This window comes from Paraburkholderia madseniana (assembly GCF_009690905.1).
Classification (GTDB): Bacteria; Pseudomonadota; Gammaproteobacteria; order Burkholderiales; family Burkholderiaceae; genus Paraburkholderia; species Paraburkholderia madseniana.
This window is the reverse complement of the sequence record NZ_VOSW01000020.1, coordinates 1-57,671: the sequence shown is the minus strand read 5'-3', so window position 1 is coordinate 57,671 and position 57,671 is coordinate 1. Positions and strand designations below refer to the sequence as shown.

Here is a 57,671-nt window from a genome sequence, read left to right as displayed (position 1 = left end):
GCCGTTTCTGATCGGGCTTTTGATCGGTCCGGTCGGTTTCTATCTGCGCAAACATCTGGACGAGACCTTGCCTGCCGCGCAATCAGCGAAAACGGCCCGGCCTGACGCGGCCCGGCCGAAGGCTCGCATCGAATGGCGGCAGATCGTGGCAGGTACGATGCTGGTGATCGGCGGCACTTCGTCGATGTACGTGATCGTGTTTTTCCTGCCGTCGTTCCTGACGATGACGACCGGCATGCCGGCCGCTGTTTCGCTACTGGCCGGTTGCACGGCGGGCCTCGTGTTGCTGATCGGCTCGCCGTTCGCCGGCCGTCTCGCCGACCGCATGCCGCGTCGCAAGACTTTGCTGTACGCGGTGTCGGCGGTGTCGCTGATGGTGCTGCTGCCGGCGTTTTACGCGATCAAAACCTGGCCGTCGATCTACACGGTGGTACTGGTCGTGTTCGTGCTGATCGGTTTGATGACGCTTTCGAGTCCAGCGGGTTTCGTGCTGATTCTCGAAGCGTTCAAACCGGACGTGCGGGCGACCTCGCTCGGCATCATCTATGCGTTGGGCGTGACGATTTTCGGCGGCTTCGCACAGTTGATCGTCAGCGCGTTGTGGCGCATGTCCGGTAGTTTTTACGCGCCGGCATGGTACGTACTGGCGTGCGGACTGGTGAGTTTCGCCGGCGTGGTGCTGTTCAAGGAAGCGAAATAGGGCTGCACTTTCATGGTGCGGGCGATGTGGCTTGGGCAAGCGGTCCATCTTGGACCTGATGGGCCGCTGCAGGATGCGCAAACCCTGCATCGCCGTAAGTGCGCAGCACCTCGGAGATGATCACCTGATACCCATCGAGCCAGTTCGCCTGCGCCGCTTTCGCTTCCAGATGTGCGGGGTGCTGCATCAACGCCTGCAATGCGTCGAGCGAGGCCCAGTAGTACACATTCGACGTCAGTCCAGTCGACGCGTTTTCCCACGCCTCTTCGCCGAGATAACCGGGAATGGCCTTGGCGGCGGTGGCAATGGTCTCGTCGAGCCGGTAGAAGCGTTCGTCTAATTGTCTCGTCGCGAAGATGAAAGTTGACGTGTACATGGCGTAATCGGTTTGTAGGTGGGCGAACGTTTGCGCATCATAGCGCACGGTATCAAGCGCGTATTTTTTCACATTATTTGCCGCGTTTTCAGGGGTTTTTTCACGCGCCACCTACCGCCCGGCAGTAACGGTGTTGTAATAGTCCGCAACAGTGTTTTGCGTTTTCCCTCATTCATTTCGCACGGCAATCGCTTAAACTTGGCAGTAACAATTTGTTACGGGGTGCGAGATGTTGGCCGTGTTCATCATCGCCTGTCCGATCTGCATCGCCGCGCTGTTCGGTTTCGCGCGGCACGTGGATCCGCTGACAGGGCAGTTCAGGCGTTAGACCCAAAATGGGGCAGTTTCGGCAGGGGTGTTCAAGCCATTGCTGGTTTTAACCATTCTCTTTCGCCGATCAAAGCCTTAACCCTTGCCTTGGCATGCCGAGTCACGGCACGATGCGCGATAACATAGGTTTGGGGCACTATCGCGTATGCGAGATTTTCTGGCAAACATCACGACGCGCCTTGGCGTTTTGAAGGGCGTGCTTCCTTTGAGCCGTGCCGCGGCGGCGCGCGATGCGCTGGCCGGCGTGCAGCTTGCGTCGATGGATATTCCGCAAGTGCTCGGCTATGCGCGCATTGCCGGCATGCCGGCCGTTACCGGTCTTTACACTGTCTTTCTGCCGCTTATCGCGTTTGCGTTCTTCGGCGCCTCGCGGCACCTCGTCGTGGCAGCCGACTCCGCCACCGCAACCATTTTTGCGAGCCGCCTCTCGACCATGGCGCCGGCGTCGAGCGCGGAATATGCGGCGCTCGCCGGGATGGTCGCCTTGCTCACTGCCGCGCTTCTGCTTATCGCGCGGATCTTCAAGCTCGGTTTTCTCGCTGACTTTCTCTCGCGCACGGTGCTGGTCGGCTTCCTCGCCGGTGTCGGCGTGCAGGTCGGCATCGCCATGCTGGGCGACATGTTCGGAGTCCCCGGACATGCCGCACGCAGCATCGATCAACTCGCGCTCGTGGTGCGCGAGTCGGCGCAGATCAATCTGCCGACGCTCGCTATTTCTGCGCTGGTGGTGACCTCCATTCTGGTTTTCAAGCGTTTTTCGCCACGCCTGCCGGTGCCGTTGATCGCGGTGGTGGCGGGTATTGCCGCAAGCGATATTTACGGTTTCGCTGCCCACGGCATTTCTGTGTTGGGGCCGGTCGCAGGGGGACTGCCGCCGCTCCGTATGCCGTCGGTCACGTGGCAGCAATTACTCGAACTGCTGCCGGTCTCCGCCTCGTGCTTCGTGATGATCGTCGCGCAAAGCGCCGCCGCGAGCCGCGTATTTGCCGAGCGCTATCACGAGACGGTCGATACCAATGCCGACCTGCTGGGTATCGCCGCCGCCAACGCCGCGGCGGCATTTTCCGGCGCCTTCGTGGTGAACGGCAGTCCGACGCAAACCGCCATGGCCGATCGCGCCGGCACGCGCAGCCAGTTCGCGCAGGTCGTTTTCGCGGTGGTGGTGGTCGTGGTGCTGCTGTTTTTCAGTGGTTATTTGCAGTACCTGCCGCACTGCATTCTGGCCAGCATTGTGTTTACGATCGCCATCGGCCTGATCAATGTGAAGACGTTGTTTTCGATCCGCCACGAAAGTCCCGGTGAATTCACGCTGGCCGTGTTTACCGCAGCGGCGGTGGTGCTGATCGGTGTCGAGCACGGCATTCTGGTGGCGGTGGCGTTATCGCTGCTGCGGCATGTGCGGCATAGTTACCGGCCGCACACCATGGTCCTCGTGCCCGGCGAAGGCGGCATCTGGGTGCCGGTGCCGGCCGCGCCCGGAGTCCAGACCGGGCCGGGACTGATCGTCTATCGCTTCGGCGCCGATCTGTTCTACGCGAACGACCACTTTTTCGTCGACGATGCCCGCAGCCTGATCGATCATGCGCCGAGCGCGGTGCGCTGGTTCGTGATCGATTCCGGCGCGATCACCGACCTCGACTACTCGGCGGCGCGTTCGGTCGGCGAGTTGTGCGAGATGCTCAAGCGTAGCGGCGTCGAAGTGATTTTTGCGCGCGTGAATCAGTATCTGCGCTCGGATATGGACCGGCATGGCATCACGCCGATCGTCGGCGCAAACTGCATTTTCAGCACCTTGCATGACGCGCTGCGCCTGGCAGGCGTGGAGCAGCCCGGTACGCAGGTCAAAGCCGCGTCGTAGTCGTCATTTGGGTCTGTTTGGTCTGTTTGGCCAGACGTGGTGGATTGCTTCAGACCTGCGGCTCTTCATCGGCAAAGAAGTAGCCGATAAAAAAGCACGCGCCCGCGAGCAGGGCGCCGAGTACGGCCACCGTGTAGGCGAGCGCGGTACCGTGCCAAAGACTGTCGAACCACTGATGAAGCTGCGCCATCACCACCGCCGCGTTGCCGCCAATGCGCTGCAATTCGATCTGATAGCGCGGGTCTGCGATGCTGTACATCGAGACGGCGCTGTCTGGCGCTGGCGCCATGGCATAGATGATCGCCGCGGCGATCAAACCGGCGAGCAGCACGACGGCGCCCGCCAGATAAAGCCGTTTTTGCAAGGACGAGCGCTTTGCTGCCGGATTCAGGTCATTGCCACCGCTCATCGTGTTCGTGTGTCCGCTCGTGTCATCAGGGTGACAGTATCGCAGAGCGGGCGCACCCCGAAGGCGCGGCTAGCTTTTCGACGTCAGCAGCTTGATCCCGGCAATGCCGAACATGATCGCGAGCGACCCGTCCAGCCAGCGACGGATCGCGACGTAAATGCGCCGTGCGGACGCGGTTGAAAACAGCACCGCGTAGCTGCTGAACACGGATACGCCGATAACCATGCAGCCGAGCACCACCGGCGCGGTGTGCGACGTGCCGCCTGCGGGCGACATAGCCAGCGAAACGATCGAGAGCCACACCAGAATCGCTTTCGGATTGGTGAGATGCAGCAGCAGGCCGCGCAGATAGAGCCGTTTGAGCGGTTCGCCTTCGCGTGCGGTATTCGTCGGCAGCTCTTCCGCGCTGAATGCTGAGCGCGCGGATTTGAAGCCGAGCCACAGCAGATAGAGTCCGCCGGCAATCTTGATCGCCACCAGACATTCGGAGTAAGTGGCGAGTACCGCCGACAAACCCAGCGACGCCAGCAACGCCCAGAAGAACGAACCGGACACCACGCCGAGCGCGAAGGTGAGCGCGGATTTTCTGCCGGCGCTCATCGCCAGCGACATGATCGCGAGATTGCTCGGCCCCGGACTCGCCGTGCCGACGAAGTAGGCGCTGTAAGCGATCAGGACATCGGCGGTGAGGAAGGAACTGGCGGTCATGGGCGTGTGAACCTCGGCGGCGGGCAAACTGCGCCGCTCGTTGCGGCACGGGGGAATCGCATGGATCGATGCGCGAACAACGATTCTGCTCGCCCGCGCGCGAATCTCACAGATACAGTTGATGGCCTGTGCGGCGGCACAATCGGGTGTTTGTGGGGCAACTCCAGCGGGCAGTGAGCCGCCGCAGCCAACTCAGCCAGCTCACGACTCCGCCGCCGTTTCGATGCAATCCGCCAGAGCCCCCGCCACCGCCTGCCGGCTATGCCGTGGACGCTGCACGAGCCCGATTTCACGGTGAAACGTCGCGTCGCCGAGTTCGAGCGCGGTGACATTGGCGGGCCACTTGCCCAATCCCGCCGTATTCGGAATCAGTGCCACGCCGATGCCGCGCGCGACGAGTTGCGCGATACCCTGCAACTCGTCGAGCTCAATCACGTCGTGCACGTTCAGCCGCGCGCGCCGCAGAAAGCGGTCCACCAGCCTGCCGCCGAACGATCCGCGGTCGTAGCGGATGAACGGTTCGCTCCTGAGCAGCTCGCGCCAGGACGGCGTGCCACGCGCGATCGCCTTGGGCACCAGCAGCACGAACGGTTCGGTGACGAGCGTGCGCCATTCGAGTTCGGACGGCAGCGCGAACGGCGGTTTGATGATAACGGCGAGATCGAGCTCACCCGAGTCCACCTGCCCGAGCAGTCCCAGCGACACGCCGGGCACCACGCGAATCCGCCAGCCGGGACGGTCGTCGCGAAAGCGGGCCAGCGCGTCGGCGAGAAACGACACCTGCGCGGACGCGATCGCGCCGACCCGCAGCATCCCGCTTTCGGCGGCACCCGCGCCGCGTTCCGAGAGCCGTGCATAGAGCGTCATCATTTCTTCGGCGAGCGCGAGCGTTTCGCGGCCGGCGTCGTTGAGCGTGGCGGAGCGGCCCGTGCGGTCGAACAGCGCGAAACCGAGTTCCTGTTCGAGCCGCTGCATTTGCGCGCTCACGGCGGATTGCGTCAGGCCGATGCGCGCGCCGGCAGCGGAAAACGTGCCGTATTGGCTGACGGCTATAAATGTTCTGAGTTCGCTGAGCATCGTCGATTGATCGATTTTGGTGTTGGTCAGATCAAATATATATCGTTTTTAACCATTTTTAGTCATGGTTAGAATTTACCTCACGCGTGCGCCTTTCCGGGCCGCTTCATTGACCGATACACGAGCCCACCTTACTTTCTGCGAGTTTTCCCACCATGAGCGTTGCCGACACCGTTTTGCCGCCGTTCCATCTGGCGTTTCCCGTGCATAGCCTCGCCGCGGCCCGCGAGTTCTATGGCGAGCTGCTCGGCTGTCCGGAAGGGCGTAGCTCTCCGGATTGGGTCGACTTCAACTTCTATGGCCATCAGATCGTCGCGCACCTCGCACCCGAGGAAATCGGCCACCGTCAGACCAGCAAGGTCGACGGCGACGCGGTGCCGGTGCGCCACTTTGGCGCGGTGCTCTCGATGGCGCAATGGCAGGCCGCCGCGGACAAGCTGCAAAAGGCCGGCATCGACTTCATCATCGAGCCGCATGTGCGCTTCAAGGGCGAGGTCGGCGAACAGGCGACGATGTTCTTCCTCGATCCGTCGGGCAACGCGTTGGAGTTCAAGGCGTTTGCCGATATGTCGTCGTTGTTTGCGAAGTGAAGTGATGTAGGTGTGAGGGCGCCGGCGGCACACGCCGGCGCTTCGAAACGAAAAGGCCGGTCAACAATCGTGTTGACCGGCCTTTTTTTGCCTGGCGCCAAAGCTCGGCAATTCACCCGCCGCGCCGGAATGAACCCCAGAATCGCCGCCTGAGCGTAGCGTATTTGCTTTGCGCAATTTATTCTGAAGGCATGTCTCACGGCAGTTCGGCGAGACATGCATTTAGCAATACCCTTAAAAGAGCTTATCTACCGCTCATCAAACGTTTGCGCATCATGATGTTGCGGGCGTTTGAAGCGCTACCTATCCTTACATTAGCCTTCCTGACAATTTAGCCATTTTGGCGCCATGCAGGCGTTGGTGCTATCGATCTAGCATAGGTACGGATTCACCCATCCCTTACCTGCATTCTCTCGGGCGCGTTTCATGTGGATCGTCAACGTTGCGCTTAAGCGGCCATACACGTTCATCGTGATGGCCATTCTGATCTTGCTGGCGACGCCATTCGTGCTGTTGACCACGCCGGTCGACGTGCTGCCGGAAATCAACATTCCGGTGGTCAGTATCATCTGGAATTACACGGGCTTGTCGGCCGAAGACATGGCCAACCGCATCACGTCCGTCAACGAGCGCAGTCTGACCACCACGGTCAACGACATCGAGCACATTGAATCGCAGTCGCTCGCGGGCATCACGATTCTCAAGGTGTTCCTGCAGCCGAACGCAAACATCCAGACCGCGATCGCGCAAACCGTAGCCGTTGAACAGGCGCAGCTCAAGCAGATGCCGCCAGGCGCGACGCCGCCTCTGGTGATCAGCTACTCGGCCTCCAGCATTCCGGTGATCCAGCTCGGCTTGTCGAGCCCGAAGCTCTCCGAGCAGGCACTCAACGATACGGCACTGAACTTCCTGCGCCCGCAACTGGTGACGATTCCCGGCGCGGCCGTACCGTACCCGTACGGCGGCAAATCGCGGTTGATCTCGGTCGACCTCGACACGCGCGCATTGCTCGCAAAGGGCCTGACGCCTTCGGATGTGGTCAGCGCGTTCAACGCGCAAAACCTGATTCTGCCGACCGGGACGGCCAAGATCGGGCCGAAGGAATACACGATCAATATGAACGGCTCGCCCGCCACGGTGGAAGGGCTCAACGACATTCCGGTGCGCACTCTCAACGGCGCGACGACGTACCTGCGTGAAGTCGCTCACGTGCGCGACGGCTTCTCGCCGCAGACCAATATCGTGCGGCAGGACGGACACCGCGGCGTGCTGATGTCGGTGCTGAAGAACGGCAGCGCCTCGACGCTTTCGATCGTCAATACACTGCAAGGCATTCTGCCGGCCGCGCGCGCCGCGTTGCCGCCGGACCTGAGCATCACGGCCTTGTTCGATCAGTCCGTGTTTGTGAAGGCTGCGGTGCAGGGCGTGGTGCGTGAAGCGCTGGTCGCCGCGGCATTGACCGCCGCGATGATCCTGCTGTTCCTCGGCAATTGGCGCAGCACCTGCATCATCGCGATCTCGATTCCGCTGTCGATTCTGTCCTCGCTGATCGCCCTGCACGCGCTCGGGCAAACCATCAACATCATGACGCTGGGCGGCCTTGCACTCGCGGTCGGGATTCTGGTCGACGATGCGACGGTAACGATCGAGAACATCGAACGGCACCTGCATATGGGCACGAATCTGCACGATGCGATTCTCGACGGCGCCGGCGAAATCGCGATCCCGGCGCTCGTCTCGACGCTGTGTATCTGTATCGTGTTCGTGCCGATGTTTTTCCTGACCGGCGTCGCGCGTTATCTGTTCGTGCCGCTTGCCGAAGCGGTGGTATTCGCGATGCTCGCCTCGTACGTTCTGTCGCGTACGCTGGTGCCGACGCTGGCCATGCTGCTGATGGGGCATGCGCACAAGCCCAAGGCCGATGCCAGGCCGAGTCTGTTCCGGCGCATCTACCTGCGTTTCGATCACGGCTTCGAGCGCATGCGGTCCACCTACATCGTGATACTCAGCAGTGTGCTGGTGCGGCGCGGCATGTTCGGCAGCCTGTTCCTCGGTTTCTGCGTGGTGTCGATGGGTCTGGTTTTCGTGCTCGGTGAAGACTTCTTTCCGAGCGTCGACGCCGGTGACATTCGTCTCCACATGCGTGCGCCGACAGGTACGCGCATCGAGGAAACCGCGCGTCTCGCGGACGAGGTCGAGAAGGTGATCCGCGAGGTCGTGCCGGCCGACGAACTCGGCACGATCCTCGACAACCTCGGTTTGCCGTATAGCGGTATCAATCTTTCGTATAGCAACGCGGGCACGATCGGCACGCTCGACGGCGAAATTCAGGTGGCCCTGAATCAAGACCACCACCCGACGCAAATCTACATGGACAAACTGCGCGCGATCCTGCCGCAGCGTTTTCCGGGCGTCGAGTTCTTCTTTCAGCCGGCCGACATCGTTACGCAGATTCTCAACTTCGGCTTGCCCGCCGCTGTGGACGTGCAGATTTCCGGCACGGATCAGCAGGGCAACTTCGACGTTGCGCGCAAGCTGCTGAAACAGGTGCGGATGATTCCCGGCACCGTCGACACCCACATTCAGCAGAAACTGGACGAGCCGGCGATCAATCTTCAGATGGATCGCACGCGCCTGCAACAACTCAATCTGAGCGCGAGCAATGTGGCGCAAAATGTACTGATTTCCTTGTCGGGCAGTTCGCAGACTTCGCCGGGTTTCTGGTTCAACAACAAGAACGGTGTCGAATACAGCGTCGCGGTGCAAACGCCGCAGTATCAGATCTCGTCGATCGATGAGTTGTTGCGCACACCCGTCTCGGGTTCGGCCAACGGTCCGACGCAACTGCTCGGCAACCTCGTGCGGGTCGCGCCGCAGAATCAGTTCGCGGTAGTCACGCACTACAACATCAGGCCGGTGATCGACCTGTACGTGAGCGTTGAAAAGCGCGACCTGGGCAGCGTGGCCACTCAGGTCGACAAGCTGGTGAACAACGTGCGGGCCTCGTTGCCGCGCGGTAGCCAGATCACCTTGCGCGGGCAGGTGCAGACCATGCGCAGTTCCTTCTTCGGTCTCGGGATCGGCGTGGCGATGGCCATCGTGCTGGTGTACCTGCTGATCGTGGTGAATTTTCAGTCGTGGGTCGATCCGCTGATCATCATCAGCGCGTTGCCCGCGGCACTGGCGGGCATCGTATGGATGCTGTTCCTGACCGGCACGCACTTGAGCGTGCCTGCCTTGACGGGAGCGATCATGACGATGGGCGTTGCTACCGCCAACAGTATTTTGATGGTGTCGTTCGCGCGCCAGCGGCTCTCCTCCGGTGCGCCGCCGCTCACCGCCGCGCTCGAAGCCGGCGCAAGCCGGATCAGGCCGGTGCTGATGACCGCGTTCGCGATGATCATCGGCATGATTCCGATGGCGTTGGGTCTCGGCGAGGGCGCCGAGCAGAACGCGCCGCTGGGCCGCGCGGTGATCGGTGGCTTGCTGTTCGCCACCGTGTCCACGCTGTTTTTTGTGCCACTGGTGTTCGCGGGCATTCATACCCGCCTCGCGCGGCGCCATCGCGACGATGACGACACGGATACCACGGGCGGCCACGGCAACGACGGCCCCGCGCCGGACCACGGCGGCGCAGGCAAGCCCGCGTAACGTTCAATGTAAATGACGGCTGACTGAGATGGCTGACTGAGATGACCGAAAAAACCCATGCATCGCTGGCGATTCCCGCGCGAGAGACCGAAGGCGGCCACGCCTTGCCGCCGCGCAATCGCGAATGGAAGCGCGCCAAAATCGCCATCTGGATCGTGCTGGCACTGCTCGCTGTGGGCGCGTTGCGCACCGTGATCGCGAACGTTCTGCAAAGCCGCTCGGTCGCCGAGACGACGAAGCAGAACGCCACGCAGTATGTGAACGTGGTGAGTCCGACGCAAACGGAGGGAGGTGGCAACACCTTGTTGCCGGGCACGTTGCGCGGCTTTGTCGAGTCGCCGATCTATGCGCGCTCCACCGGTTATCTGCTGCACTGGTACGCCGATATCGGCACGCGCGTGAAGCAGGGGCAGCTGCTCGCCGATCTGGACACGCCTGAGATCGATCAGGAACTCGCACAGTCGTTGGCGCAGCGCGCGCAAACCAGTTCGAGTCTCGGCCTCGCCAAAAGCTCGATGGAACGCTGGCAGCAACTGCGGCAACGCGATGCGGTTTCGCAGCAGGAACTCGACGAACGGACAAGCACCTACACGCAGGACCTGGCCAACCTCGCCGCCGCCGATGCCAACGTGAAACGCCTGCAGCAACTCGAATCGTTCAAGCGCATCGTCGCGCCGTTTTCGGGCGTGGTCACGCAGCGCAATGTCGATGTCGGCGATCTGATCGACGCGGGCAGCGGCACGAGCCGCGCGCTGTTCGCGCTGGCGCAATCGGATCCGTTGCGGGTCTATGTGCAACTGCCGCAGGCGTACGCGCAAAACGTGTCGGTCGGGCAGAACGTGGTGGTGACGCAGGCCGAATTGCCGGGGCAGCAGTTCCACGGCACGATCACGCACATCTCTGGCGCGATCGACGTGCCGACCCGTTCATTGCAAGTCGAAGTGACCTTGCCGAATCCTGACAACAAGCTACGGCCCGGCGCGTATGTCCAGGTGGCCGTGCCGGCGGCAGCCCATGCGCAACTGACGGTGCCCGGCAATGCGCTGCTGTTCCGCGCCGAAGGTCCGCGGCTCGCGGTGGTCGATGCGAATGGCAATGTGGCTTTGCACAAGGTCGTGATCGCGCAGGATTTGGGGCAGTCGCTCGAAATCGAAAGCGGGATCGAGGCGAACGACAAGATCATCATCAACCCAAGTGATTCGATCGCGGACGGCGACCACGTGCGGATCACGCAGCCGCAGAAAAACGGCAAGGGGGCGTCGTGATCGCGAAGCAGGCGGGCGCTTATCGGGCACGAACGACACGAGCGTCACGAATGTCGCTCATGGCGCTGGCGGCCACCGCTAGCGCGGCGTTACTGGCCGCGTGCACAGTCGGCCCGGATTATCAGCGGCCGCAAGCCGAGGTGCCGCCGACCTGGCAAACCGATTCGTACTGGCGCGTCGCGGCGCCTTCGCATGCGCCGATTTCGCTGGACTGGTGGAGCGCCTTCGGCGATCAGACGCTCGGTACGCTGGAAACGCAGGCGCTCGCGCAGAATCAGACACTGGCCGCGGCGAGCGCACATTACGCGCAGGCCAAAGCGACGCTGGCGAACACCCGTGCGCAGCAGATTCCTGAAGTCGATCTGGGAGCGTCCGGGTCGCGCTTCAGAATTTCGCATGATCGCCCGCTGACCAATTACGGCACGCCGACCACGTCGACAGTACAGAACAACCTGCAACTCGGCCCGACGATCAACTACGACACCGATCTATTCGGCCGGATACGTCGTGAAGTGGAAGGCGCCGCGGCCTCCGCGCAACAGTCAGCCGACGATCTTGCCAACGCACGGCTCGTCCTCACCACCGATCTCGCCACCGACTATTTCTCGCTGCGTGAGCTCGACGCCGAGATCGACGTGCTGAATCAATCGGTGAAACTGCAGCAAAAGGCGCTCGATTACGTCACGACCGAGCACGATCTCGGTTCGGTATCCGGGCTCGACGTGTTGCAGCAGAAGTCGCTACTCGATTCGACGCGCGTGCAGGCGCAACTCCTGCTGAATCAGCGCGCGCAGTTTGAACATGCGATTGCCGCCTTGGTCGGCGTGCCCGCGCCGCAATTCGCGATCGAGCCCAAAGTGCTCGACACGCAGGTGCCGGCGATTCCGCTCGGTTTGCCGAGCGACGTCTTGCAACGCCGCCCGGATATCGCCTCGGCGGAGCGCGCGATGGCCGCGGCGAACGCGCAGATCGGCGTCGCCAAGGCAGCGTTCTTTCCGAGCCTGACGCTGACGCCGAGCATCGGCTGGGAAAGCGCACAGTTCGCGAGCCTGTTTAGCGCGCCGACGCTGATGTGGACGCTCGGCGCGACAGTGGGCCAGGTGCTGTTCGACGGCGGCCGCCGTGCGGCGAACGTGCAATTTGCGAGCGAAGGCTACAAGGCCACCGAGGCAAACTATCGGCAAACCGTGCTCAACGCATTCCAGCAGGTGCAGGACGGCATCACGGGCCTCTCCGTTCTGGATGGCGCGTCGAAGCAGTCGCGTGAGGCAGTGACCGATGCGCAGCATCTTCTGGCGCTCGCCAACGACCGTTATTCGGGCGGCCTGGTCGCCTACCTCGATGTCATCACCGCGCAGCAGTCCTTGCTCACCAGCGAGCGCCAGGACGTGCAGATCCACGGCCAGCAGATGACCCTCTCGGTTTCATTGGTGAAGGCGCTGGGCGGCGGCTGGGATGCCGGCACGGACCTATCGGGCGCACAGCCGCCGAGCAATGCACCGAACACGGCAGACGCAGCGAACACAGCAAACACAGCGGACACGAAGGAGGCGATGGCTCCCGCGAAGTGAGCCGCCCGACAATGACACAGCCAGACAGGAAAAAGGAAAAACGAGGCGTTTCGTATAATGCAGATACAAGGGGACGCGCATGAAATTGCTGATCGTTGAAGACGAGCATAAGGTGGTGGACTACCTGCGCTCCGGTTTGACAGAGCAGGGCTGGGTCGTCGACGTCGCGCTCGATGGCGAGGAAGGCATGCATCTGGCCACCGAATTCGATTACGACGTGATCGTCCTCGACGTCATGCTGCCTAAACGCGACGGCTTCAGCGTGCTGAAGGCGCTGCGCATGCGCAAGTCGACGCCGGTCATCATGCTGACCGCCCGCGATCACGTGAACGACCGTGTGCGGGGCTTGCGCGAAGGCGCCGACGACTACCTCACCAAACCCTTTTCCTTCCTCGAACTGGTCGAGCGGCTGCATGCGCTGGCGCGCCGCACGCGTTCGCAGGAGTCGACGCTGATTTCCGTCGGCGATCTGTTCGTCGATCTGATCGGCCGGCGCGCCACCCGCGACGGCGTACGGCTTGATCTGACCGCCAAGGAATTCCAGTTGCTGAGCGTGCTGGCGCGCCGGCAAGGCGACATCCTCTCGAAGACCGCCATTACTGAACTCGTGTGGGATGTCAACTTCGACAGCCATACGAACGTGGTCGAAACCGCGATCAAACGATTGCGCGCCAAGCTCGACGGCCCGTTTCCCTCGAAGCTGCTGCACACCGTGCGCGGCATGGGCTACGTGCTCGAAGTGCGTGAAGAGGCAGAGCAATCATGAACCGTTCAATCGCGCGCCGCCTTGCGTTGATGTTCGCACTCGTGGCGCTACTGGTGTTCACGCTGGTCGGCACCGGGCTGTTTCTGGTGCTGCGCACGCAACTCGAACACCATTTGCGCGAATCGCTCGACGATCGCACCGAGATCGCGCGCATCATCGTCTATCACGCGGTGACGCCGGAGAAGTGGCGCATGGCGCGCGAAAAGCTCACGGACATGATGCCGCACGACGGCAGCACCGTGTATGCGGTGTCGAGCACCGATCCGTATTTCCACTATGGCAAGCCCATCGAAGGACCCGTGGTGTCGAACTGGCCGGGTGGCTACACGAGGGTTTCGCCGATCGGCGGCGGCGCGGACATGCTGACCATCACGGTGACGATACCGGCTTACGGGGCTCGCCCGCCAGTGCAATTGCAGGTCGCCGCCAGTTGTTCGCCGAATACCCGCACCATGCGCGTGTTCGGGGCGGCGCTCGCCGCGCTGTCCGCGTTGGGTAGTCTCGCTGTGCTGTTGCTGAGTTACTCGGTGACGCGACTCGGGCTCGCTCCGTTGACGCGTCTGACGCGAGACGCATCCGCTGTGAGCCCGAATAACCGCTCACAGCGTCTGAATACGGCCTCGCTGCCGCTCGAATTGAGCGATCTGGCCAACTCGTTCAACGGCGCGCTCGAACGTCTGGACGGCGCATACGGCCGCCTCGAATCGTTCAACGCGGACGTCGCCCATGAACTGCGTACACCGGTGACGATTCTGATCGGCCAGACCGAAGTGGCGTTGACACGCAACCGTTCGGTCGACGATTTGCGCCATACGCTGCAATCGAATCTCGAAGAGTTCGAACGTATGCGCACGATCATCAACGACATGCTGTTCCTCGCTCGGGCCGACCAGGGCGAACGCGCGACGGGCCTCGTCGAGGTGTCGCTGGCCGGGGAAGTTGCGCATACGCTGGAGTTTCTGGAGATTCCGCTGGAAGAAGCGCGCGTGCATGCGCAACTGAGCGGCGACGCGGTGGCGCGTGTGAACCGCTCGCTGTTCGGCCGCGCCTGCACGAATCTGCTGATGAACGCGATCCAGCACTGCGCGCCTGGCGCGGCGATTACGGTGACGATCTCGAATGTAGCGGATCAGTTGCGCGTAGCGGTGGCCAACCCGGGAGAGCTCATCGAGCCAGCCGTGCTCGAACATCTGTTCGACCGGTTCTATCGCGCGGAAGTGTCTCGCACCAATAGCCGCGAAAACCACGGACTGGGTCTTGCGATCGTGAAGGCGATTGCTGAGATGCATCGCGGCACGGTGTCGGTGGAAAGCGCGAACGGCGTCAACACGTTTGCCTTTTCGATTGCGGCGTCGAGTGTGGAAGCCAGCTTACCGGCGGCGCGCACGAAGGCGGGTGTCCCGGCGGAAGCCGCGGGTTAATCGTCGCTGGTAAAGGGCAAGTCGGCCTGAACCGGTACGCGCCGCTTCGCCGGTTGCGCGTTGGCCGGCGTCAATGCGCTCACGCGCACGCCTAGCAGCCGCAGCTTGCGGTTCAATTCCACCCGTCTCAGACATTCGGTTGCGGCGCGCCGGATCTCGGTGGCGTCGGCGGTTGGTTCGTCGAGCGTCAGGTCGCGTGTGACCGTGCGGAAGTCGTCGTAGCGCAGCTTGATGCCCACGGTGCGGCCCACATAGCCCTTCCTCACCAGATCTTCCGCGACCCGCACGCACAAGCTGGTAAACGAACTGGATAGGGCCGGCCGATCATGACGTGGATGCAGATCACGTTCGAAGGTCGTCTCGCGGCTCATCGACTTGGGTTCCGATTCGACCACGACCGGCCGTTCGTCGTAGCCTTGTGCGACCTGCATGAGCCACGCCGAATAGCTGCGCCCGAAGTGATCCTGCAACAAGCCCGCGTCCGCTGCCGCCAGATCGCCGACCGTGGCGAGGCCGAGCGCGGTGAGTTTTTCCGCGGCCTTCGGGCCGATCCCGTTGACCTTGCGCACCGGTAACGGCCAGACGCGCAACGGCACATCCGCAGGCGTGAGGATCGTGAGGCCGTCGGGTTTATCGAGTTCGGAACCGATCTTCGCCAGCAGCTTGTTCGGCGCCACGCAAATGGAGCAGGTAAGGCCGGTCGCCTGATTGACGGCCTGCTTGATGCGCGCGGCGATCTCGCGTGGCTCGCCCGGCAATTCGGTGAGGTCGATATAGATTTCATCGATGCCGCGGTCTTCGATCCGGTCCGTGAATGCGGCGACCGCTGCTTTGAACAGGCGCGAGTAGTGGCGATACGACTCGAAATCGGTGGGCAGCAGAATCGCGTCCGGCGCGAGCGCGGCGGCTTTCATCATGCCCATCGCGGAGAACACACCGAGCGCGCGGGCTTCATAGGTGGAGGTGGTCACCACGCCGCGGCCGGCATAATCGCGCAGCTTCGCAAAGCGAAGGCTGCCGTCTTCAAGCGTTTGCGGCACAGCATTGCGGCCGCCGCCGATCACCACCGCCTTGCCGCGCAGTTGCGGATAGCGCAAGAGTTCAACGGACGCGTAGAACGCGTCCATGTCCAGGTGCGCGATGTGGCGGCTTGCAGTACTCATGGATGGCGGAAACGGGTGACGGTGCGGGCAGCGAGCATAACAGTCGATGCGCTTCCCGTGCTGCCCTGTCGTATGGCGGCTTGCTGCGCCGGGTGTCCGCATTCGCACAATCGGCGCGCGGCACGGCGGACTTCAAACCGTAATAGTACCTTGCTCCGCCGGGCCTGGTGTCGCGCCTGAGGGCCTCATAACCCCTCACACGCGGCCAAGCTCATCCGGGCGCTGGAATGGCGCCCGGATCACCCATGCCTGGTGTTACCCGCAAGCATCACCCGCAAGCCGGCTTGGCTTTCTTGCATGCGTCCGCAAGCTGGGGCGGCGGGTCTTTCTTGAACACCGTCTTATACGACTCGAGCACGTTCGACTGAACCACCGGCAGAGACTGTACGCCGATCCACGCCGGCGGCGTCTGGCCGATCAGCGCCTTCATCATCGCCGTAGCTTCGGCCACGCCTTGATCATACGGGCGTTGCGAGCCGGTTGCCTTGAGCGGTCCGCCCTTGGCGATCTCGATAGCGGACTGAAGGCCCAGGTCGACCGTCGTGACGGGAATGGTCACGCCTTGCGCGCGCATTGAAGTCAGCGTGTCGAGCGCCGGTTGATCCCAGACGGCGAACAGCCCCTTGACGTCCGGATTCCCGGTGAGGAAATCGCCAGCGATCTGGCCCACTTTCGACGGGTCCGTAAACGCGACCTGTTTGACCTTGATGTCCGGACGATTCTTCTTGATCCAGTCGTTGACGGCCTTGGTGCGTTCCGTCGTGCTGAAGTAATCCACGCCGAAATTCACCAGCCCGATCGTGGCACCCTGCGGGACGCACGAAGCGAGCACTTTCGCCGCGATCTGGCCGTTGCCTTCGCTGTCGGCGGAAATCATCGACGCGTATTGTTCAGGATGCTTCAGCCCGGTCGGGACGTTGTCCATGAACACGAGTTTGATCCCGGCCTCGGACACTTTCTTGTAGGTGGCGGCCGTGGCCGTCCCGTCGACCGGAATGGAGATGATGCCGTCCGGGTGACGCTGGATAGTGTTCTCGATATCCGCGATCTGCTTGTCGACCTGGTATTCCGCCGAAGCCGTGCCGATCACTTCCACGCCGTATTTTTTGAGGGTGTCTGTGATGCCTTGCACCTGCAGTTGCGACCAGTCGAGATTCATGGTCTGCATCGAAATGCCGACCTTGAACTTGCCTGCCTTGATTTTGGCGATGTCGGCGTCGCTCAGCTTCACGGCATCCACCGAGGCCGCTTTTTCGCCGTTCGGCCCTTGTCCGACAATCGTCTTCGGTCCGATCGAACCGGCCGGCAGGCTGGTCACGCATTGCGCGTAGGCGCCCGACGACGCCAGCGCCACGACGGCCGCCGCCGCCATGAGAGTGGGTAGAACACTTCCTGAGCCACGACGATGTTTCATGATTCTTCTCCGTTGGTCTTCATGTTTGTGTTACGTCTCCTGCCATTCACGAACAACGCGGGCACGTGACATCTCGCGTGATCGACGTGCTTTCCTTATTTCCCTGGTTACTTCCTGGGTCACTTCCTGAATCACTTCCTGGTAAAGGCCACAGCCGCGACGATGATGGCGCCCTTGATCACCAGTTGCAGCGATGAACTGACGCCCAGCAGGACCAGCCCGTTATTGAGCGTGCCGATGATGAGGCTGCCGAGCAGCGTGCCAAGTACGAAGCCGCGCCCACCGAACAGGCTGCAACCGCCGAGCGTCACGGAAGCAATCACATCGAGCTCCAGCCCTTGCACGACATCGGGCCGCGCCGCATGCGAGCGCGCGGCGAGCACGAGCGCGGCGAGCCCGGCCAGCGCGCCGGTGAGAATGAAGGCGAGGGTGGTCACGCGTCGCGTGTTGATGCCGGAGTAGAGCGCCGCAGTCGGATTGCCGCCGGCCGCATAAATCTGCCGGCCGAACACGCTGTAATGCAGCAGCAGGATGCCGGCGATCACGGTCAGCACAGTCCAGATGATCGGCACCGGCACACCGGCAATGTCGCCCTCGCCGAAGATCGAGATGAATGAGTCGTTAGTGATGATCTCGGGCCGCGTTGTCGTCACCATCAGGGCGAGTCCGCGTGCCGCGCTCAAGGTGCCGAGCGTCACGAGGAATGAGGGAATGTTCAGCCGCGTGGTCACGACGCCGTTGATCGCGCCGACGATCGCACCGGTGCCGATGCCGGCAATCGCGCCGATGATCCAGCTGTCGCCGACATGCGCCATGGCGAGCGCCGCGGACATGCCCGAGAGCGCCAAGGTCGAGCCCACCGACAGATCGATCTGCCGCGCAATGATCACGAAGGTCATGCCGATCGCGACGATCGACACGAGTGCGGTCTGCCGGCCGATATTCAGGAAGTTGTCGATGGAGAGAAACCACGGCGAGGCGAAGCTGAACACCACCAGCAGGATAGCGAACGCGCCGTAGAGCGCATAGGGCCGGTCGCCTTGCAGGAGGAGTTGCGCGAGGCGCCGCATACGGCTCTTCTGCGGTGGCGATGCCTGCCGTTTAGCCGTCAGCGGCGAGACAGAGTCGTTCATATTGCGTGCTCGAAGGAAGTCCCCTCGGGGGACTCGATGGAAGAACGGGACAATTGAATCAGGTGATGAAGCGCTTCGGCGTTGGCGAGTTCGGCGCGCTCGACGGTCTTGACGATAGCGCCGTCCGCGACGATCGAAATCCGGCCGCACAGGCGCAACAGTTCATCGAGGTCCGAGGACACGACGAGCACGGCGGTGCCCGCTCGCGCGGCGTCATGGACCACGCCGTAGATCTCCTCGCGTGCACCGACGTCGACGCCGACAGTCGGTTCGTCGAGTAAAAGAAGCGTGGGGCGCGGATGGTTCCACTTGGCAAAGACCACTTTCTGCTGGTTGCCGCCGGATAAAAACTTGACCGCGGTCGAGGAGCCGGGGGCCTTGACGGCCAGCTCTTTCATCGAGCGCTTCGCCTGGTTGACGGCCGCCTGGCTGCGCAGCCATCCCCAGCGAGAAAATTGCGGCAATCGCGGCAAGGTCAGGTTGCGTTCGATCGAATGATCGAGGACGAGCCCTTCGAGATGACGATCCTCCGGCACGAGCGCTACGCCGAGCTGGATGACTTCTGCAGGCGTGATACGCGAGCGCGACTGACCGCCGATCTCGATGGCGCCCGCCTCGATTCTGCGAATGCCAAAGATGGTTTGCAGAATTTCCGTGCGCCCGCTGCCGATCAATCCCGCGAGCCCGTGGATCTCGCCAGGACGAACCGTGAGGTCGACGTCGTGAAGCCTGTCATTGCTCACGTTCGACAACTTGAGAACGGGGACAGTGGGGGCATTGGGCGTGGCCGATGTTTGCGGTCCAACAGCGGATTCATCGCCGGTAGCGCCGACAGCCGTCCTCTCCCGCGCCTGCAACGCGGCATGACCGGGACCGACGATCGCCGCGACCAGCTCTTTCATATCGGTTTCCGCCGTCGAGAATGTGCCGGCATTGGCGCCATCGCGGAACACGGTGACGCGCTGCGAAATCCGAAACACCTCATTTAACCGATGCGTCACGTAGATCACGCCCACGCCGCGGTTCGTGACCGCGCGAATCGCGTCGAACAGAATCTGCTCTTCGCCGCCCGTCAGGGCCGACGTGGGTTCGTCGAGGATCAGAACCCGCACGTCGCCCATCAGCGCTTTGCAGATCTCAGTCATTTGCCGGTATGCGAACGGCAATGCGCCAACGGCGGTGCGCGGGTCGAGCGGGATGCCGTGCGAGCGGAGAAATTCGCTGACCGTTGCCATGAGCTGGCGGTTTTTCACAAAGCCGAGACGTGTGCGAGGCTCGCGCCCCAGCATCAGATTGGCGCCGACCGACAGCGATTCGACGAGGCTCAGATCCTGGTAGACCACGGCAACACCCGCCTCACGCGATCGCGCCGGCGACTCGAACGCCACTTTCTGGCCATCGATCTCGATGACGCCGTCGTCGTAGGTGTGAACGCCGCTGAGGATCTTGATCAGCGTGGATTTGCCCGCGCCGTTTTCGCCGAGCAGAGCGTGCACTTCGCCGGGCAACACATCAAGGCTGACACCGCGCAGCGCCTGCACGCCGCCAAATCGCTTGGTGACGCCCGCAACACGGATCAATGGAACCTGAGGCGATGACGCGGCCGCGACCGCAACCGGCTCACTCATCTGGCATGTCTCCTTCGTCAAGACGACGACATTCTTTTCTTTGTATGGTGCTATCGGCCAAAGCCGAGATGTGATCTTCGCATCATGAATATGGTGCGTCAATAACATTGGCGGTGCTGACAGGGCTTAGATGCCTGCTTATGTGATGATTGAATCGGAAAGCTTGTTATGATTCTATCAATCGTTGTAGCATAAGTGGGAACAAATTGTCGGCGGCCGTTGTGCGCCGCATCAAATTTTCGGATGTCTTATGCCTGAAGCCCCTGTGCTTTCTTCTTCGGTCGTCGCGCTGCGCGGCGGTCCGCTCATTCACCCGGCGCGCAACCCGGGCATGCCGTTCGACGCGTCCTGGCTGGACGGCTTGCGCGTCAACCAGTCGGCGGTCGAACGGCGTACGGCAACGCTTGCCACGCGCCGTACCGTCAAGAAAGATGCGCAGGCCGCCTGGCTGCTGAAAGCCGTCACCTGCATCGACCTCACCACGCTCAACGGCGACGACACCGAGGGCCGCGTGCGCCGCTTGTGTGCGAAGGCGCGTCAACCCGTGCGGGCCGATCTGCTCGAAGCGCTCGGCATCGCGCCGCAAGGCATCACGACGGGCGCGGTCTGCGTCTATCACCGTTTCGTCGCGGCGGCGGTGGACGCGCTGCAGGGCAGCGGCATTCCGGTCGCGGCGGTGTCGACAGGATTTCCCGCCGGGCTGATTCCGCATCCATTGAAGCTGAAAGAGATCGAGGCTTCGGTCGCGGATGGGGCGCAGGAAATCGACATCGTTGTCACGCGTGAATATGTGCTGACCGGCAACTGGCAGGCGCTGTACGACGAAGTGCGCGACTTCCGCGCGGCCTGCGGCCCGGCGCACCTGAAGACGATTCTGGCGACCGGCGACATCCGCACGCTCTCTAACGTGGCGCGCGCCTCGATGGTCTGCATGATGGCCGGCGCCGACTTCATCAAGACGTCGACCGGCAAGGAAGGCGTCAACGCCACGCTGGATGTCTCGCTGGTGATGGTGCGCATGATCCGCGAATACCAGGAGCGCACTGGCGTGCCGATCGGCTTCAAACCGGCGGGCGGCGTGTCGAGCGCGAAGTCGGTGCTGTCCTATCAGATCCTCATGAAGGAAGAACTCGGCCGCCCGTGGCTCGAGCCGGAACTGTTCCGTATCGGCGCCTCGAGCCTGCTGGCCGATATCGAACGCCAGCTCGAACATCACGTGAGCGGTCGTTACTCCGCTTTCAACCGTCACCCTGTAGCCTGAACAGAAGACCGATCCCATGAGCGTAGCCGAGTATTTTTCATCGATGGAGTACGGTCCCGCACCCGAGGACGATCAGCCCGCGCGCGCCTGGCTCGCGCAGCATGAGGCGAGCTTCGGGCATTTCATCGGCGGGGCGTGGTATGCGCCCGCTGCCGGCGAGCACTTCGTCTCGCATGCACCTGCCACGGGCGGGCGGCTCGCCGAGATCGCCCAGGGCGATGCGGCCGACATCGACGCGGCGGTGGCCGCCGCGCACGCCGCGCAGCCTGGCTGGCTCGCGCTCGGCGGCGCCGGACGGGCGCGGCATCTGTATGCGCTCGCGCGCATGGTCCAGCGTCATAGTCGCCTCTTTGCCGTGCTCGAAGCGCTCGACAACGGCAAGCCGATTCGCGAGACACGCGATATCGACGTGCCGCTGGTCGCGCGGCACTTCCTGCATCACGCGGGTTGGGCGCAGTTGCAGGAGAGCGAATTCGCCGATTACGCGCCGCTCGGCGTCGTCGGGCAGATCGTGCCGTGGAATTTTCCGCTGCTGATGCTCGCGTGGAAGATCGCACCGGCGATCGCAACGGGTAACTGCGTCGTGTTGAAGCCGGCCGAATACACGCCGCTCACGGCGTTGCTGTTCGCCGAACTCGCTCATCGAGCGGGCTTGCCGGCAGGCGTGCTGAACGTCGTCACAGGTGATGGTCGCACCGGTGCCGCGCTCGTCGAACATCCGCGGGTGGACAAGATCGCTTTCACGGGTTCGACGGAAGTCGGGCGCCTGATTCGCGCGGCTACGGCCGGCACGGGCAAATCGCTGACGCTCGAACTTGGTGGCAAGTCGCCCTTTATCGTGTTCGACGATGCGGATCTCGACGGCGCCGTCGAAGGTGTGGTCGACGCGATCTGGTTCAACCAGGGGCAGGTCTGCTGTGCGGGCTCGCGACTGCTCGTGCAGGAGGGGATCGAAGCGCGCTTCATCGCGAAGCTGAAGCGCCGTATGGAAACGCTGCGCGTCGGCACGTCGCTCGATAAAAGTATCGATATCGGTGCGATCGTCGATCCGGTACAGCTCGAACGCATCGAGTCGCTGGTGGAAACCGGGCGGCGCGAAGGCTGTGCGGTGTGGCAGTCGCCCGACACGACGATGCCCGCCGGCGGCTGCTTCTATCCGCCCACGCTCGTCACCGGTGTGGCGCCGGCTTCCACTCTCGCGCAGGAAGAAATCTTCGGACCGGTGCTGGTCGCGATGAGTTTTCGCACGCCGGATGAGGCGATCGCGCTCGCCAACAATTCGCGCTACGGACTCGCCGCGAGCGTGTGGAGCGAAACCATTGGCCGCGCACTTGATATCGCGCCGCGCCTCGCGTGCGGTGTCGTATGGATCAATGCGACCAATCTGTTCGATGCGGCGGTCGGATTTGGTGGATACCGCGAGTCGGGCTATGGTCGCGAAGGCGGCCGTGAGGGCATCTACGAATATCTGAAACCGCGTGCGTGGCTCAATCTTGCTGTCCGCCAGCCTGTGCGTGTTGAACAGAGTGGAGGCACAGGCGAGCGCGATCCGTTGTCGAACATCACGCTGATCGATCGCACCGCGAAGCTCTTTATCGGCGGCAAGCAGGTGCGACCGGACAGCGGCTATTCGCTGCCGGTTCACGCACCGGATGGGACGCTGGTCGGTGAAGTGGGCGAGGGCAACCGCAAGGACATTCGCAACGCGGTCGAAGCAGCGCGCGCGGCGCAGAAGTGGTCGCAGGCGAGTACGCATAATCGTGCTCAGGTCCTGTTCTATCTCGCGGAGAACCTCGCCATTCGTACTGACGAGTTCGCGCGGCAACTCGTGATCAGAAACGGCGCGACGGAAGCGGCGGCGCATGCGGAAGTCGAGGCGGCGGTAGCGCGTCTCTTCACTTACGCGGCGTGGGCCGACAAGTTCGACGGCGCCGTGCATACGCCGCCGTTGCGCGGTGTAGCGCTGGCGATGCATGAGCCGCTTGGCGTGATCGGCATTGCCTGCCCTGACGAAGCGCCGTTGCTCGGTTTCGTCTCGCTGGCGGCACCCGCGCTGGCCATGGGCAATCGTGTGGTGGTGTTGCCGAGCGCGGCGTGTCCGCTCACGGTGACCGATTTTTATCAGGTAGCCGAAACTTCGGATGTGCCGGCGGGTGTGCTGAACATCGTCACGGGTGAACGTGGCGCGTTGCTGCCGGCGCTCGCCAAACATGACGACGTCGATGCCGTCTGGTGTTTCGGCAACGCGGCGGATTCGACGCTGGTCGAGCGCGAGTCGGTCGGTAATCTGAAGCGTACGTTCGTCGATCACGGTCGCCAGTTCGACTGGTTCGACCGTTCGAGCGAAGGCCGGCCGTTTCTGCGTCAGGCCGTGCAGGTGAAGAACATCTGGATACCGTACGGAGACTGATTGAAAGTCGGCGCTTACGCCTGAACACCATGCACGCCAACCAGAAAATGGAGGAGACAACGTGCTGAAGCATCTGGATCTGCAATTGAACACCGCGGTGCTGCTCGCAACGCATGCCCCGCACGCACGCTTCACGATCAACGCGCCTCAAGGGGAACGCGAATGAACACGTCTTTGCAACGAAACGGGCGTGTCGTCATTCTCGGCATCTACGTCACCGACCTGACGTTTCGCGCCGGGCGTATGCCGCTGATCGGCGAGACGATTGCCGGCACGGCGTTCGCGATGGGGCCGGGCGGCAAAGGCTCGAATCAGGCGGTGGCGGCGGCGCGCGCGGGCGCCGAGGTGGTGTTCTGCACTCGCATCGGCAACGACGCGTTTGGTGAGATTGCGCGTGCCACGTGGGCCACTGAAGGCATCACGGCACGCGCCTCGGTGGTCGAGGGCGTGTCCACGGGCGCCGCGCATATCTTCGTCGACGACAACACCGGCATGAACGCGATCATCGTCGCCTCCGGCGCGGCCGGCACGATGGAGGCAGCCGACGTCGACGCGATCGAAGCCGACATCGCCGCCGCGCGCGTATTCGTCACGCAGCTCGAACAGCCGCTCGCGGCTGCGCGCCGTGGGCTCGAAGTGGCGCGCCGGCACGACGTCATTACCGTGTTCAATCCGGCGCCCGCCTTGCCGCTCGACGACGACATCTTTCCGTTGTGCGACTACATCACCCCGAACGAAACCGAGGCCACCGCGCTCACCGGCGTGCCGATCGCGAATGCCGACGACGCGCGCCGTGCCGCCGACGTGCTGCTCGCCAAAGGTGTCGGCGCGGTGATCGTCACGCTGGGGGAAGGCGGGGCGCTGCTGCATTCGGCAAGCCAATCGATACTCGTGCCGGCCTATCACTGCGGCCGCGTGGTGGAGACCGCCGGCGCCGGCGACGGCTTCACGGGCGGTTTCGCGGCGGCCCTCGCACGTGGCGACGACGCTGTCGCGGCGCTGCGTTTCGGCTGCGCGCTCGCGGGCATTTCTGTCACGCGTCCGGGCACGGCGCCTTCCATGCCGACGCTCGACGAAGTGAACCGCGTGTTGAGCCAGCCGGCCGAGGCCGCCTCGCCATTGTCCTGACCGTTCGCGAAGACTGAAGGAGATCGTGCTGACCATGAAGTCCTCGTTCACCGCTGGAAAAATGTTCGGCGACCGGCAACTGAATTTTCTGCTGATCGTCAATGTACTCGTCGTGCTGGTCGCGACGTGGCTTTCGCACGGGCAATTCGTCGACATCGACAACCTGCAGTCGATGGGCGGGCAGTTGCCCGAACTCGGCTTGTTGGCGCTGGGCATCATGTTGTCGATGGTGTCGGGCAACGGCGGGATCGACCTGTCAGGCGTCGGGCTCGCGAACCTGTCCGGGATGGTTGCCGCGCTCGTCGTGCCGCGCTTCGTCAACGGCGACGATTCGCCGGTGCTCTACACGTCGCTCTTCTGCGCGCTCGTCGTGGCGATGGGACTGCTCGGCGGCCTCCTGAACGGCGTGGTGATCGCGCGCCTGCGGCTCACGCCGATTCTCTGCACGCTCGGCACGCAGTTGCTGTTCACGGGCTTTGCTGTGGTGCTCAGCAACGGCGCCTCGGTGCATGTCGACTATGTCGACCCCTTGTCGAATATCGGCAACGGTACCGTGTTTCAGGTACCGATCGCATTCTGCATCTTTATCGCGGCCGTGATCGTGCTCGGCTGGTTGCTCAGACGCAGCCCGTTCGGCCTGCGTCTCTATCTGATGGGCACCAACCCCAAAGCGGCGTTCTATGCGGGCATTCCGCGCGCGCGGATGCTGATCACGACCTATGCGATGTGCGGCGTGCTTGCGTCGCTCGCGGGTCTGATCAGCGCGACCCATACGTCCAGCGCGAAATGGGACTACGGCAACTCCTATCTGCTGATCGCCATTCTGATCGCGGTGATGGGCGGCGTGAATCCCGCCGGCGGTCACGGCCGCATCATCTGCGTGTTCTTTGCCGCAACGGTGCTGCAGTTCCTCTCGAGTCTGTTCAATCTGCTGGGCGTGTCGCAGTTCTTCGGCGATTGCGCGTGGGGATTTCTGTTGTTGCTGTCGCTCGCGTTTGCAGGCGGCGAGCGGGTGAGGGCGATCTTCGGTTTTGGCGGCGGTGGTGGCGGTGGGAGTGCTAGTGCAGCAAGCTCCGGCACGGCGCCAAAACGTTAGCGTGCCGAACAGACTTAAAAGGCACAACCCAGGTTTCAGTACGCGGCGGACAACGAGCCCTGACTGTCCGTGATGGTGAAGTGGGGCGACATCGGACTACATCGAACGATAAAGGAGACATCGCATGAAATTGACTCGACTGGGTGCCGCGCTTGCAGCAGGCGCTCTTACCGTGGGCGTGATCGCCGCTGCACAGGCTGCAATCAACGAGACGATCGTCACGGTCGTCAAGGTGACCGGCATCAACTGGTTCAACCGGATGGACGACGGCGTCAAGCAGTTCGCAAAGGACAACCCGGGCGTGAACGCGTATCAGACCGGTCCGGGCCGCGCGGATGCGGCACAGCAACTGAAGATCATCGAAGACCTGATCGCGAAGAAGGTCACCGCGATTGCCGTGGTGCCCTACGATCCGCCGACGCTCGAACCGGCGCTGAAGAAGGCGATGGATCGCGGCATCAAGGTGGTGACCCACGAGGCCGACAACGCGAAGAACACGATGGTCGACATCGAAGCATTCGACAACACGGCCTACGGCGCCGGCTTGAACGAACGTCTCGCCTCGTGCATGCACGACGACGGCAAGTGGGTGGCACTGGTTGGTTCGCTGGGCAGCCGCTCGCAGGTGCAATGGGCCGACGGTGGGATCGACAACGCCAAGGCCAAGTATCCGAAGATGGATCTGGTCGAACCGAAACTCGAAACCAATAATGACGGCGAGCGCGCCTATGAAGTTGCGAAAGAAGTGCTGCGCAAGCATCCGGATCTGAAGGGCTTCCAGGGTTCGTCCTCGCTCGACGTGATCGGCATCGGCCGCGCGGTGGAAGAAGCCGGCATGCAGGGCAAGATCTGTGTCTACGGTACGGGCCTGCCGACGGAAGCCGGCAAGTTCCTCGAGAGCGGCGCGATCAACGGCATTGCGTTCTGGGATCCGAAGCTCGCGGGCATCGCGATGAATAAGGTCGCGCAGATGCTGATCGACGGCAAGACGGTCGAGAACGGCGCCGATCTCGGCATTCCGGGTTACACCAAAGTCACCGTCGCCAAGGGGCCGGGCAAAGGAATCATCGTGCGCGGTCAGGGCTGGGTGAACGTCGACAAGTCGAACTACAAGCAGTATCCGTTCTGATCGAGTTTTTTTGCTTCATGTGTCACGGCGTCCCCCTCGGGGGGCTTCCTTCAAGGCGTGCCCGTGTGGGCACGCCTTAACTTGCGACTCGCCATCATGAATCAAGACGTATCGTCTTCGCAGCCGCAGTCCGACACCTCGCAGCCGTTTCTGCAGGTGGTCGGCGTGCACAAGCGTTTCACCGGCGTGCATGCATTGCGCGGCGTGAGCCTGTCGTTCGAGCGTGGTCAGATCTATCACCTGCTCGGCGAGAACGGCTGCGGCAAGAGCACGCTGATCAAGATCATCTCCGGCGCGCAGCCGCCCGACGAAGGCGAACTCGTGATCGAAGGCGTTCGGCATGCACGGCTGTCCGCACTGGAATCGCTGGCCGCAGGAATCGAAACTGTCTATCAGGATCTCTCTCTGCTGCCCAACATGAACGTGGCGGAAAACGTCGCGCTTACCGCCGAGCTGGCCACGCGCGAAGGCCGGCTTGCGCGGACGTTCGACCGGCGCGCGCTCGCGCGCACGGCAGCGCGCGCGCTGGAATCGGTCGGCCTGCCCGGCGACGCCGAGTTTCAGGCGACCTTGATCGAGCAATTGCCGCTCGCCACGCGTCAGCTCGTTGCCATTGCTCGCGCGATTGCCAGCGAGGCAAAGTTCGTCATCATGGATGAGCCCACCACGTCGCTCACGCAGAAAGAAGTCGACAATCTGATCGCCGTGCTCGCGAACCTGCGCTCGCAGGGCGTGACGGTGCTGTTCGTGAGCCACAAGCTCGATGAGTGTTATGCGATCGGCGGCGAAGTCATCGTGCTGCGCGATGGCCAGAAGATGGCGCAGGGACCGATCGCGCAATTCACCAAAGCGCAGATCAGCGAACTGATGACAGGACGCCATCTGACGAACGAGCGCTATCGTGAAGGCACGTTGGGCCAGGATGTCGTACTCGACGTGCGCGGCTTCACGCGTGCGGGCCAGTTCAGTGACGTGTCGTTTGCGCTGCATCGAGGTGAAATTCTCGGCGTCACTGGTTTGCTCGATTCGGGGCGCAACGAACTCGCGCGCGCACTCGCGGGTGTTGCGGCGGCGCAATCGGGGCAGGTGTTGCTCGACGGCAAGGCGATTGCATTGCGCACGCCCTCGGACGCGAAACATCATCGCATTGGCTATGTGCCCGAAGACCGCCTGAACGAAGGGCTGTTTCTCGACAAGTCGATCCGCGACAACGTGATCACGGCAATGATCTCCAGCTTGCGGGATCGCTTTGGCCAGATCGATCGCACGCGCGCGCAGGCGCTCGCGGAACAGACGGTGAAAGACTTGCAGATCGCGACGCCCGGTGTCGACAAACCCGTGCAATCGCTCTCGGGCGGCAACCAGCAGCGCGTGCTGATCGGCCGCTGGCTCGCCATCGATCCGCGCGTGCTGATTCTGCATGGACCGACGGTCGGTGTCGACGTTGGATCGAAAGACATCATCTACCGCATCATGCAGCGCCTGTCGCAAAGCGGCATCGGCATCATTCTGATCAGCGACGATCTGCCCGAGTTGCTGCAGAACTGCGATCGCATCCTGATGATGAAGAAGGGGCGTGTGGCCAACGAGTATCAGGCCGACACGTTGAGCGAAGCCGACCTGTATCACGCGCTGCTTTCGGAAGCTGCATAAAGGACGCCGATACCCATGAACTCGCGGATCCCTTCGCGCATGAACCAGACCATGACCACCCCGACCGTTGTCGAAGTCGCACCCGAGGTCAAGCCGCCTACCTTGTGGGCCAGGCTCTCGCGCAACCCCGAATGGTTCACCGTCGCGTTGATCGCGGCGACATGCCTGATTGTCGGCGCGATCAATCCGCGCTTCTTTCAACTGGCGACGCTATTCGATCTGCTGCATTCGGCCACCACGATGTCGCTTTTCGCGCTGGGCACGCTTGTTGTGCTGGCGTCCGGCGGCATCGACGTTTCGTTCACGGCGATCGCCGCGTTGACGATGTACGGCATAACCAAGGCGGTGTTTGCCTGGTGGCCGGACGCGCCGTTCGCGTTGATCCTGATCACCGGCGCGCTGGGCGGCGTGCTGCTGGGTCTCATCAACGGCCTGCTGGTGCATCGGTTGAAAGCGCCTTCGCTGATCGTCACGATCGGCACGCAGTATCTGTATCGCGGCCTGCTGTTGACGTTTATCGGCACGACGTTCTTCATGAACATTCCGCACAGCATGGATCACTTCGGCCGGATTCCGCTGTTTTTCTATCACACCAGCGAAGGCCTGCGCGCGGTGCTGCCTGTTTCGGTGCTGGCGCTGGTGGCGGCCGCCGGTGTCACGTGGTGGCTGTTGAACCGGACCATGATGGGACGCGGTGTCTATGCAATGGGTGGCAGCCTCGCGATTGCCGAGCGGCTCGGCTATAACCTGCGTGCGATCCATCTGTTCGTGTTCGGCTATACCGGCATGCTCGCCGGCATAGCGGGCATTCTGCATGTATCGAACAACCGGCTCGCGAATCCGTTCGATCTGGTCGGCTCGGAACTCGATGTGATCGCCGCGGTGATCCTGGGCGGCGCGCGCATTACGGGGGGAACGGGTACGGTGGCCGGCACGTTGCTCGGCGTGGTGCTGGTCACGTTGATCAACAGTGTGCTGATTCTGGTTGGTGTGCCGAGCACCTGGCAGAAGGTGATCATCGGCGCGTTCATTCTGATCGCCGGGACGCTGTTTGCATTGCAGCGCAAAAGCTGAAGACTGAAAGCCAGTCACGTCGGTCGCTCACCGGCACCGTGACGCGACGGCGCGCCGCTAGCGCATTCATTTGCGCTTGCGATGCTCCTGGCCTTTCTCGGTGATGATGGAATCGAAGTCGTCGATTTGCGAGAAGCGCACCGCCTTGACGACGCCGAACTTGCTCTGGTCCACGACCAGATGCCGTTCGACGGCACTTGCCATGGCCGCCTGCTTGAGCGCGACTTCGTGAAAGTTCCAGCACGTCACGCCGCGCGCGTTATCCACACCGCCTGCGGAAATGAACGCCTTGTTGATGCCCATGCGGCGCAGCATCTCCAGACTCTCTTCGCCCGCAAACGAATCCGAAGAAGGTACATAGACGCCGCCCAGCAGAATCATCCGTACATTCGGCTTGCGCCGCAGAATCTCCGCCACATTCAGCGAATAGCAGACCACGGTGACATGACGTTCGAGCGGAATCAGGCGCGCAAGCGTGGTGAGCGTCGTACCGCAATCGATGAAGATCGTTTCGTGGTCGACGACGAGTTTCGCCGCAATCGCGGAGGCTTCCGCCTTGGCCTGCGCGAAATGATCCTTCTCTTCTTCGAGTGAATAGCCGGCGTTATTGGGTACGTCGGTCGCGCTGACGATGTAGCCGCCGAGATACGTGAATCGTTCCGGACTGCCTGCGATATCGCGCCGGACAGTCATCTCCGATACGTCTAGCAGGCTGGCGGCGTCGCGCAGGCGCATCACGTTCTGCTTGGCCAGCGCATCGGCGAGGGCGCGGAGGCGGTCGGGTTTCAGCATGGAGGTCCTGTCGCGTGGTGTGGAGCGCAGTGTGGAGGCGCGTTATGTTTTGTTCGCGTTGATGAGAGAATTATAACAAGAGGTTGTCTGGGCGGCGAGCCTGTTTGAGCCTCGGTTTAAGCCTCGAAAACGGGGCGTGTTGCGAAGAACGGGGTCTGCCGCCGAGCCGAACTATGTGACACTCCGATGCATCGTCACGCCGCACCTGAACGAGCGCGGCCGAAATCCAACTATTCCTCCCGATCCCATGAATCTTCGCCAACTCGAACACGTCGTTGCGCTCGCAGAAGAGGGCAGCTTTGCGCGAGCCGCCGTGCGCGTCCATCTGAGTCAGCCGGCGCTGAGCAGAAGTATTCAGACCATCGAAGAGCATCTGGACATGGTGCTGTTTGACCGCAGCACCCGCGAAGTACGCATCACGCCCGCCGGCCAGACGGTCGTGCAGCGCGCGCGGAAGGTCCTGTTCGAAGCACGCTGCCTGTTGCGCGACGTGGATTTGCTGAAAAGCCACGATCTCGGTTCGGTGAACTTTGGCTCCGGGCCTTATCCGGCTGCGATGCTGTTGCCCGCTGCACTGGACGAACTCGCCCAAAGCCATCCGAATCTGCGCATCAACGCCGCCGTCGACAACTGGAAGAATCTGCTGGAGTTGTTACACGCGGAGCAACTGGATTTTCTGATCGTCGACATTCGCGGCGTGCCGTCGAGCAGCAAGCTCGAGGTCATTGCATTGCCGAGGCATCGAGCGGCCTGGTTTGTTCGCGAGGGTCACCCACTGACCCAGCACGATCCGATCGAGGTACAGCAACTCTCAGGTTATCCCGTCGTATCGGTTCCGCTGCCGGAGGCGATGCGCGAGTCGCTGCGCAAGTGGTTGCGTTTTCCGCCCACACAGGAAATGGAGTTTCACCTGACCTGCAACGACGTCAACGTGCTGCGTGAGTACGCCCGCAAGACGGATGCGCTGCTGCTGCTCACCGAGCAGTCGGGTTGGGAACGGGAGCGCTCGGCCGGTCTGGTCGCGCTGTCGGTGCCATCCCGGTCGCATCTGTGGCTGCAGTTCGCAATCGTCCATCTGGCTGGACGTACGCTTTCGCCGGCAGCCGAGCAGGCGATCATGGCCATCAAGCGTGTGGCGGCGGTGAAACCTGCGTGAACGCGGCACCCAGTCGAATAAATGTTGAAAACACATTAATTCGATGAAAACTATGCAATTGTCTTATTGATCAAGGCATCGTTCAATGTCTTCGACGCGGCAACGAGGCCGCCTTCAGCTTGAGGGCGACGTCCCGGATAGCCGCGACTGGAGACATGATGCAACTCTCGACGCACGACATCCGTCACCGGTGGATCGTGGTGACCGGCCTGTTTTTTTTCCTTGCGATCAACTTTGCCGATAAGGCGCTGATGGGGCTTGCAGCCGAGCCGATCATGCGCGAACTCGGCCTGACGCATACCCAGTTCGGGCGCATCGCCGCCAGCTTTTTCCTGCTGTTTTCGCTTTCGTCTCTGCTGGTCGGGCTGTTGTCGGACCGCGTGAAAACCCGCTGGCTGTTGCTGGCCATGGCCGTCGTCTGGTCCGTGTCGCAGGCGCCGCTGCTCCTCGCCGCGGTGCCCACCACGCTTGTGATGTCGCGAATACTGCTCGGCGCGAGCGAAGGTCCCGCTTATCCAGTCGCGATTCACTCGCTCTACAAATGGTTTCCGGACGCGGAGCGGACCTTGCCGACCGCGCTGCTGACGATCGGCGCGGCGTTCGGGGCCGGGTTCATCGCGCCCGTCATTACCGCAATCATTCTGAATTTTGGCTGGCGCGCGGCCTTCCTGACCCTCGCGGTGGTGGGTCTCGTCTGGAGCATCGTCTGGCTCGCTATCGGCCGTGAAGGACCGCTCGAATCGGCCGGCGATCGTGCGCCCGGCGCCCTGGTCGCGCAGGCCGCATCGCTGGAGGAAAAGATACCGCTACGCGTATTGCTGCTATCGCGCACATGCCTTGGCTGCAATCTGTCCGGATTTGCGGCGTACGTCGTGCTCGCGCTCTCGACGATCTGGCTGCCAAGTTATCTGGTCAGAGTAGCGGGCTATTCGCTGATGCAAGTGGGATGGATTGTTGTATTGCCCGCGTTCGGCCAGATGGTCATGGCGCCGCTGCTCGGCTGGTGGTCGCAACGCTTGATGAAGCGCGGCATCGCCAGCCGTCATGCGCGGGGCACGCTGGGTGCGGCGGCCGTCGTGGTGTCGGGCAGCGCACTCCTTCTGATGCCGGTATTGCCGCCTGGTGCGGCGCTGATCGCCGCCGTGACGGTCGGTTTCTCGCTCGCGTCGTTTGCCTTCACGACGGGTGTCGCGTTGGCGGGCGAGGTGGTGCCCGCCCGTCAGCGCGGGGGCGTGCTCGGCATCAATATCTGCGTGACCACCCTGGCGGGACTCATTACGCCGGCTGTCATGGGCCAGATCATCGACGTGGCTGGCGACGCCTTAACGGGCTATCGCTTGGGCATCGCACTGGCCGGCGGGTTCGCCGTGGTCGCGGGCGTCGCGTCGGCGTGCCTGGTAGACCCGGCCGGAGACCGGCGCCGCTTTGCGGGTCTGGCGTCGACCTGCGCGCAGATCGGCGCGATCCCGACCACTTTTGTACGGAACACTCATGAATAGCAATGCGATAGAGACACGCGAGGCAATTTCGACGCAGGACGACGACCCCAGGGTGGCGTTCGTCAGGATGGCCGCGGCGCCGGTTGCCATATATGGTTATCCGCTTGTCGAGGTGATACGTACGTGTGCAATGCATACATCTCCCGTCTCGACGAGCCCCCTGCGTGCGCCGTTCAATTCGATCCACGCAAGCATGCGCCGCTGGACACATCAGGATCGCGACATCGTTACACCAGCGAACGACTTTCTTTATCTGAACGCGTGGATCGATCTCACTGACGGTCCGGTCGTGATGGACATTCCCGCGGTGGACGTGGACCGGTATTACGTCATCGAGTTGCTTGATGCGTTCACCAACAATTTCGTCAATTTGAGTCCGCTTAACGCGGGCTCTTCCGGCAAACGGTACGTGCTGCATCGCGCGAGCGAGGCAGCACCCGCGAGCCTGAACGCAGAGCCGATCGCTTGCCCGACGCCCCTCGTGTGGATGCTGGGGCGCGTGCTTGTCAAGGGAGACGATGACTTGCCTGAGGCTCAGCAGGCAGCGTCAGGATTTGCTCTCAGCGGGCGTGACGCAGTGGGATTCGCCTGCGTGCGAGACTGGCGCGCGAGCACCGAGCCGGCGCTTGATTTTTTCCAGAACCTGTTCAATGCGCTTCAAGATGTGCCACCACGCGCTGACGAAACGGCTTTGTTCGGCCTCCTCGCACGCGCCGACCTGTACCCCGGCAAACCGATCGATGTTGAGATGCTTTCGCCCTTCGTGCGACGCGGTTTGCAACTCGCTTATGAGGACGCTCACCGGCTGATCGCCGCTCACACCGAAAGCCGTGGGCGGCGCAGTTGGGGCTACAACCTGAAGCTCGGCCGCTATGGCAGCGACTATCTGCTGCGCGCCTGCACGGCCATGAAGGGACTCGGCGCGCTCAGCGCGACTGAGGCCGTCTACGCCGTAGCCGATTTCGATGGCGCGGGCGAGCACCTGAACGGGCGCCATCGCTACGAGTTGTATTTCCCGCCGGGTGGCCCGCCGCCGGTGCACGCCTTGTGGTCGATCTCGCTTTACGGCGCGGATCGCTTCTTCGTCGAGAATCCGCTCGCGCGCCACGCGATTGGCGATCGAACCGAGGGCCTGCGCTACGAAGCGGACGGCGGCCTGCGCATTCTCATCCAGCACGACGCGCCAGCCGTTGAGGCGAACTGGCTTCCCGCTCCCTCAGCGCGGTTCTATCTGATCCTGCGACTCTATCAGCCTCGCGCGGCGTTCCTTGAAAACCGCTACGAGATTCCGGCTGTCCGCAATCTGAACTGCTAACTGAAACCAACCTATGTCTACGTTCGATACCAACGCTCAAGCCACGCTGGCGGAAAATCAGGACCTCGCCGCCGCCGCGCGTGCAGCCGTGCTCTTCACCTTGCCGCTTTACGAAATGTCGCGCATGCGATCCGCGACCTCGGCGCGGCGCGACAGCGCGGGGCACTTTGCCGGCGGCTCGCCGGAATCAACCTGGCGATGGGCCAATCAATGGGTCCACACGCGAGAGCCGCTGGGTCCCCGGAATCGGGAAGTGGTCACGCCGAATAACGACACCCTTTACTCGAGCACCTGGCTCGATCTTGCTCATGGACCGTTGCTGCTGGATGCGCCACCCATGCCGGGGCGTTATTTCGTGCTGGGCCTGCTGGATTTCTATACCAACCCGTTTGCCTATGTTGGCACCCGGACCACCGGAAACGACGGTGGGGTATTTCTGCTGCACGGTCCCGACTGGGACGGTACGGTGCCGGACGGCGTACAGGCGATTGCCTGCCCGACGGACAGTACGTGGTTGATCGGACGCATTCTGGTGGATGGCGCGGACGATGTCGCGCAAGTGGTTGCACTACAGGATCGTCTGAAATTGCGGCCACTGCCGGGTTCCGGCGCGAGGGTGCCCAGTCTGATCGATGCGGGTATGCAACCGGGTGACAGGCCAGGGGACGCCACGCTATTCGTGCGCATGGTCAATCATGCGCTGGCGGAATGCCCTCCGCCTGCTGAAGCCGCGGACGATCTCGCGTGCTTCGCCATCTGCGGCATCGGCCCGGGTCTCGATGCGGACGCGTTGAGTCATCAGCAACACGATGCGATCGAAAGGGCGCTGACGGAAGTGCTTGATGAATTGAGCGGGGCGTTGCCGTCCGCGCTGGGGGGCGGGTGGGCACTGCCTGTCGCTGTGAGAGATTCGTTCGGTACCCGGTATCGCGAACGGGCGCAGGTTGCGCTCAACTATATTGGCGCGCTTGGGGTCGAAGAAGCCATGTACATCATCGCCGATCGCGATGCCGCGGACGCGCCGCTCGACGGACGCATGCAATACCTGCTCCACTTCCAGCCGGATGCGCTGCCGCAAACTGACGCGTTCTGGTCAATTACGATGTACGACAAGACGACGCGAATGCTCGTCGAAAATCCGCTTCAGCGCTATTCGATTGGTGACCGTACGCAGGGACTGCGCTATGACAGCGACGGAGGTTTGCGCATCGCCATTTCTGCAAAGGAGCCTGTGGACCCCGCGCTGCGTAGCAACTGGTTACCGGCGCCGTCTGCAGGGTTCTATCTGGCGTTGCGTCTCTACGTGCCGCGGGCCCCGCATCTTTCGCTCACGTTCGCCTATCCGCCTGTTGAGCGACAGTAAATGGTCACGTCGTGACGTCGAACGGGCAGGCGGGGAGTTATTCCGCCGCCTGCCGCAAGCTACAGGGGAGCAGCTATTACTGCTTGATGCCTTCAGCCTGAATATTCAGCGTGGTCAGCATCTTGAAGCCATAGGTCTTGCCGAAGTCGACGCCGAAATCGTCGCGATTGAACGTCAGGGTCGATTCGGTGCCGCACACTTCGCGCTTGAGCATCGGGTTCATGATGCACTTGAACGATTCGATCTTCAGGTTGGCCGGCTTGGTCACGCCATGCATGGTCAGCGTGCCGATCACTTCCACGGGCTTGTCGCCGTCGAAGCGGATCTGCGTGCCCTTGTAGGTCGCGGTCGGGTACTTGGCGGCGTCGAAGAACTTGTCCGTGACCAGTTCCGAGTCGAGCTTGTCGTTACCGATATCCACCGAGCTCATATCGATCGTCACGTCCACCGTGCCGGTTTTCGCCGCGCGATCCAGCACCACGGTGCCGCTGCTCTTCTTGAACTTGCCGCGCCAGTTCGACAGTCCGCCGAAGTGGTCGGTTTCGAAGCTCGGGTAGGTGTGCATCGGGTCAAGCTGATACGTATCGGCGGCCATTGCGTTGAACGACATGGCTGCGGTCAGCGCGCCAGCGGCGAGCAAAAGTTGTTTCTTCAATTTATTCTCCAGGTTTCAGAAAGTGCTGTGACGCTTAGGTGTATTCCGTTACTTCTTCGAAGCAACGATGTGAAATTTGATGACGACTTCGTCGGCGACCACCGACGTGTCTTTCCATTCGCCCGTCCCGACGTCGAACTGCGAACGCTTGATCGGCAATGCGCCGTCGAATGTCTGCGTATTGCCCTGGCTGGCGATGGTGACCGGCACCACGACGGTCTGCGATTTGCCCTTGATGGTGAGCTTGCCGGTGATCTTGTACTGATTGCCGCCGGCCGGCGCAATCGCGCTCGAGACGAACGTCGCGGCCGGATAGGTCGTGCTATCGAACCATTCCTTGCCCTGGGCCTGCTTGTTGTAGTCGTCGGCACCGAGGTCGTAGCTGCCGGTGTCGATCGACACATTGGCGCTGCCGGCGGTCGGCTTGGCGGGATCGAAATTCAGTTGCGCCGAGAATTTTTTGAATTTGCCGTCCACCGGCACGTTCATCTGCTTCGTCGTGGCGACGACAGTGCTTTTGCTGGTGTCGACATCGGCGTGCGCGAGGCCTGCGCCGAAGAATGAAAAGGCGGCGACGCCGGCCAGAATGGAGTGGTAAAAGTTTGATTTCATAGTGGTACGCATCCTATCGAACCCACGCGCGCTGATTGCGCACCGTTGGGAATTAGATTGCCAACAGGCTGTAGCCAATCGGCCGTTGCTCGTGTGTCATTTGAGGAACGGAATCATCCGTGCGAGTAATCCGTCGCGGTCGACAAATTGATGCTTGAGCGCCGCGAGTACGTGCATCCCAACGAGTGCCAACAGCGTGTAGTTGAGCAGCACATGGACCGTGCGCAGGCTTGCCTTGAGCGCCTGGTCCGGGCCGATGAAGGTGGGCAGCGGCACGATGCCGAGGTACACCACCTGAATGCCCGCGGCCGAGCTATAGAAGTAGCCGGACAGCGGAATTGCCAGCATCAGAACGTAGAGCACGCCGTGCACGAGATGGGCCGCAGCCTTCTGCCATGCGGGTGTAGCGCTGTCGAGCGCCGGCGCGCGGTGAGTGGTGCGCCACAGCACGCGCGCCACGGCCAGCACGAAAACCGTCACGCCGATCCACTTGTGCCACGAGAAGTACTTCAGCTTGGTAGGCGTGAAGCCAGGGATATCGGTCATGATCCAGCCGATATAGAACCCGCAGATGATCAGCAATGCGATTAGCCAGTGCAATGCGACGGCAGGGCCGCTGTAGTGCTTGACGTCTGAAGGACGGGGATTCATGGGTTCATGCTCACTATTCGTGGTGCGAGCCGCGTGCGGTGTGTCGCGTGTAAATGCGGATAGTAGGGATGCCAATGAAAATTGAATAGACCAGGAGAAGAGAACAGATTGTTCTAGCCGTGACGCTAATGGGGATGAAATAAAGCCGGACGGCGGTCTGATTTGCTGAAAAGACGTGGCACTGTGTTAATTTTCCGGCTTAATCGCTACAAAATCCGCGCTCGCGCGCAATCAGAATCAAGGACCTGCTTGGTGAATTCCGTCTTCCTGTCTTGGGGTATTGCCATAGCCGCCACGGCTGGCGTCATCACCCGCCCGTTCAAATGGCCCGAGGCCGTGTGGGCCGTCGCCGGCGCGCTATTACTCGTATCGCTGGGCCTGCTTCCCGTCGATCTGGCCGTCGAGGCAGTCGGCAAAGGCACGGACGTCTACCTCTTCCTGGTCGGCATGATGCTGCTATCGGAAGTCGGGCGCCGCGAAGGTCTGTTCGACTGGGTCGCCGTTTTCGCGGTCAACCACGCCAAAGGATCGCCGCGAAAGCTCTTTCTGCTGGTCTACCTGGTCGGCGTGGTCATCACCGCTTTCCTTTCCAATGACGCCACCGCGGTCGTGCTCACGCCTGCCGTTTTTGCCGCCGCCAAAAAAGCGAAGACGCCTCCGCTGCCCTTGCTCTTCGTCTGCGCGTTCATTGCGAATGCCGCGAGCTTCGTGCTGCCGATCTCGAATCCGGCCAACATCGTACTGTACGGCAATCACACGCCCGCGCTCGGCGCCTGGCTGATCCGCTTCACGCTGCCTTCGCTGCTGTCGATCGTCGCGACCTATGTGCTGTTGCGCTGGACTCAGCGCGACGCGCTCGCCGGCACCTGCGAGGCCGATCTCGAACCACTCGAGTTGTCGTCGAGTGGGCGCGTTGCGCTTGCGGGTATCGCGGTGACGGCCGTCGTGCTGCTGGCAGTGTCCGCCTTCGATGTCCCGCTCGGCCTGCCCACCGCGATACTCGGCGCGCTGACCGCCGCGGTCGTGCTGATCCAGGAGCGCAAATCGCCGCTGCCGATGATCCGGGAAATATCGTGGAGCGTGCTGCCGTTGGTCGCCGCGTTGTTTGTGCTGGTCGAGATGCTCGATCACACCGGCGTCATCAAGACATTCGTCCATCTGCTGCAAGAAGCGACGCAACACAGTGAAGCCACGACGGCTGGCTGGGCGGGCAGCGTCATCGCGATCGGCAGCAATCTGATGAACAACCTGCCGGCGGGTCTGGTCGCCAGTTCGACCGTGATGCAGGCGCATAGTCCTGAGCGCGTGATCGACGCGCTGCTGATCGGCGTCGATCTGGGTCCGAACCTGTCGATCACCGGTTCGCTCGCAACGATCCTCTGGCTCAACGCAATTCGCCGCGAAGGCGAAGACGTGAGCTTCATGAAGTTTTTCAAAGTGGGCGTGGTGGTGATGCTGCCCGCCCTCGCGCTAGCGCTCGCCGCGCGGATCCTGATCGGTTAAGGGTAAATAAAGGGCAACGCGTCATGACCGGGTGCCCGTCGCTCGCATGGGCCGCTCGGCTGCCGGCGTTTGCGCGGACTGCTCGAGTGAGCGCAGGGCGGCTTCGAGCCGCGCGAGGCGGGCGCGCTGTGTCGTCATCAGCAACGTTTTGGGAAACATGCCCAGCCGATTGCGCCAATACGACAGTGGAATGCGATCGGTGGTGGAAATCTTCCCGAAGACGAGTTCGAGATGGGCGATTTCTTTGTCTATGTCGTGATAGCTCATCTAACTAAAGTTCCAGAAGAGGAAGTGGACGGGCGATCAAGCGCGTGCGAGCCAGACGCCGGTAGCTGGACAGATAGGTCCGACTAATGGGCGCGCCTGACGGTGGTGAAGAGTGCAGCAAGCGCCGTACCACGCGTCCACGATGTCGAGCTAACATCGAGCTTTCGAACGCCATGCATTTATATGATGTATCGGCGCCGCCCAGTCAGGCGGGCCTCTGGAGAAGACTGGTCTTCCACCTGTTTTAATCCACCCAATACGTCCCGGGACAGCCAAAAAAGCGAGTCCATCTCACGTCTTTGCCGGTAAGAATTGTGTCGGAGAGCACAAGCGACCGATCGCCGGGAGTCCAGCGCGCCGACGTACTGGTTCAATGCGCGATCAATGCGCGACTCAGCGCGCCGCGCAAGCGGAACAAGCTGTTCTCGCGCGGCGCGCCGGCCATTCTTCAGCACAACGGGAATTCACCAGGCATTCTTGCGTACAGCATGTCCTATGCTGGTTCAACGGCGATTTATGTAATCAATACGTTGGATACGTTCACGCTGACAGTGCGGGGATGGTGTGTCGGGACTCGCATCCGGCACATTCAGCGCGGCACCGCCATCACGGGTTGCGCATAGGTGACGGCAGGGGCGGGCACGATTGCATAGTTGGTCGGCGCGGGAACCACGACCGTCGTGTACAGGGTGACGGGTTTCGGAGGCAATGGCACGGGCGTGCCGACCGCTACGGCAACGGGAATCGGAGCCGGCGGCGGCGCTACCACATAGACCGGCTTGACCGGCGCGTAGTAATAGACCGGGCGCGGCGGCGGCGCGTAGACCACGGCAGCCGGCATATAGACGACCACCCGGGCGAACGCCGTCGACGAACAGGCGAGACCGATGGCGGTGAAGGTAGAGGCGCAGACGAGACGAATACTCACTTGATACTCCTGAGACGTTGAGCGGTGCGGAGCGTCTTCCGGTGAAGAAGCCGTGCGACTGATTCGGATTGCTTGAGAACCCTTCCGAACCGTTGAGACGCCGCTTGAGGCACTTGATGCACTTAAGGCACTTGATGCACTTAAGGCACTTGCGGCACTGGCAGCGCCGGCAGACGAAAGATACGCAAACCGCCCCGAAAACGGCAGCGCGAACTTATTTCATTCAATGTCGCGCGAAAGTGGGCCATGAGATGAGCATGCAGGTGTATGAAGCGCATGCTGTGTTGCGACGACAGCGAGAACATCTGCTGCGCCGGCGCCGCGAAAAGCCATGACATAAGGCGACATGATTCTCAAATTGCCTTCCGGCGGCACATCCTCAAGAATTCGGCCTGTCATCGAACGGATCGCGGCGGTTAGCAGGCGACGCACGATGGCTCGATCCAAGGAGTCAGTCATGAAAAAGTTTCTCGCCGTCGTGCTGCTGTGCTGCGCATCCACCGTCACGTTCGCCCAAACGGCCGCACCGCAGGGCGGCAACCCTCAGCGCATGGAGCGCATGGCGCAGCAGTTGCAAACGCGCTTTGCGAATGCCAACACCACGCACGACGGCAAGCTCACCCGGGAACAGGCCGCCGCGGGCATGCCGATGGTCGCCAAGCATTTCGATGAAATCGACACGCAGAAGGCGGGCTACATCACCTTGCCGCAGATCGCGGCATTCATGCAGGAACGCGGGGCAGCGCACTGAGCCGCGCGGGCATCGGCGGGATCGTAGGATATTTGACGCCTCAATGCGCGATGAAATCAGCCACGTCCTGCCGCCTGTCCATCGCCTGCGCGCTGATCGTAGCGATGAGCGTGGCGCTGACGGGTTGCGTGACGGTCGGCCCCGACTTCAAACAGCCGGACGTGACGCTCGAAAACCAGTGGCTCGAGAGCCTGTCCGGCGAGGCGCAGACCGCGCCAGGTGACCAGGCAGCCTGGTGGACCGCATTCAACGATCCTGTGCTGAGCGCGCTGGAACAGCGTGCGTACGAACGCAATCTGTCGCTGCAAGTGGCGGGTTTGCATATCTTAAAGGCGCGCGCGCAACTCGCGGTCAGCGCCGAGAATCTGCTGCCACAATCCGGCAGCGTGTCCGTTGGCGCGGACCATATCAACACAAGCGGCGTCGGTCCGATTCCGCCAACGCATCTGTGGGCCGAGCATCTGCGTGTGAACGTGGGCTGGGAAATCGATTTCTGGGGCAAGTATCGCCGGCAGATCGAATCGGATCGCGCGCAATTGCGCGTGTCCGAAGCCGCGTATGACAACGCGCTCGTGTCGCTGTTCGCCGATGTCGCCAATGCGTACATCGATCTGCGCGCGCTCGAACAACGTATCGCGGTCGCGCAGCAAAACCTGAAGGCGGTGCAGCAGAGTCTCACGCTGACCCAGGCGCGCTACAAACGTGGCGCGTCGAGCCAGCTCGACGTCGAACAGGCCGCTACGCTGGTGGCTGAAACCGAGGCGCAGATTCCGCCGCTCATCAAGGCACGCGCACAAGACCGCGACACGCTCGCCGTGCTGCTCGCCGATCCCCCCGACGCAGTCGATGCGCAACTCAAAGGCAGCAGCGCGATTCCGGTGCCGCCGACGCAGATCGATGTCGGTATTCCCGCCGATCTGCTGCGCCGCCGTCCCGACGTGCGCCAGGCCGCGCTCAACGCGGCGGCGCAATCGGCGCTGATCGGCGCGGCCAAGGCGAAGCTGTATCCGTCGCTGTCGTTGACGGGACTGTTCGGGCTTTCGTCGGGCGAACAGCATGGCATCGGATTGTCGCAGTGGGGTAGCAAGACGATCGGTCTCTTCTCCGCGGGCATCACGCTGCCGATCCTCGATCGCGGCCAGTTGAAGAACGCCGTACGGATTCAGGACGCCGCCTTCCAGGAGGCCGTGCTCGACTATCAGAACACGGTGCTGCAAGCGCAGAAAGAAGTGGAGGACGCGATTGCCGCACTGCGGACCTCACTCGATGCGCTGGCGGCGTCGTCGCGTGCGTCCGATGCGTCGCAACGCGCTTTGAAGCTCGCCAATATCCAGTATCGCGCGGGATCGGTCACGTACGACACGGTGCTGGACGCATCGCGTTCGATGTTGCGCGATGGCGATTCGCTCGCGCAGAACCACGGGATCGCCGCGCTTGCGGCGGTGTCTTTGTATCGCGCGTTGGGTGGCGGCTGGGAAGTGGCAGAGGGGCAGCAGGTGGTGAGCGAACAGATCGCCGAACAGATGGCGCAGCGCACGGACTGGGGCCGCTTGCTGAACCCGCCGGCGAATTCCGCGCTGGCGCGCGCCAGTGGAGGCCAGCTCGAGAATGGGAAATAACAACATGGCAGAGACGAGCACGAGCGGGGTATGCGGTAACGTGGCCAACAGGAATGAGCCAAGCCGGAACGAACCAAGCCGGAACGAACCAGGCCGGCACTTGGGAGCGACGCTTTGCATCGTGCTGGCAGCGGCAATGGCGCTCGCCGCGTGCCACGACGGCAGCGCGCCTGCCGCACAATCGGCACAATCGGCGCAAGCCGTGCCCCTGCCGCAAGTCAGCGTGACACGACCAGTGCCGCGCGAGGTGCGCGAACAACTTGATCTGAGCGGCACCGTCGCGCCCTCGGCGACCGTCACGCTAATCGCGCGCGTGCAGGGCGTGCTGAAGGAAATTGGCTTTGCCGATGGCGCTTACGTCAAGCAAGGGCAGGTGCTGTTTCGCATCGAGCCGGATACGTATCGCGCGCAACTGACCTACGACCAGTCCGCGCTCGACAATGCCAACCAGGAACTGGTCCGGCAAAAGCAACTCACGTCGGATAACGCCACCTCCGAATCGACGCTGCAAAAAGCCCAGACCACACGCGACCAGGCGCTCGCCAAACGTGACATGTCGCGCATCAATCTCGCTTACACGGAAATACGCGCACCGTTCGCGGGCCGCATCGGTGCACGTGCATTCGACGTCGGCAATCTGGTGGGCGCTTCCGACTCCACCAAGCTCGCCACGTTGGACCGCATCCAGCCGGTGTACGTGAATTTCACGCTCAACGAACGCGACGCTAACCGCATCGGACTTTTTACGCAGCCACCCCGCACAGTGCGCGTCAATGTGCTCGGCGCAGCAGTGGGCCAGGGTCAAGGGCAAGGTGAGGACGCCGCGCTCGAATTTGTCGACACACGCGTCGATCCGAATAGCGGGGCGGTCAAGCTGCGCGCCGATATCGCCAATCGGGACGCGCACCTGATTCCCGGCATGTCGGTTGAAGTGCATATTCCCGCTGGTGCGCCGCAAAACGTGCTGCTGGTGCCGGACACCGCGTTGCTGCGCGATCAGGCGGGTGCGTCGTTGCTGATCGTGAACGGCGCGGGCGTGATCGAAAAACGCGCGGTGGTCATTGGTGGCTTGTACGGTTCGCAGCGGGCGGTCACCTCGGGTCTCACCGCGAACGACCAGGTCGTGACCGGCGGTGCGCTGGCTGTCGCGCCCGGCGCCAAGGTGCAGGTGGTCGCCGCGGCGGCGCAGGGCCAGTCATGATCCGCTTCTTCGTCGAGCGCCCGGTCCTCGCCAATGTGATCGCGTTGATCGTGATGCTGCTCGGCGCTGTCGCGCTGATCAACCTGCCTATCGCGCAATATCCGCCGATCACGCCGCCGACCGTGCAGGTTGTCGCACGCTTTCCGGGTGCGAGCGCTGCGACCGTGATCGACCGCGTGGCGCTGCCGATCGAAACGCAGGTCAATGGCGTGGAAAACGCGCTGTACATGCAATCGACCAGCACCAATGACGGCACCTACACGCTCACGGTCACCTTCGCCGTCGGCACGGATGTCGATAAAGCGCAGGTGCTGGTGCAAAACCGCGTGTCGGCCGCCACCGCGCAATTGCCGCAAGCGGTGCAGCAGCAGGGCGTGACCGTGCGTAAACGCTCCACGGCGATCCTGCAGTTGTACACGCTGCAGTCGCCTGATCCGAAATACGATTCGCTGTTTCTGAGCAACTACGCGGTAATTTATCTGCGCGACACACTCGCGCGTTTGCCGGGTGTCGGCGACGTCACCGTGTTCGGCACGGGCCAATACAGCATGCGCGTGTGGCTCGATCCGCAGAAGCTGAGCGAGCGCGGTCTGACCGCCGCCGATGTGATGCAGGCGATCCAGAGCCAAAGCAAGGACGTGAGCGCCGGCCAACTCGGTTCGGAACCGAACGCGGGCGGCCAGGCGTTCCAGCTCACGGTGGCGATGCAGGGCGCGCTGTCCGATCCGCACGAGTTCGACGACATCATCGTTAAAGCCGATCCCAACGACGGTGGCCACTTCGTGCGCATTCGCGATGTGGGTCACACTGAACTCGGTTCGTCGAGCTATGGACAGTTCTTCAATCTCGACGGCAAACCGGCTGCGGGCATTGCCATCTATCAACTGCCGGAAGCCAACGCGCTGGAAGTCGGCAATGCCGTGAAAGCGACCATGGCGCGGCTGGCCAAAGATATGCCGAAGGGCGTCAGCTATCAATTGCCGTTCGATACGACGACCTTCGTGCGGCAGTCGGTGATCGACGTGTACAAGACGCTGTTCGAGGCCGCGCTGCTGGTGCTCGCAGTGATCCTGCTGTTCCTGCAGAACTGGCGCGCGATGCTGGTGCCTGCCACGACGATTCCGGTGACGATCATCGGCACGTTCGGCGCGATCTACATGCTCGGCTTTTCGATCAACCTGCTGACGCTGTTCGCGATCGTGCTGGCAATCGGCATCGTGGTGGACGACGCGATCGTGGTGGTGGAAGGGATTACGCAGCATATCGAGCAGGGCAAGACGCCGAAGCAGGCTGCCATCGACGCGATGCACGAGTTGCTCGGGCCGATCGTCGGCATCACGCTGGTGCTGATCTCGGTGTTCCTGCCATCGGCGTTTCTCGGCGGCGTCACGGGCCAGATGTACCGGCAGTTCGCGCTGGTTGTCGTCGCAACGACCATCGTCAGCGCGATCAATGCGGTAACGCTCAAACCGGTGCAAAGCGTGCGCTGGCTGCGGCATGCGCGGCCCGGCAAGCCGAACATCGTGTATCGCGTGTTCGACAAGGGGTACGCCCGTGTCGAAAAGGGCTATGTGCGCATTGTTTCGTGGTTCGTGCAGCGTTGTGGCCTCGCGCTCGGCATCGCGCTGGTGCTCGGCGCGGCGTCTGCGTTTTTGCTGACGCGTGTGCCCACCAGCTTCATTCCGCTCGAAGATCAGGGCTATATCCTGATCGCCGCGCAACTGGCCGATGCCGCTTCGCTCGGCCGCACCCGCGAGGCGAGCACGCAGATCGAAAAGCGCATCGGCGCGATTCCTGGCGTGAGTCATGTGGTGTCGATCGGTGGCATCTCGCCGCTCGATAACAACGCATCGCTGCCGAATTCCGCGCTGATCTACGTCACGCTCGACGACTGGAGCAAGCGCGGCAAGGGCGAGGACCTGCGCTCGCTGTATTTGCGCATGAATAGCGAACTCGCGAAACTGCCCGACGTGCGCTCCGTGGTGATCGTGCCGCCGCCGATCCAGGGCCTCGGCAATAGCGGCGGCGTTCAGATGCAGGTGATGCTCACGGACGGCTCGCAGAACTATCGGCGTTTGCAGGACGCCACCGACGCGCTGATCGCCAGCGTTTCGAAGCGGCCCGAACTGCAGCGCGTGTTCAGCCCGTTTCGCGCGTCGGTGCCGACCGTCGAACTTACGCTCGATCGCGCCAAGGCCGAGTCGCTGCAGGTGCCGGTCGGCAATGTGTTCGACCTGCTGCAGGATTACGTCGGCTCGAGCTATGTGAACCAGTTCACGACGTTCAACCATACGTTCCCCGTGTTCGTGCAGGCCGACGGCGCGTTTCGCCGCGAAACCGACGACATCCGCCGTTTGCAGATTCGCAGCAACAGTGGTCATATGGTGGAGCTTGGCACGTTCATCGATGCGCATACGAGCGTCGGCCCGGCAGTGGCGACGCTGTATAACCTCGCGCCGGCAGCGGCCATCAACGGCAATCCGGCGAACGGCTATAGCACCGGCCAGGCGATTGCCGCGTTCGAGCAGGAAGCCGCGCGCGTGCTGCCCGCGGGTATCGGTTACGAATGGACCGCGATGTCGTATCAGGAGAAACTGGTCGGCAATTCGGCGTATTGGGTGTTTGCCGTGGGTGTGTTGCTGGTGTTCTGCGTGCTGGCCGCGCAATACGAAAGCTGGTTGCTGCCGGTGGCGGTGGTGCTCGCCGTGCCGCTGGCGTTGCTCGGTACAGCCGGCACGCTTGCCATCCTGGGGGCTGCCAACAACCTCTACACGCAGATCGGCCTCGTATTGCTGATCGCGCTGTCGGCGAAGAACGCGATTCTGATCGTCGAGTTCGCACGGCATCTGCGCGCGCAGGGCGTGAGCATCGCCGAGGCCGCGGTGGAAGCGGCGCGCTTGCGGTTCCGGCCGATCATGATGACCTCGTTCGCGTTTATTCTCGGCGTGGTGCCGCTCGTGATCGCCACCGGCGCGAGTGCGAGCGCGCGCCGTTCGCTTGGGATTGCGGTATTTTCGGGGATGCTCGCTTCAACGTGCATTGCCGTGCTGTTCATTCCGTCGTTCTACGTGCTGTTGCAGCGCCAGGCCGAACGGCACGCGGCGCGGCATGCACCGCCCGACGCTTAAACCGAGGAGCTTTCGTATGGATCGCCCCGCAAAAATCATCGTGCTCGACGACGAAGCCGAACTGCGCAATATGCTGCAGCGTTTTCTGCGCGGGCATGGCTTCGACGTCCGGATCGCGGAGGACGGCAAACGGCTCGACCGCTATCTGGAACGTGAGCCGTTCGATCTGCTAGTGCTCGATCTGATGATCGGCGAAGAGGACGGCCTCGCCATCTGCGCCCGTTTGCGCGAGCAAGGGCAGACGCTGCCGATCCTGATGCTGACCGCGAAGGGCGATCCGCTCGACAGGGTGCTCGGCCTCGAAACCGGCGCCGACGACTACCTCGCCAAACCCTTCCTGCCGCGTGAACTGGTCGCGCGGATCAATGCGCTGCTGCGCCGCCAGAAGATCGCCTCGGGCGATGTCACCGTGACCTCGCAGAGCGTGCGTTTCGGCGATTTCAGTCTCGATGTCGGCAAGCAGCAGTTGTCGCGTACCGGCGAACTGCTGGAGATTCATTCTGCGCAGATGCTGCTGCTGGTCGCGTTGGCCTCGTCGCCGAACCGGCCCGTGAGCCGTGACAATCTGCTGGCGCGCGCCCGTGGGCGTGATCACGATGCGCTCGATCGCAGCATCGACGTGCAGGTGCTGCGGCTCAGGCAGATTATCGAGGACGACCCGTCGAAGCCGCGCTTCATCAAGACCGTGTGGGGCGTCGGCTACATGCTGGTCGCGGACGTCGACTCATGACGCGCGCGTGGCTGCAGAGGGCGCTGCCGAAAACGCTGCTGGCGCGCAATATCCTCTTGCTGATCGTGCTGGTGATGCTGAGCCAGCTCTGCGCGCTTGCGGTGTTGCTGCACTATGTGCAGCGGCCCCGCGTTGAACGGGCGGCCACGGTGTTCGCCACTTACGTGACAACGCTCGATAGCCTGCTTCAAGCCACGCCGCCGGGCGCGCGCGCTCAATTGACGGCACGTCTCGACGCTCGCACGCAACTACCCGCCGATGCCGCCGTTGAACCGCCGCCCAGTCTGACGCGCGCTTATCGCACGTATCAGCGCAACGTGTTTCTCGACAGCTTGCGCGAGCATCTGCCTGCCGACATGCCCGCGCTCTGGCAGTCCGAAGGCGGTCAACGCTTGTGGATTCGCATGCATGCTCCGGCCGATGCGCCGCACACGCCGTACTGGATCGCGCTGCCGATTCCCGAGGACGCGCAAGGCAACGGACTCGACGCCGCGATTCTGCTATCGCTCGGTTTGGGCGCACTGGCGGCGCTGACCGGCTATGTGATCCAGCGCCACCTCAACCAGCCGCTCCAGGCGTTGACGCAGGCGGCGCGTCGCGTGAGTGCCGGTGAAACGCCCGCGCCGTTGTCGACCGACGGTCCTGTCGAGATCGCCACGGTAAGCAACGCTTTCAATCAGATGACGCATGCGTTGCAGCAGGCCGAGGCGACGCGCGCGCTGATGCTGGCGGGCATCTCGCACGACATCCGCACGCCGCTCACCAAACTGCGGCTCTCGATGGCCATGGCGATGCCCGACGGCAGCGACAGCAGCTTCGTGGTCGCCGCCGAATCATACCTGGACCAGATCGAGACGATCTTGCAGCAGTTCATGGATTACGCCGGAAGTGGCGAGCGTGAAGCGCCGGAGCCCGGCGATCTCAATGCGTTGGTCGAGCGGCTTGCCGGCGATTTCGCCGGGCTGGGTCATGAGTTCGAGCTCACGCTCGCGGTTCTGCCCGCGATTCTCTACCGGCCGATCAGCATGATGCGGCTCCTGATGAACCTGATGCAGAACGCGATCGTCTATGGCGGCAGCGGACTCGCTGTGCGGAGTTGGGCTACAGGTGAAGCCGTGTATGTCGCGGTGGGCGATCGCGGCAAAGGTCTGTCGGCAGAGGAGCTGGAGCAACTGAAAGCGCCGTTTCAGCGTGGCCGCAATGCTCGCGCGCATAGCGGCGGCACCGGGCTGGGGCTGGCGATAGTCGAGCGGATCGCGCGGCTGCACGGCGGCAGCCTGCAGTTTCACGCGCGCGAGGGCGGCGGGCTGGAAGTGTGGGTGGTGTTGCCGCTCATTCCCGGTCCAGCCACGCATCCAGTCCCACCCGGAAGGCCACGCCCGCGATGACCGGCACGGTCAGCATGAGGATGATGCCGAAGTTGGGAATCTCGTCGCCGTAAGTGATCGGACCGTAGAGCACGACGGTCGCAACGATCGCGAAGACGATGACGCCGACGGCAACCATCAGAAGATTGCGGGCCACAATGGACAGATCCTTGCGCTTAGCCTTGCCCGGCGTGGTGCTGGTAGTGGGGACTTCGTCGTGTTGGGCGGGCATGATGGTTCTCGAGGCTGGAAGACCTGCCGCGCAAAACGCGGCTGGAAATGCAATTACAAAACGCTGCGGCGAAACGTGGCGATGAATCGAACGCCGACCGGCGTGCGATTGGCATCATACCAGGGGACGTTCGTGCCGCACACGAACGTCCCTAACACTAACGTATCACACGCCAGACGAAGCGCAAGTCGCCGGAATTCAGCGAGAAAGCCTGACGTCGGCGCGGCGTCGCCCTCGCGCCCCGTTACAGCGAACCTGACGATTCTGTCGGCGAGTCGTCATCGTCCTGAGGGCTCAGTGCCCAAGACCGCTGCTGGCGATCTGCTGCTCGACGAATTGGGCGAACAGCGCGTGCAGATGCGTCGTCGGATGAAGGTCGTCGGCGAACATGTATGTCTGATCGGCATTGGCCGTCACATAGGTTGCCGGCGAGCACAGCAATGCTGTGTCATCCGGCGTTTTCTTAGGGTCGCAGGCTTGGGCCGTGTTTGCCACGACGAAGCCATTAGCCTGAAAGTTCGCGATGATCTGATTCACCCATGTATAGGAATCGATCTGGATGACCTTGCCTTGCAGGCCATCGGCCTGCAAGGCAGCGTTCAGGTCCTGGTTGAAGAGTTGCGATAGCTGGGTCAGATTGACCCCGCCGTCGGCCGCGGCGAGGCCTTTGGGCGACAGGCCGACATTTGGAACATTGACCACCACCACATGCGTGGCGCCGTTCTGAACGATCTGCCCGACAAGCTGAGCGAGGGTGGTTGCCGCCGTTTGCACCGTCGGCGCCGCGGCCGGCAGCGAACCGGCGCGAAGCACGTCGTTCGCGCCGGCCCACATCAGGACCAGTTGACCGGAATTGAAACTCCCGTGCGTGGCCAGATAGCTCGAAACCTGCTGATTGACCGGCATTTCGACATTGCCGATCACGTCGGTAAGAAAGTCGTTCTGGTTTGCCGGCGTCGCCACTGTGGAGCCGCCCTCGGCATAGCCGAGACCGTTTTGCGCGTTCAACTTGTGAGTGATGTCGATCGTGAACGCGGCGCTTAGCGAGCCGCCGTAGTATTGCGCGACGTTCTGAGTCCACACCTGGCCCGGATTGGTCGTGAAACGCCCGCCACCCACCGCGCTCGCGAGCGGCGTATAGGTCCCGACGTCCGACAGGCTGTCGCCGAATGACACAACTTGCAGATTAACGCCGCCCGGTGGCGTGGCCGCGCTACTGCCGTTGCTCGAGCCTCCACCCCCGCCCCCGCCGCATGCTGTCAATAGCGACATCACCGTGGCAAGAATTACAGCACGTACCGTGTCATTGCTTCCCTGCATAGCGCCTCCCCACAGATTGAACGGGCGGTTGCCCTATGTGGCGGACGTATCGCCAGCCTGCATATCGTTCTCTCGACAGTACTTCTGGGTGAGCAAAAAGGATGCCTTATCGTCCTGATTGCACAATGTCGGCGGGGCATTGAGGCTGCGTCAGATCGGCGAAAGATAATTGCCGATGCCCTGCGCTGGGCAACCGGTTAGGTGGCAGCTCGCTTGGCCGACTGCGTGCGAGGGTCTGGCCGTCAACGAGCAAATGGATTGCGCGGGCTAGCGCGCCGGCACGACGGCTGCGTCGCCCAGAAGGCCCATCAGCGTCCGCGCATTATGCTGCCCCTGATCTTCGAAGCAGCTGGTGCGTATACCGCGTGCTCACCTGTGTCTGGTGGCGAACTCGCGGCGCGGGGCACAAGACCTCCCGCAAGCGGGCGAACGTCAAGATGTGCGCCTGGATGCCGATATACTCGCTATGCGTTTGCGATTATGGCGACTTTCCCAGCGGAAAACGCCTCGCCGCCAAGTGCATCCAGGCTGTCCACGGAGAATAGTTTGATTTTGAATAGACCGTCCATCATCTGGCGCGCGATAACCTTCGTGGTGATCGTCTGCCTGTCTCTCGTTGTGCTTGATGGCTGGCGAAGCTGGAATGCACGGGCAGTCGAGCTGGGCGAAATGGACGTCGCCACCTCGAATCTCTCGCGGGCAATGGCTCAGCAGGCCGATGACACGTTTAAGGAAGCAGACACGGCGTTGCTGGGCATCGTTGAGCGCGTGCAGCACGACGGGCTCGGCCCGGCCGCTCTTAAACGACTGCACGACGTCCTGGTGATGCGCCGACAGGGGCTTCCCCAGCTTGACGGTCTATTTGTATTTGACAAAAACGGAATCTGGATCGTCAATTCCACATCGACGCCACTCAATCGATTCAATAACTCGGATCGCGAATATTTCGTCTTCCATCGAGACAACGCTGATCCTGGTCCACACATTGGCGTCCCAGTAGTAAGCCGATCGAGTGGAAAGTGGGTTATTCCCGTTTCAAGGAGAATCAATAAACCGGACGGCAGTTTCGGCGGCGTTGTGTTGGCAACCGTCGATATTGATTTTTTCAAAGCCTTCTACAATAGCCTTCAGATTGGCAACGCGGGAGCCGTTGCGCTCGTCCTGAATAGCGGTGTGATGCTGATTCGTCGACCGTTCGATGAAAAAGTGATCGGCAAAAACATGCGGGGAACCGAGCTGTACCGCTATTACACAACGCAGGGTCCGGCCGGAACGGCGATCATCAAGTCGGCGCAGGACGGCGTCACGCGGCTGAACAGTTATCGTAGCCTCCCGAACTATCCGGTCTTTGTAGCAGCTGCGTTGTCCAAGGATGAGATTTTGCATGAGTGGTGGCGCGACACGATCTTGCATTCCGCTGGCGTGCTTTGCCTTGTCGTTGTGGTGGGCCTGTTCGGCTGGCATCTGATCCGGCAGATCGAATTGCGAACGACTGCCGAGGCGGAACTGACAAAGACGCACGCCTCCCTTGAAAAGCTCAATCAGACCCTTGAACGACTTGCAATGCAGGACGGCCTGACGGGGCTCGCAAATCGCCGCCAATTCGATGTCGCATTGCATAACGAATTCAGTCGTGCCACGCGTCACGCGAGTGCTCTCGCACTGATCATGCTGGATGTCGATTGCTTCAAGCAATACAACGACATTTACGGGCATGCAGCGGGCGACGAATGCCTGCGAACGATTAGCGGTCTCATCAGGGACCTGACAGCCGGACGTCCGGGAGACCTTGCCGCCCGCTATGGTGGAGAGGAGATTGCAGTGCTTCTTCCGAACACCGATGTAGCTCGTGCTGTAGCAATCGCGGACAATATTCGTAGCGCTATCCGTAGTCTGGAAATTGAACATTCGGGCAACCCAACTGGCTTCGTCACGATAAGCGCAGGTGTTGACGCCCGGATCCCGATTCGAGGCGCGGGCGAGCCTACGGAGCTGATACTGGCTGCCGACAAGGCTTTGTATGAGGCAAAGAACATGGGGCGAAATCGAGTACTTGCCGCCAAGGGTAACTTTCCATCATCCACTACTGCTTCACATCGTAACTGAGCGCCCCAACCCGTTGCGTCTCGCGAAGGCCGCGTGCAATATCGGATTTAGGATTCTCCGAACTACCGGCGGCGGCAATCGCGGCGATATGGCTATCCCATGTGGGACGAATAGTCCTCCGTGCACCGCTCCCCGGCGCTTGATGTATTGATGTCACAAAGTGCCCGGCGCTCATTGGGTTCGCTCGCCCACGAACCCGGAAGTTCAGCGCCGTCGGGATGGTGTTGGATTTCCCCTGGTGCCGAACTTCCGTAGCCGACCCATCCGAGACCTTCAGTTTTCCCGGAAGCGGTCATTGCCACCAGCGCCCGCTCGACAGGGTGTGGCGCCGATGGCATTTGGACAACGCTGAGGAACTATCACTTCGCTAAGCTCCGAAGTGCTCCCGCGCAAAATCCAGAAAGCTCCTCAACTTGGGCGTCACGCGGCGATCACGCGCATATAGAACATGTAATGGCCGCGAAGGCGCCTGATAGTCCGGAAGCACCACAACCAGACTGCCCCGATCGAGTTCGCCCTTCACCAGTTCCACGGGTTGAAGCATGACCCCGACGCCCGCCACGGCGGCCGCCAGCAGCACCTCACCATGGTCTCCCATGAACCGCCCCGAGACCTGCACAGCGACGCGGCCTTCAGGGCCATCAAACGTCCACTCCGATCGTAGTTCCGTATGCGTAAAGCCAAGACACTCATGGTGCTCGAGATCAGCGGGAACTGTTATGCGCGGGTTTGCAGCAAGATACGACGGCGCGGCGCAGAGCACTAACTGGTATGGAGCCAGTGGCTGAGCAATCAGGCCGCTATCCCCCAGTTCGCCAATCCTGAACACGGCGTCATAACCCTCGTCAATCAGATCGACGGCTCGATTCGACAGAGTCACGTCAACTGCGACCTGCGGAAACGCCTTAAGGTACTCCGGCAATTTTGGCGCCAAGGTGTGTATGCCGAAGCTCACAGGCGCATTTACCTTCAGACGGCCAGTCGGCATTGAACGGGTCTCGGCTACGAGGTTTTCGGCCGCCTCGACCTCCGCGAGGATGATCTTGGCGCGTTCGTAATAAGCCCGGCCGATATCTGTCGGGCTTTGCCTACGGGTCGTTCTGTTCAGCAGACGCACGCCGAGACTCTGTTCCAGCACCTGGACGTGTTTTCCGACCAGTTGTGGCGACATCTGAAGCGCATCCCCAGCCGCCGAGAACGAACCCAGCTCGACTGCTTTCGTGAAAACGCTCATACCCGTGAGGCGATCCATTCGAAACGTCCTGTTGTGAATGTCCAAAGATATCACGCATTTATCTCAATGGATTTGCAGTCTAGACTTGTTGCAGTTGTCGTAAGCGGGCTGAACCCGGCACGTACGCGACCTACCGCAACCTGCTCCGCCTCTCGTTTGGCGGCGCACGCAGACGACGCCGTTGCGGGCGACCACACTCACTCACAAGGTTCAAATCATGTCCGCCGAATCGAACAAACTGTTGATGTCCCGCTTTGTTGAATTCATCAATACAGCTAACGAAGTGCTTGCCGAAGAGCTTGTTGATGCCAATGCAATCTTCCATGCCCCCGTCAGCCCTGATCCTTTCATCGGGCCGCACGGATACATGGAAATCCTCGGCATGATGCGTTCTGGTTTCCCTGACATTCAATGGACGCTCGAAGAAATGATCGCGGAAAACGACACGGTTGCCGCACGTTTCATCATGCGCGGTACTCACCAAGCCACCTTCTTTGGCGTGCCTGCGAGCGGAAAGAAGATTCAGGTTCAGGCCGTGAACTTCTATCGCTTTTCCAACGGAAAAATTGTCGAAGAGCGCGCGCAACCTGACCTGTTGGCCCTCTTGCAGCAAATCGGTGCGATTCCTGCCTGAGCGGAAGATAGTCGCGCCCGCCGCTCGCCCCCTGGTCGGATGCACCAAAGACTAGGGTGCCGAACCCTTGTCCGGCGAGGCCCGTCTTTATTCTGTGTCGTGTGAAAGGGATGAAGACAGCTCGCGGTGGGCATTCGCCTGAGCGAGCAAGGTGTTCGCCTTGGATTCAAAAGCTTCAACTGCATCCGCGCCGGCGGCGAAGCGAGCGGGCGGCTCTTCCTGTGCCGTCAACTCCACTAGCGCGGCGGCAAGTTTGGCCGGATCGCCACCTTGCTTGCCGTTCATGCCCTTCCACGCAGTCACGGTCTCCCGAGTGCGCGACGCATAGTCATCAATGGAGAGTTCGGCGTAGGTAGTTGAGTCTGCGCTGAGGAGATCTGTTCGAAAAAAACCTGGTTCCACCAGCATGGTGCGAATGCCAAAGGGAGCAATTTCCTGGGCAAGCGACTCCATCCATCCTTCGACGCCAAACTTTGCAGCGGCATATGCACTGCAAAAGACGCCAGCAGTAATGCCAGCCGTCGATGAGATTGTGACTAACAGGCCAGAGTGCTGCTTGCGCATCACCGGCAATACGGCCCGGGCAACATTCATCGGGCCGAACAGAAGCGTTTCGAGCTGGCTACGCACCTGGGCGGGGCTAAGCTCCTCGAAGAAGCCCCCATAGAAGTTCCCCGCGTTGTTGACCAGCACGTCAATGCGACCAAACCTCTGGACGGTAGTTTCGACGGCGGCCTCGGCATCGGCGGGGCTGGTCACGTCGAGCTGGGTGACTAGAAGATTATCGTGATCGCCGATGGCGCTCCTGACCTTTTCGGGATTGCGCCCAGTCGCCACAACATCGTGGCCGGCCGCCAGTGCTGCCTTGGCGATATCCACGCCCATGCCGCGGCCGGCGCCGGTAATCAGCCACACTTTCTTGCTATTCATACGCTGGTCCTTTGTGTTCTTGATGCCCCAAAATTCGAGCATCGGATATGAATTAACTGGCTTCAGTGTCGCGCGATTGGCACCAGGGAGGTTGCCGAAAGCGCCGAACTTCTTGCCTAAACTGACGAGGCGCGCTTAAAGCCACGCGAATGGTCTTCTACCGGAGTAAAGTGTTTCCATCGTCTTGGCGTTAGAGATTGCGCATGAAATACCGGGTTTCCGAGCCAATGAGTACGACTACCGCACGCACGCACGGCCTCGCGCGAGCCATCGCCCGCTTTGCCCAGTCTGACGGCGACTACACCACAGCCATACCAGCCCTTTCCCTTCACCGCCGGAAGGGGCCAACCGAGCCGTTGCACTGCATCTTTAGCCTCGGGCTGGGCGTCGTTGCGCAGGGCCATAAGCAGGCGTTGGTAGGAAAACAGGTGGTGAACTACGGCCCCGGCCAGTCGATGCTGGCAAGCATCGACCTGCCTGTGATCTCGCACGTCACGCGCGCGAGTATTGAGGAACCGATGCTGGGCCTGATGCTGACACTGGACAGCCGTGACATCGTGAGGACATCTGCGGAGATGCAGCTGCCGGCTCCGCCTCGAACGCCAGCTTTCACGCCCATCACGATCGAAACTCTTGACGATGCCCTGATCGGCGTGCTGATTCGGCTGATCGAATTGCTGGACCAACAGGCATTGGCTCCGCAATTAGCGCCGCTCTATCAGCAGGAAATTATTGTGCGGCTTCTCGCTGGCCCCCACAGTCCGCAGTTACAGCACCTTGCAGCCAACGGATCGCCGAGCCAACAAATCGCCAGGGCCGTGACATGGCTCAAGCAGAATTTCTCGAAGGGACTCCACGTGGATGACCTGGCCGCGCACGCGCACATGAGTCCTTCGACGTTCCGTCAGCATTTCCGCAACATCACCGGAACAAGTCCTCTGCAATACCAGAAACAGTTGCGCCTGCAGGAAGCGCGGCAGTTGATGCTCAACCTTGGCATCGACGCGGGTAGTGCCGCGATCCAGGTCGGCTACGAGAGCGCCTCGCAGTTCAGTCGCGAGTACAGCCGTCTGTTCGGCGCGCCTCCGCAGCAAGACGTGAGGCGACTGCGGCTGTCGTGATGCGCACGTTCACGACCGGCAGGAAGCGATTGTTGACGATCCAGGTCACGGGGTCGAACGGCTGTTTGTGGCCCAGAGTGTGTCAAAACGCGCAGCCGGCGGAAATTTGAGGACACGCTGGCTCGTTGGCAGATTGGGGCGAGTCGATTGCGGCACGACAAACGTCAATTCAGTGCCGAATGTATTGCGGGGACGGTGAGTCGCATACGGGTTTCACACCCGCATCGCTTTCATAACCGTTTCTGAACCGAGAAGCTTGATAACCCGCTTCATGTTGTAGGCGAGCACGTGCAAGCTCATCTCGGTGCTCACCCGCTCGATAGTGCGAGTTAGGAAATGAGTTGCGCCCATCCAGGCCTTGATCGTGCCGAAGGGATGCTCGACTGTCTGTCGTCGAATGCGCATCATGTCCGGGGCAAGATCAAGCCGGACCTGCATATCTTCGAGCAATCCTTCGTGCTCCCAGCGCGTTACCCGACGTTCGCTACTTGGAGTGCATTTGTCTTTCAAAGAGCACTGTTGGCACTCCGAACTCCAGTAGCGATCAAACTCCAGACCACGTTCGGTTGTCTTGTAGCGCCATATGAGGCGCTCGCCTGCCGGGCATCGATACTCGTTTGTCTCAGCGTCGTAAATAAAATCGTCTTTGCCGAAGCGCCCGTCGAAGGTCGCGCCCGAAGTCTTCGTCTTGGGAACAAACACCGTGATTCCGGCCTCGTGGCATGCGAGTATTTCCTCGCTCTTGT

49 protein-coding genes (1 of these 49 running past the window's edge) are annotated in these 57,671 nt (G+C 62.0%); 29 read left to right on the top strand and 20 right to left on the bottom strand.

Annotation, left to right across the window (positions count from 1 at the left end; translation table 11 throughout):
• Positions 1 to 700, top strand: partial view of an MFS transporter gene (locus FSO04_RS12755; RefSeq protein WP_154560025.1) — the 3' portion only. It extends 608 nt beyond the left edge of the window; the window shows 700 of its 1,308 coding nt (coding positions 609-1,308); its start codon lies off the left edge, out of view; its stop codon occupies positions 698 to 700.
• A gap of 10 nt (positions 701 to 710) precedes the next feature.
• On the opposite strand, the gene FSO04_RS12750 is transcribed toward FSO04_RS12755, so the two are convergent.
• A complete protein-coding gene (locus FSO04_RS12750; RefSeq protein ID WP_154560066.1) occupies positions 711 to 1,076 on the bottom strand; it encodes an antibiotic biosynthesis monooxygenase family protein in 366 nt (121 codons plus the stop codon).
• Between the two features lie 475 nt (positions 1,077 to 1,551).
• Between FSO04_RS12750 and FSO04_RS12745 the strand changes: the two genes are divergently transcribed.
• The gene (locus tag FSO04_RS12745; protein ID WP_154560024.1) at positions 1,552 to 3,264 is read left to right on the top strand and encodes a SulP family inorganic anion transporter; all 1,713 of its coding nucleotides are present in this window, start codon (positions 1,552 to 1,554) and stop codon (positions 3,262 to 3,264) included.
• Between the two features lie 49 nt (positions 3,265 to 3,313).
• On the opposite strand, the gene FSO04_RS12740 is transcribed toward FSO04_RS12745, so the two are convergent.
• The 3 genes from FSO04_RS12740 to FSO04_RS12730 all read right to left on the bottom strand — a co-directional run bounded on the left by FSO04_RS12740 (position 3,314) and on the right by FSO04_RS12730 (position 5,458).
• Entirely contained in the window at positions 3,314 to 3,673 is a 360-nt protein-coding gene (locus FSO04_RS12740) for a hypothetical protein (protein WP_154560023.1), read from the bottom strand.
• 69 nt (positions 3,674 to 3,742) lie between these two features.
• The gene (locus tag FSO04_RS12735) at positions 3,743 to 4,381 is read right to left on the bottom strand and encodes a LysE family translocator (protein ID WP_154560022.1); all 639 of its coding nucleotides are present in this window, start codon (positions 4,379 to 4,381) and stop codon (positions 3,743 to 3,745) included.
• A 201-nt stretch (positions 4,382 to 4,582) separates the two neighbouring features.
• The gene (locus FSO04_RS12730) at positions 4,583 to 5,458 is read right to left on the bottom strand and encodes a LysR family transcriptional regulator (RefSeq protein WP_154560021.1); all 876 of its coding nucleotides are present in this window, start codon (positions 5,456 to 5,458) and stop codon (positions 4,583 to 4,585) included.
• Between the two features lie 155 nt (positions 5,459 to 5,613).
• Here FSO04_RS12730 and FSO04_RS12725 point away from each other — a divergent pair, with 155 nt between their 5' ends.
• From FSO04_RS12725 to FSO04_RS12700, 6 genes are all read left to right on the top strand, one after another.
• Positions 5,614 to 6,048: a VOC family protein gene (locus FSO04_RS12725; protein WP_054038807.1), complete on the top strand. Its 435-nt coding sequence runs from the start codon at positions 5,614 to 5,616 to the stop codon at positions 6,046 to 6,048.
• Positions 6,049 to 6,474: 426 nt separating this feature from the next.
• Positions 6,475 to 9,699, top strand: a complete 3,225-nt coding sequence (locus tag FSO04_RS12720; RefSeq protein WP_154560020.1) for an efflux RND transporter permease subunit — start codon at positions 6,475 to 6,477, stop codon at positions 9,697 to 9,699.
• A gap of 41 nt (positions 9,700 to 9,740) precedes the next feature.
• Positions 9,741 to 10,964 carry an efflux RND transporter periplasmic adaptor subunit gene (locus FSO04_RS12715; protein ID WP_154560019.1) on the top strand — a complete coding sequence of 408 codons (1,224 nt, stop codon included), beginning with the start codon at positions 9,741 to 9,743 and terminating at the stop codon, positions 10,962 to 10,964.
• A gap of 50 nt (positions 10,965 to 11,014) precedes the next feature.
• A complete protein-coding gene (locus FSO04_RS12710; protein ID WP_154560018.1) occupies positions 11,015 to 12,535 on the top strand; it encodes an efflux transporter outer membrane subunit in 1,521 nt (506 codons plus the stop codon).
• A gap of 79 nt (positions 12,536 to 12,614) precedes the next feature.
• Positions 12,615 to 13,301, top strand: coding sequence for a heavy metal response regulator transcription factor (locus FSO04_RS12705; protein WP_007176723.1), 687 nt, complete (start codon positions 12,615 to 12,617; stop codon positions 13,299 to 13,301).
• On the top strand, positions 13,298 to 14,722 hold the full coding sequence (locus tag FSO04_RS12700; RefSeq protein WP_154560017.1) for a heavy metal sensor histidine kinase: 1,425 nt from the start codon (positions 13,298 to 13,300) through the stop codon (positions 14,720 to 14,722). Before FSO04_RS12705 ends, FSO04_RS12700 begins: the two co-directional genes overlap by 4 nt.
• Here the strand turns inward: FSO04_RS12700 and dinB are convergent.
• From dinB to FSO04_RS12680, 4 genes are all read right to left on the bottom strand, one after another.
• A complete protein-coding gene (dinB, locus tag FSO04_RS12695) occupies positions 14,719 to 15,885 on the bottom strand; it encodes a DNA polymerase IV (RefSeq protein WP_154560016.1) in 1,167 nt (388 codons plus the stop codon). The two genes, FSO04_RS12700 and dinB, sit on opposite strands and share 4 nt — an antisense overlap.
• Positions 15,886 to 16,153: 268 nt before the next feature.
• A complete protein-coding gene (locus FSO04_RS12690; RefSeq protein WP_154560015.1) occupies positions 16,154 to 17,299 on the bottom strand; it encodes a substrate-binding domain-containing protein in 1,146 nt (381 codons plus the stop codon).
• Between the two features lie 131 nt (positions 17,300 to 17,430).
• Positions 17,431 to 18,432 carry an ABC transporter permease gene (locus tag FSO04_RS12685; protein ID WP_154560014.1) on the bottom strand — a complete coding sequence of 334 codons (1,002 nt, stop codon included), beginning with the start codon at positions 18,430 to 18,432 and terminating at the stop codon, positions 17,431 to 17,433.
• Complete coding sequence (locus tag FSO04_RS12680) at positions 18,429 to 20,060, bottom strand: sugar ABC transporter ATP-binding protein (RefSeq protein ID WP_154560013.1); 1,632 nt, start codon at positions 20,058 to 20,060, stop codon at positions 18,429 to 18,431. Before FSO04_RS12680 ends, FSO04_RS12685 begins: the two co-directional genes overlap by 4 nt.
• A gap of 250 nt (positions 20,061 to 20,310) precedes the next feature.
• Here FSO04_RS12680 and deoC point away from each other — a divergent pair, with 250 nt between their 5' ends.
• The 7 genes from deoC to FSO04_RS12645 all read left to right on the top strand — a co-directional run bounded on the left by deoC (position 20,311) and on the right by FSO04_RS12645 (position 29,811).
• Positions 20,311 to 21,321, top strand: coding sequence for a deoxyribose-phosphate aldolase (deoC, locus tag FSO04_RS12675; protein ID WP_154560012.1), 1,011 nt, complete (start codon positions 20,311 to 20,313; stop codon positions 21,319 to 21,321).
• A gap of 16 nt (positions 21,322 to 21,337) precedes the next feature.
• The gene (locus tag FSO04_RS12670) at positions 21,338 to 23,731 is read left to right on the top strand and encodes an aldehyde dehydrogenase family protein (RefSeq protein WP_154560011.1); all 2,394 of its coding nucleotides are present in this window, start codon (positions 21,338 to 21,340) and stop codon (positions 23,729 to 23,731) included.
• A 162-nt stretch (positions 23,732 to 23,893) separates the two neighbouring features.
• Positions 23,894 to 24,859, top strand: coding sequence for a ribokinase (rbsK, locus tag FSO04_RS12665; RefSeq protein WP_154560010.1), 966 nt, complete (start codon positions 23,894 to 23,896; stop codon positions 24,857 to 24,859).
• 34 nt (positions 24,860 to 24,893) lie between these two features.
• A complete protein-coding gene (locus FSO04_RS12660) occupies positions 24,894 to 25,955 on the top strand; it encodes an ABC transporter permease (protein ID WP_154560009.1) in 1,062 nt (353 codons plus the stop codon).
• Between the two features lie 124 nt (positions 25,956 to 26,079).
• Positions 26,080 to 27,084, top strand: coding sequence for an autoinducer 2 ABC transporter substrate-binding protein (locus FSO04_RS12655; RefSeq protein ID WP_154560008.1), 1,005 nt, complete (start codon positions 26,080 to 26,082; stop codon positions 27,082 to 27,084).
• Positions 27,085 to 27,180: 96 nt separating this feature from the next.
• Positions 27,181 to 28,737, top strand: coding sequence for a sugar ABC transporter ATP-binding protein (locus FSO04_RS12650; protein WP_154560007.1), 1,557 nt, complete (start codon positions 27,181 to 27,183; stop codon positions 28,735 to 28,737).
• A gap of 15 nt (positions 28,738 to 28,752) precedes the next feature.
• The gene (locus FSO04_RS12645) at positions 28,753 to 29,811 is read left to right on the top strand and encodes an ABC transporter permease (protein WP_154560006.1); all 1,059 of its coding nucleotides are present in this window, start codon (positions 28,753 to 28,755) and stop codon (positions 29,809 to 29,811) included.
• Between the two features lie 66 nt (positions 29,812 to 29,877).
• On the opposite strand, the gene FSO04_RS12640 is transcribed toward FSO04_RS12645, so the two are convergent.
• Positions 29,878 to 30,603, bottom strand: a complete 726-nt coding sequence (locus tag FSO04_RS12640) for a DeoR/GlpR family DNA-binding transcription regulator (protein WP_154560005.1) — start codon at positions 30,601 to 30,603, stop codon at positions 29,878 to 29,880.
• A gap of 247 nt (positions 30,604 to 30,850) precedes the next feature.
• Here FSO04_RS12640 and FSO04_RS12635 point away from each other — a divergent pair, with 247 nt between their 5' ends.
• From FSO04_RS12635 to FSO04_RS12620, 4 genes are all read left to right on the top strand, one after another.
• Positions 30,851 to 31,759, top strand: a complete 909-nt coding sequence (locus FSO04_RS12635) for a LysR family transcriptional regulator (RefSeq protein ID WP_154560004.1) — start codon at positions 30,851 to 30,853, stop codon at positions 31,757 to 31,759.
• Between the two features lie 155 nt (positions 31,760 to 31,914).
• On the top strand, positions 31,915 to 33,258 hold the full coding sequence (locus FSO04_RS12630; protein WP_154560003.1) for an MFS transporter: 1,344 nt from the start codon (positions 31,915 to 31,917) through the stop codon (positions 33,256 to 33,258).
• Positions 33,251 to 34,573, top strand: coding sequence for a DUF1254 domain-containing protein (locus FSO04_RS12625; RefSeq protein ID WP_154560002.1), 1,323 nt, complete (start codon positions 33,251 to 33,253; stop codon positions 34,571 to 34,573). The genes FSO04_RS12630 and FSO04_RS12625 overlap by 8 nt, the downstream gene beginning before the upstream one ends.
• A 13-nt stretch (positions 34,574 to 34,586) precedes the next feature.
• The gene (locus tag FSO04_RS12620; RefSeq protein WP_154560001.1) at positions 34,587 to 35,936 is read left to right on the top strand and encodes a DUF1254 domain-containing protein; all 1,350 of its coding nucleotides are present in this window, start codon (positions 34,587 to 34,589) and stop codon (positions 35,934 to 35,936) included.
• 76 nt (positions 35,937 to 36,012) lie between these two features.
• Here the strand turns inward: FSO04_RS12620 and FSO04_RS12615 are convergent, their stop codons facing one another.
• The 3 genes from FSO04_RS12615 to FSO04_RS12605 all read right to left on the bottom strand — a co-directional run bounded on the left by FSO04_RS12615 (position 36,013) and on the right by FSO04_RS12605 (position 37,854).
• Positions 36,013 to 36,591 carry a YceI family protein gene (locus FSO04_RS12615; protein WP_154560000.1) on the bottom strand — a complete coding sequence of 193 codons (579 nt, stop codon included), beginning with the start codon at positions 36,589 to 36,591 and terminating at the stop codon, positions 36,013 to 36,015.
• A gap of 48 nt (positions 36,592 to 36,639) precedes the next feature.
• Positions 36,640 to 37,203, bottom strand: coding sequence for a YceI family protein (locus FSO04_RS12610; protein ID WP_154559999.1), 564 nt, complete (start codon positions 37,201 to 37,203; stop codon positions 36,640 to 36,642).
• A gap of 96 nt (positions 37,204 to 37,299) precedes the next feature.
• Positions 37,300 to 37,854, bottom strand: coding sequence for a cytochrome b (locus FSO04_RS12605; RefSeq protein WP_154559998.1), 555 nt, complete (start codon positions 37,852 to 37,854; stop codon positions 37,300 to 37,302).
• Between the two features lie 252 nt (positions 37,855 to 38,106).
• Here FSO04_RS12605 and FSO04_RS12595 point away from each other — a divergent pair, with 252 nt between their 5' ends.
• Positions 38,107 to 39,357 carry an arsenic transporter gene (locus FSO04_RS12595; RefSeq protein WP_168435662.1) on the top strand — a complete coding sequence of 417 codons (1,251 nt, stop codon included), beginning with the start codon at positions 38,107 to 38,109 and terminating at the stop codon, positions 39,355 to 39,357.
• Between the two features lie 21 nt (positions 39,358 to 39,378).
• On the opposite strand, the gene FSO04_RS12590 is transcribed toward FSO04_RS12595, so the two are convergent.
• From FSO04_RS12590 to FSO04_RS12580, 3 genes are all read right to left on the bottom strand, one after another.
• Entirely contained in the window at positions 39,379 to 39,624 is a 246-nt protein-coding gene (locus FSO04_RS12590) for a hypothetical protein (RefSeq protein ID WP_154559996.1), read from the bottom strand.
• 589 nt (positions 39,625 to 40,213) lie between these two features.
• On the bottom strand, positions 40,214 to 40,552 hold the full coding sequence (locus FSO04_RS12585; RefSeq protein ID WP_168435661.1) for a hypothetical protein: 339 nt from the start codon (positions 40,550 to 40,552) through the stop codon (positions 40,214 to 40,216).
• A gap of 219 nt (positions 40,553 to 40,771) precedes the next feature.
• On the bottom strand, positions 40,772 to 41,011 hold the full coding sequence (locus FSO04_RS12580; RefSeq protein WP_154559995.1) for a hypothetical protein: 240 nt from the start codon (positions 41,009 to 41,011) through the stop codon (positions 40,772 to 40,774).
• Here FSO04_RS12580 and FSO04_RS12575 point away from each other — a divergent pair.
• The 6 genes from FSO04_RS12575 to FSO04_RS12550 all read left to right on the top strand — a co-directional run bounded on the left by FSO04_RS12575 (position 41,010) and on the right by FSO04_RS12550 (position 49,369).
• Positions 41,010 to 41,303 (top strand): EF-hand domain-containing protein, encoded by a 294-nt coding sequence (locus FSO04_RS12575; RefSeq protein ID WP_097393818.1) that lies wholly within the window; start codon positions 41,010 to 41,012, stop codon positions 41,301 to 41,303. The two genes, FSO04_RS12580 and FSO04_RS12575, sit on opposite strands and share 2 nt — an antisense overlap.
• Positions 41,304 to 41,353: 50 nt before the next feature.
• Positions 41,354 to 42,922, top strand: coding sequence for an efflux transporter outer membrane subunit (locus FSO04_RS12570; RefSeq protein WP_154559994.1), 1,569 nt, complete (start codon positions 41,354 to 41,356; stop codon positions 42,920 to 42,922).
• A gap of 100 nt (positions 42,923 to 43,022) precedes the next feature.
• A complete protein-coding gene (locus FSO04_RS12565; protein ID WP_233464821.1) occupies positions 43,023 to 44,123 on the top strand; it encodes an efflux RND transporter periplasmic adaptor subunit in 1,101 nt (366 codons plus the stop codon).
• A complete protein-coding gene (locus FSO04_RS12560; protein ID WP_154559992.1) occupies positions 44,120 to 47,251 on the top strand; it encodes an efflux RND transporter permease subunit in 3,132 nt (1,043 codons plus the stop codon). The genes FSO04_RS12565 and FSO04_RS12560 overlap by 4 nt, the downstream gene beginning before the upstream one ends.
• Before the next feature lie 16 nt (positions 47,252 to 47,267).
• The gene (locus FSO04_RS12555; protein WP_154559991.1) at positions 47,268 to 47,981 is read left to right on the top strand and encodes a response regulator; all 714 of its coding nucleotides are present in this window, start codon (positions 47,268 to 47,270) and stop codon (positions 47,979 to 47,981) included.
• Positions 47,978 to 49,369 (top strand): ATP-binding protein, encoded by a 1,392-nt coding sequence (locus tag FSO04_RS12550; protein ID WP_154559990.1) that lies wholly within the window; start codon positions 47,978 to 47,980, stop codon positions 49,367 to 49,369. Before FSO04_RS12555 ends, FSO04_RS12550 begins: the two co-directional genes overlap by 4 nt.
• Here the strand turns inward: FSO04_RS12550 and FSO04_RS12545 are convergent.
• The gene (locus FSO04_RS12545) at positions 49,314 to 49,580 is read right to left on the bottom strand and encodes a hypothetical protein (RefSeq protein ID WP_154559989.1); all 267 of its coding nucleotides are present in this window, start codon (positions 49,578 to 49,580) and stop codon (positions 49,314 to 49,316) included. The two genes, FSO04_RS12550 and FSO04_RS12545, sit on opposite strands and share 56 nt — an antisense overlap.
• Before the next feature lie 294 nt (positions 49,581 to 49,874).
• Positions 49,875 to 50,900, bottom strand: a complete 1,026-nt coding sequence (locus FSO04_RS12540) for an SGNH/GDSL hydrolase family protein (protein WP_154559988.1) — start codon at positions 50,898 to 50,900, stop codon at positions 49,875 to 49,877.
• Positions 50,901 to 51,446: 546 nt separating this feature from the next.
• On the opposite strand from FSO04_RS12540, the gene FSO04_RS12535 reads away from it, so the two are divergent.
• Positions 51,447 to 53,006: a sensor domain-containing diguanylate cyclase gene (locus FSO04_RS12535; RefSeq protein WP_325063521.1), complete on the top strand. Its 1,560-nt coding sequence runs from the start codon at positions 51,447 to 51,449 to the stop codon at positions 53,004 to 53,006.
• A 367-nt stretch (positions 53,007 to 53,373) separates the two neighbouring features.
• Here the strand turns inward: FSO04_RS12535 and FSO04_RS12530 are convergent, their stop codons facing one another.
• Positions 53,374 to 54,258: a LysR family transcriptional regulator gene (locus FSO04_RS12530; protein WP_154559986.1), complete on the bottom strand. Its 885-nt coding sequence runs from the start codon at positions 54,256 to 54,258 to the stop codon at positions 53,374 to 53,376.
• A gap of 199 nt (positions 54,259 to 54,457) precedes the next feature.
• Here FSO04_RS12530 and FSO04_RS12525 point away from each other — a divergent pair, with 199 nt between their 5' ends.
• A complete protein-coding gene (locus FSO04_RS12525) occupies positions 54,458 to 54,874 on the top strand; it encodes an ester cyclase (RefSeq protein ID WP_154559985.1) in 417 nt (138 codons plus the stop codon).
• A gap of 87 nt (positions 54,875 to 54,961) precedes the next feature.
• On the opposite strand, the gene FSO04_RS12520 is transcribed toward FSO04_RS12525, so the two are convergent.
• Positions 54,962 to 55,804 carry an SDR family oxidoreductase gene (locus tag FSO04_RS12520; RefSeq protein WP_154559984.1) on the bottom strand — a complete coding sequence of 281 codons (843 nt, stop codon included), beginning with the start codon at positions 55,802 to 55,804 and terminating at the stop codon, positions 54,962 to 54,964.
• Between the two features lie 203 nt (positions 55,805 to 56,007).
• Between FSO04_RS12520 and FSO04_RS12515 the strand changes: the two genes are divergently transcribed.
• Positions 56,008 to 56,925 carry an AraC family transcriptional regulator gene (locus FSO04_RS12515; RefSeq protein ID WP_154559983.1) on the top strand — a complete coding sequence of 306 codons (918 nt, stop codon included), beginning with the start codon at positions 56,008 to 56,010 and terminating at the stop codon, positions 56,923 to 56,925.
• 213 nt (positions 56,926 to 57,138) lie between these two features.
• On the opposite strand, the gene FSO04_RS12510 is transcribed toward FSO04_RS12515, so the two are convergent.
• A partial coding sequence (locus FSO04_RS12510; RefSeq protein WP_154559982.1) for a transposase occupies positions 57,139 to 57,671 on the bottom strand: 533 nt, incomplete at its 5' end.

Coding starts and splice junctions, on each gene's coding strand:
- FSO04_RS12750 (WP_154560066.1), bottom strand. CDS start 1,076: ATGTACACGTCAACTTTCATCTTCGCGACGAGACAATTAGACGAACGC.
- FSO04_RS12745 (WP_154560024.1), top strand. CDS start 1,552: ATGCGAGATTTTCTGGCAAACATCACGACGCGCCTTGGCGTTTTGAAG.
- FSO04_RS12740 (WP_154560023.1), bottom strand. CDS start 3,673: ATGAGCGGTGGCAATGACCTGAATCCGGCAGCAAAGCGCTCGTCCTTG.
- FSO04_RS12735 (WP_154560022.1), bottom strand. CDS start 4,381: ATGACCGCCAGTTCCTTCCTCACCGCCGATGTCCTGATCGCTTACAGC.
- FSO04_RS12730 (WP_154560021.1), bottom strand. CDS start 5,458: ATGCTCAGCGAACTCAGAACATTTATAGCCGTCAGCCAATACGGCACG.
- FSO04_RS12725 (WP_054038807.1), top strand. CDS start 5,614: ATGAGCGTTGCCGACACCGTTTTGCCGCCGTTCCATCTGGCGTTTCCC.
- FSO04_RS12720 (WP_154560020.1), top strand. CDS start 6,475: ATGTGGATCGTCAACGTTGCGCTTAAGCGGCCATACACGTTCATCGTG.
- FSO04_RS12715 (WP_154560019.1), top strand. CDS start 9,741: ATGACCGAAAAAACCCATGCATCGCTGGCGATTCCCGCGCGAGAGACC.
- FSO04_RS12710 (WP_154560018.1), top strand. CDS start 11,015: ATGTCGCTCATGGCGCTGGCGGCCACCGCTAGCGCGGCGTTACTGGCC.
- FSO04_RS12705 (WP_007176723.1), top strand. CDS start 12,615: ATGAAATTGCTGATCGTTGAAGACGAGCATAAGGTGGTGGACTACCTG.
- FSO04_RS12700 (WP_154560017.1), top strand. CDS start 13,298: ATGAACCGTTCAATCGCGCGCCGCCTTGCGTTGATGTTCGCACTCGTG.
- dinB (WP_154560016.1), bottom strand. CDS start 15,885: ATGAGTACTGCAAGCCGCCACATCGCGCACCTGGACATGGACGCGTTC.
- FSO04_RS12690 (WP_154560015.1), bottom strand. CDS start 17,299: ATGAAACATCGTCGTGGCTCAGGAAGTGTTCTACCCACTCTCATGGCG.
- FSO04_RS12685 (WP_154560014.1), bottom strand. CDS start 18,432: ATGAACGACTCTGTCTCGCCGCTGACGGCTAAACGGCAGGCATCGCCA.
- FSO04_RS12680 (WP_154560013.1), bottom strand. CDS start 20,060: ATGAGTGAGCCGGTTGCGGTCGCGGCCGCGTCATCGCCTCAGGTTCCA.
- deoC (WP_154560012.1), top strand. CDS start 20,311: ATGCCTGAAGCCCCTGTGCTTTCTTCTTCGGTCGTCGCGCTGCGCGGC.
- FSO04_RS12670 (WP_154560011.1), top strand. CDS start 21,338: ATGAGCGTAGCCGAGTATTTTTCATCGATGGAGTACGGTCCCGCACCC.
- rbsK (WP_154560010.1), top strand. CDS start 23,894: ATGAACACGTCTTTGCAACGAAACGGGCGTGTCGTCATTCTCGGCATC.
- FSO04_RS12660 (WP_154560009.1), top strand. CDS start 24,894: ATGAAGTCCTCGTTCACCGCTGGAAAAATGTTCGGCGACCGGCAACTG.
- FSO04_RS12655 (WP_154560008.1), top strand. CDS start 26,080: ATGAAATTGACTCGACTGGGTGCCGCGCTTGCAGCAGGCGCTCTTACC.
- FSO04_RS12650 (WP_154560007.1), top strand. CDS start 27,181: ATGAATCAAGACGTATCGTCTTCGCAGCCGCAGTCCGACACCTCGCAG.
- FSO04_RS12645 (WP_154560006.1), top strand. CDS start 28,753: ATGAACTCGCGGATCCCTTCGCGCATGAACCAGACCATGACCACCCCG.
- FSO04_RS12640 (WP_154560005.1), bottom strand. CDS start 30,603: ATGCTGAAACCCGACCGCCTCCGCGCCCTCGCCGATGCGCTGGCCAAG.
- FSO04_RS12635 (WP_154560004.1), top strand. CDS start 30,851: ATGAATCTTCGCCAACTCGAACACGTCGTTGCGCTCGCAGAAGAGGGC.
- FSO04_RS12630 (WP_154560003.1), top strand. CDS start 31,915: ATGATGCAACTCTCGACGCACGACATCCGTCACCGGTGGATCGTGGTG.
- FSO04_RS12625 (WP_154560002.1), top strand. CDS start 33,251: ATGAATAGCAATGCGATAGAGACACGCGAGGCAATTTCGACGCAGGAC.
- FSO04_RS12620 (WP_154560001.1), top strand. CDS start 34,587: ATGTCTACGTTCGATACCAACGCTCAAGCCACGCTGGCGGAAAATCAG.
- FSO04_RS12610 (WP_154559999.1), bottom strand. CDS start 37,203: ATGAAATCAAACTTTTACCACTCCATTCTGGCCGGCGTCGCCGCCTTT.
- FSO04_RS12605 (WP_154559998.1), bottom strand. CDS start 37,854: ATGAATCCCCGTCCTTCAGACGTCAAGCACTACAGCGGCCCTGCCGTC.
- FSO04_RS12590 (WP_154559996.1), bottom strand. CDS start 39,624: ATGAGCTATCACGACATAGACAAAGAAATCGCCCATCTCGAACTCGTC.
- FSO04_RS12575 (WP_097393818.1), top strand. CDS start 41,010: ATGAAAAAGTTTCTCGCCGTCGTGCTGCTGTGCTGCGCATCCACCGTC.
- FSO04_RS12580 (WP_154559995.1), bottom strand. CDS start 41,011: ATGACTGACTCCTTGGATCGAGCCATCGTGCGTCGCCTGCTAACCGCC.
- FSO04_RS12570 (WP_154559994.1), top strand. CDS start 41,354: ATGAAATCAGCCACGTCCTGCCGCCTGTCCATCGCCTGCGCGCTGATC.
- FSO04_RS12560 (WP_154559992.1), top strand. CDS start 44,120: ATGATCCGCTTCTTCGTCGAGCGCCCGGTCCTCGCCAATGTGATCGCG.
- FSO04_RS12555 (WP_154559991.1), top strand. CDS start 47,268: ATGGATCGCCCCGCAAAAATCATCGTGCTCGACGACGAAGCCGAACTG.
- FSO04_RS12550 (WP_154559990.1), top strand. CDS start 47,978: ATGACGCGCGCGTGGCTGCAGAGGGCGCTGCCGAAAACGCTGCTGGCG.
- FSO04_RS12545 (WP_154559989.1), bottom strand. CDS start 49,580: ATGCCCGCCCAACACGACGAAGTCCCCACTACCAGCACCACGCCGGGC.
- FSO04_RS12540 (WP_154559988.1), bottom strand. CDS start 50,900: ATGCAGGGAAGCAATGACACGGTACGTGCTGTAATTCTTGCCACGGTG.
- FSO04_RS12530 (WP_154559986.1), bottom strand. CDS start 54,258: ATGGATCGCCTCACGGGTATGAGCGTTTTCACGAAAGCAGTCGAGCTG.
- FSO04_RS12525 (WP_154559985.1), top strand. CDS start 54,458: ATGTCCGCCGAATCGAACAAACTGTTGATGTCCCGCTTTGTTGAATTC.
- FSO04_RS12520 (WP_154559984.1), bottom strand. CDS start 55,804: ATGAATAGCAAGAAAGTGTGGCTGATTACCGGCGCCGGCCGCGGCATG.
- FSO04_RS12515 (WP_154559983.1), top strand. CDS start 56,008: ATGAAATACCGGGTTTCCGAGCCAATGAGTACGACTACCGCACGCACG.